This window comes from Telluria sp. ZT3P25 (assembly GCF_059685895.1).
The window spans coordinates 1361499-1419169 of the sequence record NZ_JCASIJ010000001.1 but is presented as its reverse complement, the minus strand read 5'-3'; the positions used below and the strand labels follow the sequence as shown (position 1 = coordinate 1419169).

Sequence of the window (57671 nt, the reverse complement as noted above, 5' to 3'; positions counted from 1 at the left end):
GCTACGGCGCACTGGGCCGGCAAGTGGCCAGCATCGCACGCGCTTTTGGCATGGACGTCGTTGCCACCTCGCGCTCGCCGATCACCGATTCGAGCGTCACCGAACTGCCGCTGGACGAATTGCTGGCCACCTCGCAGGTCGTGAGCCTGCACCTGCCGCTCTCGGATGCGACGCGCCATATCATCGGGGCGCGCGAGCTCGGTCTGATGCAGCCCGGCGCGCTGTTGATCAACACGGCGCGCGGCGGCCTGGTCGACGAGGCAGCGCTGGCCAATGTGCTGATGGAAGGCCGGATCGCCGCCGGCTTCGATGTCCTGAGCGAAGAGCCGCCCGGCTCGAACAACCCGCTACTGCGCCTGCGCCTGCCGCACTTCCTGCTCACGCCACACATTGCGTGGGCCAGCTTCGGTGCGATGCAGACGCTGGCCGACATGCTGGTCGATAATATCGAAGCCTGGCACGCCGGCACGCCGACCAACGTCGTCTAGGATGCGGGCGCGCCCGTGGGCGCCAGGGCGTCGGGTGCTTTCTGCGGCAGTTCGAGCAGGAAGGCGGTGCCGGCCTCCGGCAAACTGACCACGCGGATTGTCCCGCCCATCAGCGTGGTCACGATGTTGTAGACGATGTTCAGTCCCAGGCCAGTGCCGCCCTGTCCCATGCGTGTCGTGAAGAACGGATCGAAGATGCGGCCCAGGTGGGCCGCGTCGATACCGCAGCCGTCGTCGCGGAACGTGAGCGCGACGCGCCCATCGGTTTCCAGCGCCGTCAGCGTCATGACGCCGCCCGGGCCATCGAAGGCGTGCAGCATCGCGTTGTTGACGAAGTTGATGATCACCTGGCCCAGCGGCCCGGGAAAGCCGTCCATCGCAATCCCGGACGGTACGTCGATGTCGAACCGGTGCCCGCCTAGCCGCACCGTATTCATCAGCGTCGCGCCGATTTCGTGGCAGGCCTGGGCCAGGTCGAAGCGGCGCCGCTGGGAACTGGCCTGGTCGACCGAGACCTGCCGGAAGCTGCTTACCAGTTCGGCCGCATTGTGCAGGCTGCGCACGATCAGTTGCGACGCGTCGCGCGCCGCCCCCATGTAGTCGGCCAGATCCGAGCGCTTGAGCGTGGTCGCCTCGAACTGCGCCGCTACCGCGTGCGTGCGCTCCTGCAGCGTGCTGGCCATCAAGAGGCTGTTGCCGATCGGCGTATTGAGTTCGTGCGCCACCCCGGCCACGAGCGAACCCAGTGACGCCAGGCGTTCCTGCGCCGCCAGTTGCACCTGCGTTTCTTTCAGGCGCGCGTAGGCTTCGGCATTGTCCATCGCCACGCCGACGTAGGCAGCGAGGGTGCCAAGCATGTCGAGGTGGACCTGGCCGTAGGCGCCCGCCTCCAGGCTTTGCACGGTCAGTGCGCCCAGTACGCGCTCACCTGCAGTCACCGGCACGCACAGCAGCGAGCGGGGCATCGGCAGCGCGCTGGCCGGCACGACCAGCGCCACTGCCGCCGCCAGGTCCGGGGCGTCCGGCAGGCAGGCGCGCAGTTCGGCGTCCACGTCCGCCAGCAGGAATGCGCGGTTCTCGTCGACGCAGCGCGCCAGCAGGTGCCGGGCCGGATCGAAGGTGCGCTCGCGCGGCGCCTCGCGCCGCCCGAATGCCATCGCGAACCGCAGCTCGAGCACGCCGCGCTCGCCGTGCCGCAGCGCGACGCCGAACAGCGGCGCATCCATCAGCGCCTTGACATGCTGGTACAGCGTCAGCATGATCGCCTCGTGGTCGAGGTTCGTGGTCAGCATGCGCCCCATCTCGGACAGCAGCGCGATGTTGCGGTGCGCGCGCTCGACCGATTCCTTCTGGCGTTCGACCTCGCGCTTGCCGCGTTCGGCCGCTTCTTTCTGCAGCAGCAGCTCCCCGGTGCGGGCGTCGACTTCGCGCGCGAGCAGCCCCTGGCGCGTCACGAGTGCGCCGATGCGCAGCCGATAAGCGAAATACGACAGCGTCACCACCAGCGCCACGGCCAGCGTACGGAACCACCATGTCTTCCAGTATGGCGGCGTGATCGTGATTGCGAGCGTGGCTGCCTCCTTGCTCCAGAGCCCATCCTTGTTGCTGGCCCGGACCCGGAACACATAATGGCCGGGATCGAGATTGGTATAGGTGGCAAAGCGCCGGCCGGCGCCGGTATTGACCCAGTTGGCGTCGAATCCCTCGAGCTGGTAGGCGTACAGGTTGCCCATCGGGTCGGCGTAATGCAGCGCCGCGAATTCGAGCGAGATCACGCTGTCGCGGTGCGACAGCGTGATCTCGCGTTGCGCCGCCAGGTTGTGGATGCCGCGCGAGCGGTTCAGCACCTGCAGGTCGGTAATGGCGACCGTCGGCGGGAACGGGTTGTCGTGCACGTCGACCGGGTTGAACGACGTGACGCCGCTCACGCCGCCAAAGTGCAGCTGTCCGTCGGCACCGTGCCGGCCGGAGCCCACGAAATACGCGCCGTCGATCAGGCCGTCCTTGGCGTTATAACTCTTGGTCTGGCCGGTGACCGGATCGACGCGCGTGATGCCGGCGGTCGTGCTGACCCAGATGATGCCGTCGTTGTCTTCGAGGATGGCGCCGATCGACTGCGCATCCAGGCTGCTGAACGGGTAGTAGCGAAACGACGTGCGTCCGCCAGCCTGCACCATCCGGTGCAGGCCGCCAGCGGTGCCGACCCACAGGTCACCGGCCCTGGACTCGAGCAGGTGGTACACGCGGCTGTGGCGCAGGCTGGCATTGTCATTCGGATCATGGCGAAAGCGGCTGAAGATGCCGGTGGCGGGGTCGAAGCGCTCCAGGCCCGATTCGGTGCCGATCCACAGCACACCGCGCCGGTCTTCGACCAGGGCGAAGCCGTAGTTGTCGCCCAGGCTAGTGGCGTTGCCCGGCACGTTGCGCCAGTTGCGTGCGCTCGTGGCGCCCGGCGCGACGGCCGATAAACCGTCACGCGTCATGACCCACAGCGTGCCATCGCGGCCCTCGCGCAGCGCCTGCACATGGCTGGCGCCCGGGCTCACGCCCAATTCGACCCGGCCCATGCGGCCGCGTGCGTCGCGCCACGCGAGACCGGTGGGCGTGCCGATCCACAGCCGCCCTCCGGCCAGCGCCAGCGCAGTGACGACCTTGCCGGTGACTGCATCGCTGCCGAAGCGCCGGGTCGTACGCGAGGCCGGATCGAGCAGCATCAGGCCATCGCCGCTGGTGCCCAGCCACAGGCGCCCGGCCGGGTCGTCGACGATGGCGCGCACCCTGGCCCGACCCATGCCTTCCGTTTCGCCGAAGCGCGCAAAGCCGCCGCTGGCAAGGTCGGTGCGGTTGATCCCGCCAAAATACGTACCGACCCATAGCGTGCCGGTGCGGTCGACCAGCACCGCCGAGACCTGGTTGTCGGACAGGCTGTGCCGGTCCTGCGGCAGATGGCGGTAGCCCGTAAAGCGGCCACTGACCGGATCGAGCCATTTCAGGCCATCGGCCGCGGTACCGACCCACAACTGGGCACCGCTGTCGTGGTACAGCGTACGGATCCGCGCGCCATGCATGCCGTCGGCCGCGCCGATACGGCGGCGCTGCGGCACGTCGCCGTCGATGCGCCAGGCTTCGAGGCCGCCCGCAGTACCGATCCAGAGTGTCTGGCGCGGCCCCATCGACAGCGCCAGCACGGCATTGCGCTCGGCATCGTCGGCCGGCGCCATCGCGAAGTGCGCAACCTGGCCGGTTGCCGGGTCCAGCCGGTCCAGGCCGGCAGCAGTGCCGACCCACAATGCACCACGCCCGTCGAACGCGAGCGCATTGACACGGTTGTCGCGCAGGCTCGCCGCGTCGTCCGGGTCGGCCACATGGTTGCGCTGCTGCCCCGTGTGCGGATCGAAGCGCACCACGCCGTCATTGGTTGCGAGCCACAGCGCGCCATCCGGCCCCGGCACGATCGCGCCCACCGAACGCTTGACGGTGCGGCCCGGCTGGGTCAGCGCAAACCGCTCGAAACGCCCGGTCGCCGGATCGTGCCGCGCCAGCCCGCCTTTCGTGCCGAACCACAGGCCACCGGCCGGATCTTCGTACGACGCCGAGATGAAGTTGTCGGGGATGCTCTCGGGATCGTTGGCATCATTGCGGTAGATGACGATCCGGTAGCCGTCGTAACGATGCAGGCCGGCCTGGGTACCGAACCAGATGAAGCCCTGGCGATCCTGCAGGATGCTCATCACCGAGTGCTGCGACAAGCCTTCCTCGACGGACAGGCGCTCGAAGCGCAGGTTCCGCTGGCTGGCGTCGACCGGTAGGGCCAGCGCCAGCAGCAGGAAGAAGGTGAAACGAAACAGGCCGCTGGAGGCGGCCCAGGTGAAGCCTGGCATGGTCATCCGATCAATGTGCGCTGCAGCCAATCTACCAGATGACTTTGTTGCCGTGAAATAATTTGAGACTTCCAGAAATAAAATGGCGCTGCTATAATGCGTGCCTCGGGCGGCTGTAGCTCAGCTGGATAGAGTACTTGGCTACGAACCAAGGGGTCGTGGGTTCGATTCCTGCCAGCCGCACCAGAAAATACGAAGGGCCAGATCGCAAGATCTGGCCTTTTTTCTTGGCGCAGTCAACATTATCTGTTGATGACGACGCGTTAGGCGGCATGGCTGTCGTTGACCAGCAGTGCCTGCTGCGTCTTTTTATTGGGCGCCATGTCGATCGATGACGACGCGTGAATATTCAGTCTTTGCAAGATGCTCACGGCCCGCTATAATGCTCGCATTGGGCGGCTGTAGCTCAGCTGGATAGAGTACTTGGCTACGAACCAAGGGGTCGTGGGTTCGATTCCTGCCAGCCGCACCAAACCTTTTCAAGATAAGGGCACTTCGCAAGAAGTGCCCTTATTGCATTTGGGCTCGTGTCACACGCTTCTCCCAATACGCCCCCTGACAATGACCACCTTCCATCCCCAACCCGATGAGCACGGCGCACCGGTGCGCCTCGCCCGCCCGTCAACGCCAACCGCCAGCCCCACCTGGCATGACCCGGCCAGCATCGCCACCGTGATCCCGCTCGGCACCCTGCCCCCATCGTTGAATAGCGTGCCGTTTGCACCCTGGCTCGATCTTCCGGTCAGCAACGCCGCCTGGCAAACAGTCCCCGGGCAGGCTGCGATCGACGAGCCGCCCTTTGTCGTGCCGCCGGCGTTTGCGCCCGCTGCGGGCGTGGTGATCGTCGAAGACGATGGCCGCGTGTGGGCCGTCGCGCCGTCGAACGGGTTTGGCGGCTATGACGCGACCTTCCCAAAGGGGCGCGTCGACCCTGACATCAGCCTGCAGGCGACGGCCATCCGCGAAGCGTTCGAGGAATCCGGACTGCGCGTGCAGATCCTCCGGCACCTGGTCGATTGCCGGCGCACGCAGACGATGACGCGCTACTACCTGGCGCGGCGCCTGGGCGGCAATCCGGCGCTGATGGGGTGGGAAAGCCAGGCTGTGCACCTGGTGCCGCTGGCGCTGCTGGAAACGGTGCTGAACAACCCGAACGATGCGGTGATCATCGACGCCCTGCGCCGAATCGGACACGGCAGCGATACCGGCAACAGTATCGTGTAATCCGGATTTGCCAAGATCACGACACCCCGCTATAATGCGTGCCTCGGGCGGCTGTAGCTCAGCTGGATAGAGTACTTGGCTACGAACCAAGGGGTCGTGGGTTCGATTCCTGCCAGCCGCACCAAAGTTTCAAAGAGAATGGCTCAGAAGAAATTCTGAGCCATTTTTCTTTTGCGCATCAGTTTCTTGCCGGGCACATTTCCCTGAACGCCAGCACATCGAAATACGGCACACTTTGCCATTCCGGCACATGCTGCTATAATGCGTGCTTCGGGCGGCTGTAGCTCAGCTGGATAGAGTACTTGGCTACGAACCAAGGGGTCGTGGGTTCGATTCCTGCCAGCCGCACCAAAGTTTCAAGAGAATGGCTCAGAAGAAATTCTGAGCCATTTTTCTTTGCGTCCCGGTTTTTTACGTTGCCGTCGATATCACCACGTCACCTGGAGGACAGGCTCGCCCTGCCCTCCAGATGATGCAGCACGCTCAGGTACGCAGCTTCTTGATGATGCTGCGGCTGCCCAGGATTTCCTCGATCTGCTCGAAACGCACCGGCTTGACCATGTGATGGTCGAACCCGGATTCGAACGCCAGCTGGCGGTCTTTTTCCTGGCCCCAGCCCGTGACCGCGATCAGCACCGTCAGCGCGCCGGTCGGCAGCTTGCGGATGCCGCGCGCCAGGTCGTAACCCGACATGTGCGGCAAGCCGATATCCAGGAAAGCGTAGTCCGGGCAGAACCGCGCCGCAGCCGCCAGCGCGTCGGGGCCGTTGTGCGTGATGACCACGCTGTGGCCCATGGCCGTGAGCAACGCGCCGATGCTGTTGACGAAGTCGACGTTGTCGTCGGCCAGCAGGATGCGGTAGCTCTCGGCGCTAATGAAGGCAGCCGGCGTCGGCTTGGTGGGCGGCTCCGGCTCGACGACGATCGGCAGGCGCACCACGAAGCGGCTGCCATGGCCGAGGCCTTCGCTGTGCGCCGTGATCGTGCCGCCATGCAGTTCGACGAGTTTGCGCGCCAGCGACAGGCCCACGCCCAGGCCGGCATTGCTGCGCTCGAGCGTCGAGTCGACCTGCACGAACATGTCGAACACCGAGTCGAGCATCTCCGGCGCCAGCCCGATGCCGGTATCGGCCACTTCCAGGATCAGCGTGTTCTCGTCCACTTCACCTTTGAGCACGACGCGTCCGCCCCGGTTGGTGTACTTGGCCGCGTTGTTGAGCAGGTTCGACAGCACCTGGGCCAGGCGCGTCGCGTCGCCATGCAGGAACACGGGGCGGTCTGGCAATTCAAGCACCAGCTCATGGCCGTGCAGCTCGATGTACGAGCGCACCACCTCCAGGGCATCGTTGACGACGGCCTTGAGTTCCACGCGACCCATCTTGATCGTGAACTTGCCGGTATTGATGCGCGAGACGTCCAGCAGGTCGTCCACCAGGCGCACCATCTGGCGCAGCTGGCGTTCCATGATGTCGGTCGCGCGCTGCGTAGCCTGGGCGTCGCCGCTGCGGATGCGCAGGATATCCAGACCCGTGCGGATCGGGGCCAGCGGATTGCGCAGTTCGTGCGCCAGCGTCGCGAGGAACTCGTCCTTGCGACGATCGGCCAGGAGCAGCGCACCTTCGGCTTTCTGGCGCACGTCCATCTCGTGCTCGAGCGTGCGGTTGGCCGTCTGCAGCGCATCCGAGCGGCGGCCGATTTCGGCCAGCATGTCATTGAAGGCTTCGACCAGCACGCCGATCTCGCCTTTTTCGTGCCCCGGCACGCGCAGGCTGAAGTCACGGCGCAGCATCACCTGGCGCGCAATGTCGGTCACCGCTTCGAGCGGTTTGGTGATCGAGGCCTGCAGGCGCGAGGCCACGACGGCGGCAATCACCAGCGCCCCCAGCAGCACGCCGCCAAGAATGGCGCCATAGCTCAGGGCCCGGTCCAGCACGCCGTAGCGCGAACGCAGGTAGACGGTGCCGAGCCGCTCGCCATTTTCGACGATGTCGTGGTACAGGACGACTTCGCCACGCTCGATGCGGTAGCCGGCCGGCTCGGGCCGCTCGGGCAGGTTGGCCTTCACGCCCGTGCGCACATACGTGGCAAAGCGCGTGCCGTTGGCGGTAAACACGGCCGCGGCCACGATCTGCGGGCGCACCCGCAGCAGGGTCAGACTCTGCGCCACGTCGACCGGATCGTTGAACGAGACGGCAGGCGCGGTGACGCTGGCGACGATGTCGGCCTGGGTCGTGAGGTCATCGATCCAGTAGCGCTGGAACGTACGCAGGTCGAGCAACAGCATGGCGATTCCCGCGCACAGCAACGCCACTGCGGTCGTGGACACCGCCATGAGGATCAATTTGCTGCGCACGGAGCCGGTATCGTGCATTGACATCATGAGGCTCCTTTTTGCACGCGGTTCGCCACCGTCAGCAGGCGTGAACTGAGCTTCACATTCTTCTTTTCCGCCGCATCGAGCGACACGTCAAAACGGACCCGATCGTCGATGATCGTAAAATTGATGACGCTGCCACTACGCAGCCCACCTTCGCATTCGGTCACAGTCAGCTGCGCATTGGCCGCGCGCAGCAGGCGCGCGGCGCGCGCGTCATCCTGGCCGGCGACGAACAATACATGCAGCGGCTGCGCCAGATCCTGCTCGCGCAGCGCGCGCACCGTGATCATGCGGCCGGTCACCAGGCGACCGGCCGCAATCCGGGTCAGTTCGGCCGCCATGTCGTCGGCGCCGACCACGCCAATGCTCACTGGCGTAGACGCGTCGGCAAACGAGCCGGCCGCAAAATCGGCATAGCCCAGGAACTTGTACAGGAACGCTGCCTTGACGCGTCGTTCGAGCGCCGGCGCAGTGTCGGCCCCGGCAGCATGCACGGGCAGGCAGAGGCTGGCCAGCAGCGGCAGCATCAAGGCCCGGCACGCCTTGCGGCGCTCCAGACAATCTGGTTGGTTGATAGTCATGAAATCCATTCGCACGTCAAAAACGCAGCGTGGCGCTGGCAAACACCGTACGCTCGATCAACTGGCGACTGCCTGCTGCGACGAATTCGGCGTGGCTGGCGTGCAACAGGTTGCGCCCGACAAGGGCGAGCTCGAGGTCCGGACGCACTTGCCACGCGATTCGCGCGTCGAGCTCATGATAACTTGGCACGGCCAGCTGCGGCAGCCGCGCGACGTAACGAAGTGAAAAATCCGCCCATACACGCTCGCTCAGGTCGTGCGCGCTGCGCACCGTCCAGGTCAGATTGGGGTCGTTACCGCCCAAACCGGACAAACCCGTGGTATCGCGACTGGCTGGCTCGCGCCCCATGTCGACGTCCTGCAGCACCCCGCCGGCATGCAGACGCCAGCCACGCGCGGCCTGCCAGCTGGCCCAGAATTCGATGCCGCGCAGATTGCCCTTGCCCAGGCTCTCGATGACGTATGGCAACCGTATGCCGGGCGTTGCCGGCTCCAGGGAACGTAGCCGCTCGAAGTCGGTATAGAACAGCGTGGCCGAATACGACAGCGTCGGCAGCGGTTGGGCGCGAAATCCCATTTCAGCCACGCGCGCCGTCTCTGCCACCGTGTCGGCGCCACCGGCGATCAGCAATTGACGCGGCGACGCCGGGTTGATGACGAACAGATCGCGGTCGATGCGCGACGGCGCGCGCACCGTACGCGACAGTGCTGCCCACAGCGTCGCATGTTCGGAGGCGTCCCATGCCAGCCGCAGATTCGGCAGCAGCTCGCTGCCCGTATATACATTGTGCTCGACGCGCACCCCGGCCACGGCGCGCAGGCTGGGGGTAAGGGTCAATTCATCCTGCACGAACAGATGCGACCAGCGCAGGTCGCGGTGCGCCGGCGTGAAACGCAAGACAGGACCGCCGTCGATCTGGTCGCGGCTGTTGCGATACCCGCCGCCCCAGGTGACGCCATGCGCACCGAAGCGCACCAGATGCTGGGCCTCGATGTCGAGCGTGTCGACCTGCTGCATGCCCACGCCCGGCTTGTTGCGCCGGGTATGGTCAAGCCACGCGTGCAGGCGGAGCTGGCCGGCAGCGGCGAGGTCGCGCTGGAGCTCTGCCCGCAGATTGGCACCGGACATCGTCCCGCTCGACAACAGGGACGTGTTGCGCAGGCGCCCGTCATAGATGTCGCCGCTGAGCGTGACATCGTTCTGGCTGCCTTCCCAGTCGAGCCGGAAACCCGCCTGCTCACGCGCCATGCGGTTGTCGGCGCCGCCAGCCGGGTCATTGCGTTCTGCTCCGATCCGGGCTTGCCTGGCGTACACGCGCCAGTGCGGCCCGTTCTTGAACTGTCCGCCATAACGCACGCCGGCGCCGTGTTCGTCGGACCCGGCGTACGCCGTGACCACGCCGCCGTGGGTCTCGGCCGCGCTGCGCGTGATGATATTGATCACGCCATTGACGGCATTCGTCCCCCACACGGTGCCACCTGGCCCGCTGACCACCTCAATGCGTGCGACGTCTTCCAGCCCCACATCCTGCATTTCCCAGACGACACCGGAAAACAACGGCGAATACACGCTGCGGCCGTCGATCATGACAAGCAGCTTGTTGGCCTGGGGCGACAGGAACCCGCGCGCACTGATCGCGTACTCATGGGTATTGATGCGGGCCACCTGAAGATTGGGCGCCAGGCGCAGCACCTCGGGCAAGGTCGTCGCGCCCGAGCGGGCAATGTCTGCGGCGCTGATCACGAACACCGACGCTGCCGCGCGCGCCAGCGGCTCGCTCTGACGTGATACGGATGTCACGGCGATATCGGACAATTGTTCGAGCGAATAGTCTGCCCATGACAGCGCAGCCGATGACGGCTCAGCAGACGATGAAGCAGCCGACGGCTGCGCGTCCAGCTCGTCATGCGCATGCGCATCAAGGGAATAAGCAGTCGATAACAGTGCAGCAACGACGCAAGCGGACAACGGAGAAAATGGCATAGTTGCCATCGTAGAACATTTTCTCGCTCGCACCAAGTGCGCACACACCACAACGCTCTGCTTGACAAGATTCGGGGATATTGATTAAAGCAATGACGGTTATTGGTAATATAAATTGGACTGATTTGACGCAATGCAGCATGATTGCACTGTCTCCTCTATTCTCCTCCCAGGAAATAGATTCAGCCCGCTTCTCACGAAGTGGGCTTTTTTTTGCCCATATTGGGCGCGCGCTATCCGCCTGACCTGGCCGGTTCCCAACCTGAATCTACGTGCCCACCCTGCCGTGACTCACCGTGGGCAAGCGCGCACGTTTGCGCGAGCAGGCGCATGCCGTTTGGTGTAGGATGCCGGCCATATTTTCGTTTTTACAACAATCCATGCCAGACTTCGACCTTTCCGCCCGGAGCACTGCCTCCTACGACTGGAGCGCAACCGCCCTGGGCGACGCTGCCCGCTGGCCGCTGCCGCTGCGGCTGTGCAGCGATCTGTTGCTCAATTCGCCGCTCCCGACCCTGCTTGTCTGGGGACCGGAAACGGTCCTGGTGTTCAACGAGGCGTATGCCGCGCTGGCCGGTGCAGGCTATGGCCGCGTGCCGGGCGGCTCGGTGCCGCCGGTCATGCCGCCACCGCTGGCTGCGGCCGGCCCGGCACTGGCTGCCGCATGGCGCGGTGAAGCCGGCGTGCTGGCCGACACCGCCCTGACGTTCCGTCGCCTCGACGGCAGCGCAGAAAATCGTTTCGACCTGCGCCTGTCGCCGGTGCGCGACGAAACCGGCGCCGTGCGCGGCGTGCAGATCGTGCTGGCCCCGGCCACCGCGCAACCGGTCGCGGAAGCAGTGGACGACGCTGGTCTGCGCATTCTGGTGGTTGAAGACAACGTCGATTCGCAATACCTGGTGTGCGAAATGCTCAAGGCCTTCGGCCACGAAGCCGATGGCGTGGCGCATCCGGACGATGCGCTGACGCTTCTCTCGCAACAACGCTATGACGTGCTGTTTTCGGACGTCAGCCTGCCGGGCATGTCCGGTGTCGAACTGGTGCAGCGCGCCATCAACGACGACCCGGCGCTGTCGATCATCTTTGCATCGGGCTATGGCGACACGCTGCTGCGTCACCTCGAGTTCCCGTACCAGTCACTGCAAAAACCCTACGAAATCGACCAGCTGCAGGATGCGCTGGCCAAGGTAGTGCGTCAGCCGGGTCGACGCTGACCGCAGGGCACCACGGTCCGCACTCACAAAGTGTGGGTCGGACCCGCCCGGCTGGTCTACAATGAAACGCATCCTGCCCGGCTTCGGGCGCATGGCAACCCCGGCATGAACTCTTCAACACAACACGCCCGCCGCATCGCGCGCCACCTCCGGAGGCCGGCATGAGCATTGCCCGCGACGTGTCCGGCCAGGATCTGGTTGCCGCGCAAGAGGCGCTCCAGCGCGCCACCGAGCGCATGGAAAACATGCTCGAAAGCCTCACCGACGGCTTTTGCGCAGTCGATCGCGACTGGAACATCACCTACATCAACGGCCGCGCCCTGCAGATGGTCGAGCCGCTCAACAAGCGGCGTGGCGATCTGGTCGGGGCCAGGCTGTGGGATGAGTTCGAAGACCTGCACGGCACGACGGTCGCCTTCGATTGCGTGCGCGCGATGGAGCAGCGCGTTACCGTCAATCGCGAATTCTATTACCGCCGTCTCAATGCCTGGCTCGACATGCGGGTCTACCCTTCCCCCGAAGGCCTGACCCTGTATTTCCAGGACATCACGGCGCGCAAGCTCGACCAGCAAGCACTCATCGACAACAACAACCGCCTGCAACTGGCGATTGCCGCCGGCCGCCTGGGTGACTGGCGCTGGGATGCGGCCACCGACCGCGTCACGTTCGGTGCGCGCGCGGCCCAGATTCTCGGTCTGCCGGCTGACGTTGCGCTGGCCTGGCCGCGCCTGCGCGAACGGCTGCAACGCGAAGACCGCAAGGTCGTGCGGCGCGCCGTGCTTGCCGCGTTTTCGCAGGGCACCGACCTCGATCTCGAATGCCGCCTGCTCCCTCCCGGCAACCTGGCCGGGGGTTCGGCGCACTGCGTGTCGCTGGTCGGCCGCCCCGATTACGCCAGCGCCGTCGACGGCGGCGGCGTGCTGGGCATGACCGGCATGGCCCAGGACATCAGCGCCCGCCGCGCTGCCGACGACCATCTGCGCCAGAGCGAAGAAGAATTGCGCGCACTGGCCAATACAATCCCCCAACTGGCATGGATGGCCGATCCCGATGGCTCGATTGTCTGGTTCAACGAGCGCTGGTACGAATATACGGGCATCACGCCCGAAGAATCGACCGGCTGGGGCTGGCAAAAAGTGTACGACCCGGCCGTGTTGCCGGCCGTGCTCGAACATTGGGATGAGTCGGTGCGCACCGGCGCCGCGTTCGAGATGGAATTTCCGATTCGCGGCGTCGATGGCAATTTCCGCTGGTTCCTGACGCGGGTCGAAGCCGTGCACGACCGTGACGGCAATGTGGTGCGCTGGTTCGGCACGAACACCGACGTCGACCAGGTCAAGCGCGCCGAGCAGGCACTACGCGACGAGTCGCACGTGCTCGAACTGCTCAACAGCACTGGCAGCATGCTGGCCTCGACGCGCGATCTGCGCTCTGTGATGCAGGCGGCCACCGATGTGGCCGGCGGCGTCTGCGGCGCGCGCCACGCCGCCTTTGTCCATTATGGCCAGGATGGCGAGGGCACGCTGTACTTGCTCCACACGCTGTCGGGCGCCTCCTCGGCCCAGTTCCAGGACTTCGCCGAACCGGGCGCCAGCGCACTGTTCGGTCCTGGCCTGCGCGCGAGCAGCCTGCAGCGCGTGGCCGATCTGACGGCCGATCCGGTCAAGGCCGACGGCGCCTTGCAATTCGGCCTGGCCGGGGATCATCCGGCGGTGCGCAGCTACCTGACCGTGCCGGTCATGGCGCGGTCCGGCGAGTTGCTCGGCACGATGTTCTTCGGGCACCCGGAACCGAACGTCTTCACCGAGCGCAGTGAGCGCATCGTCAGCGGCATCGCGGCGCAGGCTGCGATCGCGGTCGACAATATCCGCCTGTACGAAGTGGCCAGCCGCGCTGCCGAAGAGCGCAAGGTGCTGCTCGAGAACGAACGCGAAGCGCGCGCCGAAGCCGAGCGCACCAGCCAGATGAAGGATGAATTCCTCGCCACGCTGTCGCACGAGCTGCGCACGCCGCTGTCGGCCATTCTTGGCTGGTCGCAGGTGCTGCGTCGCGGCAGCCGCGATGGCGCCGATCTGCAGCGCGGCCTGTCGACGATCGAGCGCAATGCGCGCGCCCAGGCGCAACTGATCGAAGACCTGCTCGACATGAGCCGGATCACGTCGGGCAAGGTGCTGCTCGACATGCAGACGCTGGCCCCGGGCAGCTTCATCGATGCAGCCATTGAAACAGTGCGTCCGGCGGCCGATGCCAAGGGTATCCGCATCGAGCGGCGGTATCCCGAAGGCGTTGCCATCCCGTCCGTCGCGGGCGACCCGGGCCGCTTGCAGCAGGTGGTCTGGAACCTGCTGTCGAATGCGATCAAGTTCACGCCCCGTGACGGGCTGGTCACGATCGAGCTGGGGTATCACGACGGGCAGGTGGCGATCACGATCCGCGATACGGGGTCGGGCATCGCGCCCGAATTCATCACGCACGTGTTCGAACGCTTCCGCCAGGGCGACGCCTCGATGACGCGCAGCCATGGCGGTCTGGGCCTGGGCTTGTCGATCGTGAAACACCTGATCGAACAGCATGGTGGCACGGTGCGCGCCGAGAGCGCCGGGCCTGGCGCTGGCGCCAGCTTCACGCTCGAGCTGCCAGCGGCGTTGTCGAGCATGCCCCGGTCCGCCCGCGGCGCCGACACCGGGGACATCCGCACTGACCTGGGCATACCCTCCCCCGGCCCGCAGCCCGCGCCGGAGCCGATGGTGCGTGACATGCGCGGCATGTCGGTACTGGTCGTGGATGACGACCGCGATGCGTGTGAGCTGATTGCCCGCATCCTGTCCGACTGCCATGCCGACGTGCGCCTGGCCAGCAGCGCGCAGGACGCCATGGCGCAGCTGCGCGCCAGCCCGCCCGACCTCCTGATCAGCGATCTGGGCATGCCCGACGTGAACGGTCTCGAGTTTCTCGCCTGGGTCCGCGCCCTGCCGCGCGACGCCGGCGGCCTGGTGCCGGCCATCGCTCTGACCGCGTTCGCGCGCTCGGAAGACCGCTTGCGGGCGCTGGAGGCGGGTTTCTCGGCCCATGTCTCCAAACCGGTCGAACAGAGCGAACTGATGACGGCAATCGGCATGGTCAGCACGCCACCTGCTGTACGATTGCTTGCCGAAAACGGACGCGGCACTAGTCGATGATGTTCCTACCTACGGACGCGGCGCTGTCCTACAAGAAATTTTATGGTCCTTGCTACACTAATTAGAGGTAAGGTATCGTTAGATTCCACCCCGAAATGGGGCGCCGCCCAGTTTCGATAAAGAGATAAGCATGCCGAGCAGACAAGACATTTTGAACGCCAAAATTCTGGTGGTAGACGATTCGCCCGACAATATCGAGCTGATGGAAGAGATATTGCGCGAAGAAGGCTACACCTGCGTCAGCTCGACCATGCTGCCGGAGCAGGTCTGCCCGCTCCATCGCGAACATAATTACGACCTGATCCTGCTCGACCTGCAAATGCCGGGTTTGAATGGCTTCCAGGTCATGAAGGGCCTCAAGGAAATTGAACAGGGCGGCTACCTGCCGGTCCTGGCACTGACGGCGCAGCCAAGCTTCAAGATCGCCGCACTCGAAGCCGGTGCACGCGATTTCATCAGCAAGCCGTTCGACCTGCTCGAAGTGCACAAGCGCATCCACAATATGCTGGAGGTGCGCCTGCTGTACAAGGAGCTTGCCCAGTACTCGAAAGCGCAGCAGGAGCTGGCGCTGCACGACGCCCTCACAGGCCTGCCAAACCGCCGCCTGCTGGAAGACCGCATCGAAACGGCGCTGCAGCATGCCAACCGCACGCATGCCAAGGCCGCGATCATGTATCTCGACCTGGATGGTTTCAAGGCGATCAACGACACCTATGGCCATGCCTATGGTGACGAGATCCTGAAAGCCGTCTCGCAACGCCTGCTGGCCAGTTCGCGCAAGGAAGACACGGTTGCCCGTCTGGGTGGCGATGAATTCATGGTTGTGCTGGGCGATATTCACGGCCTGGTCGACGCACAGGGGCCGGCGGCCAAGCTGGTCGAATCCCTGTCCGAGCCATTCTTCATCAACGACCTGACGCTGCGCCTGTCGACCTCGATCGGTATCAGCATTTACCCGGACGATGCCGAATCGGTCGACGCCCTGATCAATATCGCCGACTACGCACTGTACGAAGCCAAGCGTGCCGGCAAGAATCGCTTCTGCTCGCCAGCGGCCAACCGCCAGGCTGCGGCCAAGACCACCGGCGCCCCACTGGGGGCGCCGGTCCCGGAACTGGCAACGCCGCATCGCTGAGATCACCCTTCTCTGCACCTGGCTACCGACCGGGGCGTTCGCGCAAGCGAGCGCCCCGGTTTGCTTGTGTGGGCCAAACATTGACTGCCCTGACAAAAACAGGCCACGGAACCTTCGCTCCGTGACCTGTTCAGGTGTGCAACAACGTGTGATTAACGCTTTTCGCCTGGCGGGCAGTCGCGAATCGTGCTGGTCTCTTCGATCGAACGCGCATTCTGGTGATCACGCGCTGCGTCGACCATCTCGGGCGGCACTTCGATGCGGGTGATGCCGGCATCGACCGAGATCGGGTCGCTGGCCGGGAACGTCATTTCAACAGCGTCATCGAGCAGCGTCTGCTCGGCCTGCTCTTTGCTCGACGACGTCTCGCTGCCAGCGAGCGCCTTGATGGCGACAGCGAACGTGACTGCCTGCAGGCTTGCCAGGTCGCCGATGGTCTTGACGCCCAGCGTATCGGCCAGTGCAGTGGCTTGCTGCTCGCCGATGCCGCGCAAGGCGGACAATGGTGCGTCGGCCAATTCACGGAAAGTCTTGCCGCGGAACTGTTCATTTACGATGGTATCGATATTCATGGTGTGTCCTCTCTTATATAACGCCCCCGTCCTCGATGGAACCGGCTTGTTTTCAATATCGCATGGTGGCACGACCACGTATGTGCGGCAGCGAACGTCTTGGCGACCACACGATTGATTTATTTGCCAGATTGCACTTATGTCACATGAAATGATGCGCAGTCCGGAGAAGCGCGGCACGGCACTGCATCCTTAAGGGCGTAAAAAAGCCGGCCCCGGGAAGGCCGGCCGGTACTGCAATTACCTGTCAGACAGTCGCGAGGATTTCGTCGCGGCGGGCAGCCATTTCGGCGCCCATGGCCTCCAGATCGAGCTTTAGCTTACGCACTTTCGGGAACATTTCTTCTTCTTCCTCTTCGACGTGGTGCGACACGTACTCGCCCAGCACCTTCACCTTGGCGTCGTAGTAGTCGTCTTCAGGCTCGCCCTCTTGCACCTGGGCGATCAGGTCCTTGGCCGACGCGTGTTCGACAAAGGCTTCGTCGAGCATGTCTTCCATTTCCTTGGACGTTTCACGCAGCGCCGGGTAGAAAATCTCTTCCTCGATCGACGTGTGCATGATCAAGGCTTCGCAGATCTCGTTCGCCAGCTTTTTCTTGCTAACATTGGCACGCTCGCCCAGTTCTTCGTACTTGTCGAACATGTCTTTCACTTCGTCGTGCTGGCTCTTGAGAAGTTCCAGCGCATCCTGCGGGCCGCTCGTCTTTTTGCTTGTTGCTTTGGTCATGGTATTACCCCCGTATTGTTGGTTGAATGATGACTCGTTGGCCACATTGTCAGATTGCGCCTGACGCGCCATCCACACTGTTCGCAACCTCACACTCGGCGTGAACAGAACGAACCGCTCTTGCTGCACCCAATGCGCGACGGATAAATGACAATTGTTGTATGATTTGGGAAACATTTAATTGAGACCCTGATGACTGAACCGGTCCCACCGCATCCCGACCCGGAGCTCGAACGCCTGGTCGCGGCGCGCACTGCTGAACTCTCCGACATGGTGTCCTGGCTGGCCAACAGCTGGGACCAGGAGCGTCGCCAGCTTGCACGCCAGCTGCACGACAGCCTGGGTTCGTCGATGACGGCCCTGACGATGCACCTCGCCCTGCTCACGCAGCGCCTGCCCGCCGAGGACAAGGCACTACGCGACCGCGCCGCGCAGATGAAGGTCCTGCTCGGTGGTGTCATCGAGACCAACCGCCAGATGCAACTCGCGCTGTGGAACGACAAGCTCGAATTTTTGGGATTGCGCACGGCCCTGGCCGAGCTGGTGCCTGAATTCGGGGTTGAGCATGGCATCAAGGCGCACGCCAGCCTGCCCGAGGAAGACGGCGCCTGGTCGCGCGAACATGCCGTACTGCTGCTGCGCTGCGCCGAAGAAGGTTTGCGCAATGCCGCCGCCCACGCACAGGCCACACGCGTGGACGTGATCCTGGACGACGATGGCGAGATGGCCATGCTGACGGTGCGCGACGATGGCGTCGGCCCGAGCGACGATGCGCTGGGTGCCAGCGACCGCCACGGTCTGCGTCTGCTGCGCGAACGTGCCCGCACGCTCGGCGGCAACCTGACCCTGGTGCGCACGGAGAACGGTGGCGCCATGCTGCAGATGACGTTACCGCGCGAACTACCGGCCTAGGCAACAACCGGGGCGGACAATATGACAACGGCGGCCACTGGCCGCCGTTGTCGTTTCCGTCCCTACTGCTACCCGATCAGTGCAGCTTGACCAGCGGCGTGCTGCGCCGGATCAGGAAGCGCGCCACCGCCAAGAGGCCGGTGCGGGTAATGCCCATCACGGCGCGGTGGTGCATCAGGTGCAGGCTGGCGTACATCAGGCGCGCGATGCCGCCCTGCACGAACCAACTCGCACCGCGCAGCGAACCCATCAGGCTGCCGACACTGGTGTTCTGGCCGACCGACACCAGCGAGCCGTAGTCGCGGTATTCGTACGGTGCGGTCAGCGCTGGCTGGCCCTTGTCCATGCGCAGGAACGTCGTCACCAGATAATCGGCCTGCTGGTGCGCTGCCTGCGCACGTGGCGGCACCGGCAAGCCGTTGCCGTCGATGCACACGGCGCAGTCGCCCAGTGACCAGATCGCCTTGGCACCCTTGACCCGCAGGTGCGAATCGACATCCAGGCCACCGCCGCGCGCGGTCTGCAAGCCAAGCTTGCCGAGCATCTCGGGCGCGCGGATACCCGCCGCCCACACGCACAGGTCGGCCGGATACACATTGCCATTGGCGTCGAGCACCTTGTCGTTCTCGATGCCCGTGACGCGGCAATCGCTGACGACGCGGATGCCGCGCTTGTTCAGCAGGCCCAGCGCGGCATTCGACACGCGCTCGGGGAGCGGCGCAAGGATACGCGGCGCGCCTTCCAGGATCGTGATGCGCACGTCACGCTTGACGTCCATCCGTGCAAAACCGTAGCGCGCATAGGCACCGGACGCTTCGCGCAGTTCGGCTGCCAGCTCGACGCCGGTCGCGCCGCCACCGATGATGACGACGTCCAGGCCGGTTTCGCGGCCTTCTTCACGCTGCTGCTCGACCGCCAGCATCAGGCGCAGCATGCGCAGGCGGAAGCGTTCCGCGTCTTCGGTCGCGTTCAGCGAAATCGAGTGTTCCTGCGCGCCTGGCACGCCGAAATAATTCGAGGTGCTACCGATCGCGATCACCAGCGACGTGTACGCCAGGCGACGCGCCGGCAGCACTTCGTCGTGTTCGGTGGCCGAATACACGGCCCCGATCTCGATCGCCTGGCCGGCCTCGTCCAGCCCGGTCATTGGACCGAGCACAAAATTGAATCCATTGTCGTGCGCGAGCATCGCGTACGACAGACCTTCCTGGTGGATGTCCAGGGTGCCCGCCGCGACTTCATGCAGCGACGGTTTCCAGATGTGGTACAGGCGGCTGTCGACCAGCGTCACCTTCGTCGGGCCGAGTTTACGGCCCAGTTTGCATGCCAGCTCCAGACCGCCAGCGCCGCCACCCACGATCACGATATCGCTACGCAAGCTTGCCTCCTTCTTGATGCCAAGTCCGGCAACAACGCCGGGCTGATGGCCATCTGAGATTTTACTACGGCAACGTCGCGCGCGCTGACCTGTCCCTACATGTGACGAAAGAGCGCCATGAACGGCTGACTGACTGTCAACGTCTCGGGCCGGTTGCGCAGCCGGATGATGCCCTTGCCGCTGTCGTCGCGGGTCACGCCCGCCACGGCGCGCAGGTTGACGATCGTCGAGCGGTGCACCTGCCGGAACATGGCCGGATCGAGCACCTCGAGCAGGTCGCGGATGGGCTTGCGCAGCAGTGACTCGCCCTCGGCCGTCATGACCACCGTGTACTTCGAATCGGACTGGAAATACGCCACGTCGTCGACCAGGATCAGGCGCGTTTCGACGCCGCGGCTGGCCGTCAGCCAGACCAGCGGCTGGGCGCGCGGCGCCGGCGGCGCGACCGCCTGCAAGCGCGCCAGCAGCGCCGCCAGCTGTGTCGTATCCGCCACACCGCGCGCCAGCCGATCGCGCAGCCGGACCACGGTCGCGGCCAGCCGCTCGCGCCCGACCGGCTTGAGCAGGTAGTCGACGGCGCCGCGGTCGAACGCGTCGAGCGCATATTGGTCATACGCAGTCACGAACACGATCTCGGTGCGTAACCCTGCCGCCAGCACGCTCGAGGCCACTTCCAGGCCCGACAGGCCCGGCATGCGGATATCGAGGAACGCAACCTCCGGCTGATGCGTGGCAATGGCGTCGAGCGCACTGCCACCATCGTCGCAGGCGGCCACGATCTCGAGGTCCGGCCACACCTCGCCCAGCAGCTTGACCAACTCTTCCTGCAGCAGCAGTTCATCTTCGGCAATCACGCAACGGGTCATGTGCGCACCCCCGCGCCCTGCAGCGCCAGCGGCACCGTGATGGTGGCGGCCACGCCGCTCGGGAAGTTGGCGACGATGGTAAAGCTCGCCATGCTGCCGTAGCCGAGGCGCAGGCGCTCGCGCACATTGCGCAGCCCGATGCCGGTGCCGGCGGTCTCGAGCGAGAAGCCGCGGCCGTCGTCGGCCACCGTGACGGCCGCCGCATTGTCGATGGCGCGCGCCAGGATCCAGACAGTGCCGCCACCCGGCTTGGGCTCCAGCCCGTGCTTGATGGCGTTCTCGACCAGCGTCTGCAGCATCATCGGCGGAAACACGAGCCGGCGCAGTTCGTCCGGCACATCCACCTGCAGCGCCAGGCGCGGCCCCATCCGGATGGCCAGGATATCGAGGTAGGCGCGCGCCCGTTCCAGCTCTTCGCCCAGCGTCGACGGCGCATCTTCCGTGCGCGGCAGCGAATGGCGCAGGTACTGGATCAGGTTGCCCAGCATGGCGTCGGCGCGCGCAGGATCGGTGCGCGTGAGCACCTGGGCGCTGGCCAGCGTGTTGTACAAAAAATGCGGCTCGACCTGGGCGTGCAGCAGGTTCAGGCGCGCGACCGTCAATTCTTTCTCGGTCGCGCTCTCGCGCACTGCCTGCGTTTCCAGACGGCGCCGCTCGGCGATGCGGCGCGTGATGGCGCGCACGATGGCGTCGGCGTTTTCCAGATTGCTGCCCTGGTCGACCAGGAACCAGTCGATCCAGGCCGGGTCTTCCGGTTCGCAGATCAAGGTGACGCTACCGGCCGCGTCGCCATTGGGCGTGATCGTGGCGCGGATCTGGTTACGCCAGGTGGACAGGCGGGCCAGCGCAGCGCCGGCCGACGCATTGCCGCCATACAGGTCGGTGCGCTCGACTTTGGCGCGCACCTGCAGGCTGTCGCGCGCGCTGTCGACAGCAGTGACGCCGGGCAGTTCGCGGATCGCGGCGTCGATCATGTCGAACGCTTCGCCGGCCTCGAACGGGATCTCGATCTGGCGCCGCTGGCGGTTTGCCAGCGTGGCCGCGTTCACGGTACCGGCCAGCAGCCGCACGCGGCGGGTGTGCGAGAACGCGATCAGAAGAACCCAGCCGACCAGCGCAAAACCGAGCAGCGCCGCATAGCCGCCGAGGTTCAGATCGATACCATGCAGCACGGTGTCGCTGATGAAAATACACAGCGCCAGATACACCGCGCCCCAGGCAACAACCAGGCGGCCGTGGTGGAAAAAACTCGACATCATGATGGGCTTTCAAGCGTTGAAGAATGGCGCCAGCATAGGCAAGCCATAGGTCGCAAAACAGCATTATGCGACGAAGCCGGGACTGGGCCGACGAAACCGGCCCGGGCGGCGTTAACCGCGTCTTGTACGGCGTTCTTGCCCACGCCGGATAACGAAGGGCCGCCCGTGCGCCTGACAGCAGGTTTCGCTGTTCATCGCGGTCCTGCGCACTTATACTTCCCTGTATTTACACTACTGAGCACATGGCTGCCGCCTTGTGCATAGACGCCTGCTGCTGGCTGAGACGATCCGACTCACAGAATGTTTTCTTCGATCGCTTTCACGATTGGATGACATGACTGACAAGACGAACGACAAGCACGCGTACCTGGTATCGGTACTGATTCCCGCACGGGATGAAGCCGGCAACATCGGGCATCTGGTGGACGAACTCCATCACGCCCTCGCCGGCCAGCTCGCGTACGAAGTCGTGCTGGTGGACGACGGCAGCAACGACGCGACGGGCGCCGTATTCCTGCAGCATTGCCGGCAACGGGGCACGCCGGCACGGCTGATCCGCCACGCGCACAGTGCCGGGCAAAGCACCGCGCTCTGGACCGCCGCGCGGCATGCCAGCGGGCGTTTCATCGTCACGATCGATGGTGACCGCCAGAACGACCCGGCCGATATCCCGGCGCTGGTGGCACATGGGCTGACCATGAGCGACACCCACCAACATTTCTGCATTGCCGGCTTTCGCAAGAACCGGCGCGACACGCGCTGGAAGAAACTCCAGTCGCGCATTGCCAATGCCGTGCGCCGCCGGATCCTCGACGACGGGGTGCCCGATACCGGCTGCGGCCTCAAGCTGGTGCCGCGCGCCACCTGGCTGTGCCTGCCCTATTTCGACCACATGCACCGGTTCGTGCCGGCACTGGTCAAGCGCCTGGGTGGCGTCATTGCCGTCGTGCCGGTACACCATCGCCATCGTACCGCCGGCATCTCGAAATACACGGCCTGGAACCGGTTGTGGGTGGGCATCATTGACATGTGGGGGGTCAATTGGCTCATCCGTCGCACCAGGGTGCCGCTGATCGAGCGGATGGACGTTCTGCCGTGAAGCCGGCACTGCGATTGCTGTTCAAGCCGCTATTGCTGACCGGCGTGCTGACGCTGGGCTTCGTCTCGTTGCATTTCCAGTGGTGGGGCGCGTTCACCGAACTGGATCTGCTGAACCGCTTGTTCCGGTAGCACCCGGCGATGGCCTGGCCCGTGTTCGCGTTGATCGGCATCCTCTATACCGCGCTTGGCGGCCCGCGCCAGGTACTGGCCTTCATGTGCGGCTGGCTGATGGGTGGTCTCCCTGGTGCTTTGCTGAGCACCGTCCTCACCGGCTGTGGCGCCGTGCTGGCCATCCTGTGCGTGCGCCACATCGGCACGACCTGGATCCAGGATCGCTACGGCGATCGCGTCTCCCTCATCGGCCGGTTGCTGGCCCAGGACACGTGGCTGTGGGTCTGTACGGTGCGTCTGATGCCGGTCGGCAGCAACCTGGTAACCAATATTGCCGTGGGCCTGGCAAGGCTGAGCACGCCAGCGGTGTTCTGGGGCAGCCTGCTGGGCTACCTGCCGCAAATGCTGCTGTTCAGCTTTGCCGGCGCCGGCCTGGCCCTGCACGACGAGCAGCAACTCTGGATCAGCCTGCTGACGCTGGCGCTGTCCACGCTGCTGGTTCTCTACCTCTACCACCATGGCTTCAAACAGCGGCTGCAGGAAGTCCGGGAACATACGCATGCAACGCGCGCACACGCCGGGCATTGAGCGGGCCGCAAGCTGGTGGCCGTGGGTCGTGGCGCTGACGGTCATTGCCCTGTTCGCCGGCATCGGACTGCGCGACCCGTGGCCTGCCGACGAACCCCGCTTTGCGCAGGTGGCGCGTGAAATGGTGGAATCGGGCCAGTGGCTGTTCCCCACGCGCGGCGGCGAGTTCTATCCCGACAAGCCGCCCATGTTCATGTGGCTGATCGCGCTCTGTTACCAGCTGACCGGGCAACTGCGGATGGCGTTTTTGGTACCCAGTGCGCTGGCCGGGCTGGGCACGCTGTGGCTTGTCTTCGATCTGGGTCGTCGCCTGTGGGGCGAGCCCGTCGGGCGCTCTGCCGTGCTCGCCCTCGTGTTCACGCCGCAGTTCCTGTTGCAGGCCAAGGGCGCGCAGATCGATGCCGTGGTCTGCTTCTGGATCACGCTCGGCTGCTATGGACTGGTGCGCCACTTCCTGCTCGGCCCTGCCTGGGGCTGGTATGCCGCCAGCTGGGTGGCGATGGCACTGGGTATCATGACCAAGGGCGTCGGGTTCTTGCCGGCGCTGATGCTGATACCGCTCGCGCTCTGGCGCCGCGGCGCCGACGGCTCCGCGCAACCGGTCTGGGGCCGGCGTGCGTGGTGGGGCCCCGCCCTGCTGCTAGGCACGCTTGCGCTGTGGCTGGTGCCGATGTGGCTGGTGGTCGAACGCGTCCACAGTCCCGACTTGCTGGCCTACCGCGACAACATTCTGCTGCGGCAGACCGCCCAACGCTACGCCAATGCATGGCATCACATCAAGCCATGGCACTATTACCTGACGACGGCGCTGCCGGGCATGTGGTTTCCGCTGGTCGTGCTGTTCCTGCTGCAACTGCGCACCATCAAGCAGCGGTGGTCGTCAGATGCGGCGCTGCGCGTATTGCTGAGTTGGGTCGGACTCGTCGTGCTGTTTTTCTCTGTCAGCCCCGGCAAGCGTGAAGTGTATATCCTGCCGGCGCTGCCGATGTTTGCCCTGGCACTGGCGGGTGTCTGGGAACAGGTGCCGGTCGAGGGCCGCCGCACCACGGCGCGCCTGCTGCGCGCAGCGCTCGGGCTGATCGGCGTGCTGCTGATGGCGCTGGCAACGTTCGCACTGGTTGCGCCGGACCGGCTGCCATCGCGCGCGAACGATGACATGGATGCCGTCGTGGCACTGGCGCCGGGCTTGCTGATTCTGGGGCTGGCGCTGGCCGGCATCGTCGTGCTGCTGCGCCGGCGCGCATTGTTCGAACAACTCGCGCTGGCCAGCGTGCTGGCCTGGCTGTTCATCGGCTTCTGGCTGTGGCCGGCTCTCAACCCGCATCGCACGCCCCGCGCCATCATGCAGCAACTCGAACGCCGCATCGGACCCGACACGCAGGTCGGCCTGCTCGAGTTCAAGGAACAGTTCCTGTTGTTCGCCGCTCGGCCGCTGGTCCACTTCAGCTATCTGGCGCCACTGGCCGAGCAGGAACGGCGCGCCTGGCACTGGATGCGCGCCGACCCGACGCGCATGCTGCTGCTTCCCGATCACCTTGCGCTGCAGTGCTTCGACCTGTCGCAGCAACGCAGCCTTGGCCAAGCCCACAGGCGCAACTGGATCCTGCTCGACGCATCGGCGATGCGGGAGCGCTGCGACGGGCCTGCCGACGCCGTATCCTACCGCTACGTCCCGTTGAAACTGGATCTCCTGCAGTGATGGCGCGCGCCCGCGCGCCTGCGGCCGGCGTATGATGGTTGTTCGCCATCCGGAGGTCTATCATGCAACCACGCACCATTTCCGCCGCTGTGCTGACACTGGCCTGCCTGTTGCTCGGCGGTTGCCGCGAACACAATGCACCGGCCCAGCCGATCGCGCATCCATCTCCAACTACAGCAACCACAGCAACATCGTCCTGACCCCGCAGCGCCGGGCGTTCCACCCCGCCCGGTCCGCGTCACGATGATCGCCATGCCGGCCCCGGCAGGTTAAACTGCGGCCTGTCCCTATTTGTCGCAAGGTTTCCTGCCCATGTCGTTTGCTTCCCTCGGCCTGATCGAGCCGATCGTCCGCACCCTGGACGCCCTCGCCTACCACACGCCCACCGCCGTTCAGGAACAGGCCATTCCCGCCATCCTGGCTGGCAACGACGTAATGGCTGCTGCCCAGACCGGCACCGGCAAGACCGCCGGCTTCACGCTGCCGATCCTGCAGCGCCTCGTCATGGGCGGCAAGGTCGGCAACAATGCGGCGCGCGCGCTGATTCTGGTGCCCACCCGCGAACTGGCCGAGCAGGTGCACGAAAGCGTGCGCACGTATGGCGAAGGCTTGCCACTACGCTCGATGGTTGCCTACGGTGGCGTGAGCATCAATCCGCAGATGATGACGCTGCGCAAGGGCGTGGACGTTCTCGTCGCCACTCCGGGCCGCCTGCTCGACCTGCACCGGCAGAACGCGGTGCACTTCAACGAAGTCAAAACGCTGGTGCTGGACGAAGCCGACCGCATGCTCGACCTGGGCTTTGCGCGCGAGCTCGACAACATCCTGAAACTGCTGCCGAAGAAACGCCAGACGCTGTTGTTCTCGGCAACGTTCTCGGACCCGATCCGCGCACTGTCGAACCAGATGCTGCGCGAACCGGTGCGCATCGAAGCGTCACCGCGCAACACGACGGTTGCCGCGATCCGCCAGTGGGTCATTCCGGTCGACAAGAAGCGCAAGGCCGCGCTGTTCGTGCACCTGCTCGAACGGCGCGACTGGACACAGGTGCTGGCCTTCGCCCGTACCCGCAAGGGTGTCGACGAGCTGGTCGGGCTGCTGGAATCGAAAGGCATACCGGTCGACTCGATCCACGGCGACAAACCGCAGCCGGCGCGCCTGCGCGCGCTCGACCGTTTCAAGGCCGGTGAGGTGCGCGTGCTGATCGCCACCGACGTCGCCGCGCGTGGTATCGACATCGATGACCTGCCCGCCGTGATCAACGTGGATTTGCCGATCGTGGCCGAGGACTACGTGCACCGCACCGGCCGCACGGGCCGCAAGGGCGCCAGTGGCGAAGCGGTGTCACTGGTATGCGCCGACGAGGTCGAGCAACTGGCGGCGATCGAGGTGCTCACGCGCCAGACGCTCGAACGCGTGGAAGAGCCGGGCTATGCACCCGAGCATCGGGTACCGGTGACCGATGCGAAAGGCCAGATCGTCAAGAAGCCGAAAAAACCCAAGAAGCCCAAGGGCAATGCACCCGTGGTCAGCGAGGACGTGCGCTTTCGACGTTAAGAGCGCCTGACAACATCGTTCGACATACTGCCAACAGATGAGCGAGCAGGCAAGTGAGAGAAACGCCTGGTGGATGTCTGCTCGTCGCTGATGTGGTGTGCACGGACAACGGATGGATAAACGGTAGATCCTGTGCTAGCAGGATGTCTATCCATTTTTGCGCTTGTGCCTGCGTGTTTGTCATAAGGATGCTCTAGAAAACGCGACTCTGGTTGATCGTGCGATTGGCGGGCTGGCGGGCTGGTTGGGGAACCTCGGCTCCTGGCAGAACCCGGTCCGTCAGGCTAGCATGGACAGTTGTCTGTTTAAAAATCCAGCGGTGGCCACGAGAGGCCGGAAACGTCCCTGAGCGAACTGTCACAGCAGAGTCATTCGTCAGTGCTTTCCATTACATGCCGACTCGGCAGTAACTTCAGTCGACACCGTCGAACGCAAGATTTTCCTCAGGCGTTCGCCTAATGCCTGGGCAGCGGCCGCGCTTACATTTGAATGAATGCCAATGTCGTAGCAGCCAGCGTTCACAACATTGATAACCGATATATACGATTTATCCGCGCTTTCGAACGAATAAACATAGCGTCCGCCTGCTCGCAAATAATCTGCCATGCCCGCCTCACTCAACGCCGTGAAGCCGCTGGCGTTGGCGAAATCTCTTACTGCGACCCTTATCAAGGCTGCCTCATTATCGTTCATTGGACGCACAGCAAGCGAGTACTGAACGTGCCGCGTTTCATATGAACAAGCAAGGATCGACGCAAAAAGCAGTGATAGCAATGTGTTCCGAATGTATGTACGTTCGATCATCTGTCCACATGAGGTCAGCAGTTAGAGAGATATGGACCTCAGAAGTGTCGTCCTGTCTGTTCATCCGTTTTCGAAGGTCTTCTTGAGAAGCTAACGCCCGCTCGTGGTGGAACCCGACCGTTCAGGCCAGCTTGGCAAGTTGCCAGGTTGAAAATTCAGCGGTGGCTGCGACAGGCTGAACCGTCCCGAACCTGACGCCGGAGTCACAACAAAAATTTAACGAAACGCATGCGCTTTTCTTCATAGCCGTTTTGCTCATAGAACAAGTGCGCTCGAGTGCGCGCAATGCTGCTGGACAATTCGATTTGTGAACAGCCGTGCTGCATCGCAAACCGCTCTGCAGCGGTCAATAAGTGTGCTCCTACGCCCGAACTCCTGCATTGGTCATCGACCACTAACGCAGATAGTAGAGCCCATGAGCCTTTGACATGTAACGGCTTCATGATGTGCACGATCGCGACTCCGACAGTGCTGCCACAATCCTCTGCTACAAATGCCTGTCCCAAGGAACCGCAGCGCAGCGCATGAAGCTGCTTCTCTACTTGCTCTGGTTCAGCTAAATATCCGAGCTGTCCAAACAAATGAACGATGCGCTCCAGGTCCTCAGTCACAGCCGTACGAATTGTCATCTTGGGTAAATACGAGGATTACGTAGGTCCGTTTTTGGTCCAACCCGGCCGGTCAGCTGAGCATATCAGACCACCAAGGCGGAACCGTCACGGACTTTCACGAAGGGCAGGAACCGCCCCGGAGTGGACGCTGCGGGCTGCTCGACGCCGGGCACTGATGTTGCCAAACTACCAAGATAACTGGGCGCCGCACACGAAGCGTTTCAAGATGGGCCTGCTGTAACCGTTACGGCATCCGGTGCAGCGCGCAGAGCTTGTTGCCGTCTGGGTCGCGTACGTATGCGAGGCAGACGCCGCCGGCCGGCGTATCGCGCACGCCTGGCGGCTGTTCGATCGATTGACCGCCATGGGCTACTGCCACGTCGTGAAAAGCTTGCACCTGCTCCGGCGAGCTGCACTTGAAGCCGACAGTCGCGCCGTTGGCCACAGTCGCCGGTTCGTCGTTGATCGGCTCGCTGATGCAGAAGCTGCTGCCGTCGTGGATGTAGAACAGGCGCGTATGGCCCGATGCAGCCACGTTGCGGATGGGTTCGCTGGCGCCGAGGAGGCCAAGGACGGCATCGTAAAATTGTTTGGACCGGTCGATGTCGTTGGTGCCGACCATGATGTGATTGAGCATATTGCCTCCTGATTTATGACGGTCGTATGGTAGCGCGGTAGCGGCTTTGTTGCACAGATCGGCCTGGGCGGTGCAGCATGGTCACGGGATAAGCTGACGGCACTGCCCGAGAATGTTGCAGCCAAAGAAAGTAACAGGTTTTATCAGGCATTCCAAGCCGGCCTTGCGCCGCGCTCGCATCAAGCGCCGCTGTGCGCAGGCGCCAGGGCGCGCCGACGCGCCAGAGCGCGCTCGCACAGCGCGCCAACGGCGTACAGCAGCAGGAAAACCGGCATCACGAACAAGCCATACGCTTCGGGCCACGACAGGAATTGAATGACGCGGCCAAGCCCCAGCGCCTGGGCCAGCCCCAGTTGGCCGGCAATCGGCAACTGCAGGAAGGTGAGCTGCGCCGCACCGTCGTCGCCGGCAAGCGACACGACGCCGACGCAGACAAGAAGGAAGATCGCATACGGTGTGCACAACAACAAACCGAGTCGGGACATCGGGAACGCAGGGTCGGGCCCTGTTGACAAGAGGCAGTGCGGATCGTCACGACGTGACAGGGCGACAAACACTGTCACCTTACCACCGCAAAACAGCCCAAAATCCTCTGAATGTCACATGGCGCGAGAAACGGTTAACGTAATGCGAGGCGCATGTTTCGGGTGCCGTCCTCGCGGTCGATCGTTACCTCGAAGCCCAGCTTTTTCACCATCGCGACGATGCGCGAATTCTGCGGCAGCGCTTCGCCGACGATCTCGCCAGTGCCACGCGCGCGGCAATACCGGATCAGCTTTTCCATCATGATGCGTCCCAGCCCGACCCCTTTCAGGTCCGAGCGCACGGTGACGGCAAATTCGGCGCTCGTGTTGTCCGGATCGGCCACGACACGGGCCACTGCCAGCGTCTCGAACACCCCATCCGCATTCTTGCGGGTGGCGATGAAGGCCATCTCGCGGTCGTAGTCGATCTGCGTGAAGCGCGCCAGCTGCGACGGCTGCAGTTCGCGGATGCGCACGAACATCCGGTAACGCACGTCGTCGGGCGTGAGCGCGTCGAAGAACGCCAGGTGCGCCGGGCCGTCTTCCGGGCGGATCGGGCGCAGCAGGAGCGGCGCGCCCTGCCACTCGATCGTCTCTTCCAGCTCGCGCGGATAGGGCCGGATCGCCAGCCGGTCGAGCGTGCTGCCCGAGCGGTCGGCCAGCGCCAGCCGCATGCGCGCGTCGAGCACGATGGCGCCGCGGCTGTCGACGACGAGCGGGTTGATGTCCAGCTCGACGATTTCAGGAATATCGGAAATCAGGCGCGAGACCTGGATCAGCACCGCCAGCACGGCGTCGAGATTGGCGGCAGGCCGGTTGCGGTAGCCGGCCAGGAGGCGCGCCACGCGCGTGCGATCGACCAGGTCGCGCGCCAGCACCAGATTCAGCGGCGGCAGGCCAACCGAATAATCGTCGAGTACTTCGACCGCCACACCGCCCTGCCCGAACACCAGCACCGGCCCGAACACCGGGTCGAGCGCGGCGCCGACGATCAGTTCGTGGCCGTGCGTGCGGCGGCACATGGCCTGCACCGAAAAGCCGTCGAAGCGCGCCTGCGGAAACAGCTCGCCCAGCCGACCACGCATACGCAGCGCGGCGGCGCGCACGGCGTCTTCCGAATCGAGGTCGAGCGTCACGCCGCCGACGTCGGACTTGTGCATCACGTCGGGGGTGAGGATCTTGACAGCAACCGGGAACCCGATCGCGCGCGCTGCCGCCACGGCCGCGTCGGCGTCAAGGGCGGCGCGCGTCTCGACCAATGCCAGACCATACGCGCGCAGGATCGCCTTGGTCTCGGGATCGGACAGCAGCAGGCGTTTGGCGGCGATCGCTTCGCGCACCAGTGCGCGCGCAGCGCTGCGATCGGGCGCCATATGGCCTGCCATCGACGGCGGCACTTCCATCAGCAGGTTCTGGTTGCGCCGGTAGTTCACCAGTTGCAGAAAGCCGTTAACGCCGTCTTCGGGCGTGCGGTACGTGGGCATGCGCGCCTCGGCCGCAATCGCGCGCGCGGCCACGACCGACGCGCCGCCCAGCCAGCACGACAGGATCGGGCGCGAAGCGGCGCGTGCCAGTGGCGCGATCGCGTTGGCCACATCGCGGCTGTCGACGGTTGCCGTGGGCGAATGCACGACCAGCACGGCATCGATCTGCGGATCGGCCAGCAGCACGTCGAGCGCCGCGGCGTAGCGCTCGGGCGGCGCGCCGCCGGACAGGTTGACCGGATTGGCACGCACTGGATTGCCGGGCTGCGCACCATTCCAGCCGGCCGGCAGCACGGCATCGAGCCGCGCGATCGATTCGGGTGACAGTGTCGCCGCCGTGCCGCCGCCGTAGCGCAAGGCGTCGCGCGCCAGCACGCCGGGCCCCAGACCGTTGCTGACGATGGCCAGGCGCTCGCCATGCAGCACGCGCGCGTAGGCCAGCGTCTCGACTGCTGCGAACAACTGCTCGGTAGTGTGCACGCGCAGCATGCCGGCGCGCCGGATCGCGGCATCGAACACGTCGTCTTCACTGGCCAGCGCCCCGCTTTCGCTGGCGGCCGGTCGCGCGCCTTCGGTATCGCTGCGCGACTTGAGTACGATCACCGGCTTGCTGCGCGCGGCGGCGCGCGCGGCCGACATGAACTTGCGCGCGTAGCGCAGCTGGTCGACATACAACAGGATCGCGCCGGCGTTGCCATCGCTGGCCAGGTGGTCGAGCACGTCGCCCAGGTCGACGTCGGCCGATTCGCCCAGCGAGATGAAATGCGAAAAGCCGATGCCGCGCGTGCGCGCCCAATCGAGCACACCCGTCATCAATGACCCGGACTGCGAAACGAAGGCAATCCGCCCCGGCAACGCCCCGCTGTGGGCCACGCTGGCGTTCAGGCCCAGGCCAGGGACCAGCAGGCCCGCGCTGTTCGCGCCGAGCAGACGCAGCAGATACGGGTGCGCCGCGTCCAGCGTGGCCTGGCGCAGGCTGCGCCCGCGCGCATCGCGCCCGCGCGCCAGGCCGCTGCTGAGCACCACCGCTGCGCGCGTGCCGCGCTCGCCCAACTGGCGCACCAGTTGCGGCACGGTGGGTGCCGGCGTGCAGATAACGGCCAGGTCGGGCGCCTCGGGCAAGTCGGCCACGCTGGCATAACACGGCAGGTCGCCCAGCTGCGTGTATTTGGGGTTGACGGCAAACAGCTTGCCCTTGAAGCCGCCGCCCTGCAGATTGGCCAGCAGTGTGGCGCCCATGCTGCCAGGACGCGCCGAGGCGCCGATCAGCGCCACCGACTTTGGCGCGAACAGATGCTGCAGATTACGGACGCTCATGAAAGCACCGGGGAGGTGCGCGGGATGGCCGGGCGGTTCGGAAGACGGGCGACATGCGACATGGGTGGGACCTTTGCGTCAGTGGCGTCAAGGAACACCAGCATAACGCCACGGCGCGCTGCAGCGCGCACAAAATCCCATGCAGCAGCTAGCGGAAGGCGAATATCGCGCCGATGCGCCGCTCGGGCAGTGCGCGCAGCGCCGCCGAACGGGCCAGCAGTTCGCGCATCAGGCCATCGGCCAGGCCCGGCGTGTGGTAGGCCACGACGGCGGCATCGAATGCCACCTCGGCCATGCAGCTGCGCATGCACTGCGCTTCGGGCAGGTCGCACAGCGTCACGGCCGCCAGCATCTCGTCGGACGCCGGCGGCAACACGGCGTAGAAACGCACGCGGAACTGGCGATCGAGCAGCATGCTGCCGTTCAGGAAACGGTCGACACCGACATCGAACAACACCTGTGCGATGACTTCGGCCGCCCTGTCCGCGACTTCTTCCCGATTTTTCCTGCGCCGCAGAGCGAGCAGCCGCTCGATCAACACCATGCCTGCCCTTGTCATTGGATTGTCATTGAATCAACCCGGCATGCTATCAGCCGCTCCCCTGCCCCGCAAGCATCACAGTTGCCATCGTGACGACAGTGTTGCGCCGACGCCATGCTAAAATTGCCGCGTGAACCATCCCGTCCATGTCTGTCTGCGCCGCGTGTTTGTCTGGCTGCTATTGCTGGCAATTCCCTTCCAGGGCATTGCGTCGGCAGGCATGCTGGCGTGCACACACGCGTCGATGCAGCATGGCGTCGCTGCACCCCAGGCAGCCATGCACCACCCGGCGGCGAACGCGGCGCATTGTCACGAGGCCGGGCCGCAGGTCGCCAAGGCCACGGACCATGCATCCGCGAGCCATGACCAGGAGCGCTGCAGCGCCTGCGCCGCCTGCTGTATCGGCGCTGCCGTGGCCGGCGCACCAACACTTCCCGCCGCGCAGCACACCTGGTCGACGCGGCTGCCTGATACGGCCACCGGCCGCCTCGAGGCCGTCGACCTGGCCTTCCCCGAACGACCTCCCCGCTTCCAGCTCGCCTGAATCAGCAAGCCGCCGCGCCACGCTGCGCGGCATCACTGCATTTCACTGAACGAGGAATCATGTCGACCATCTTTCTACGACAGCCGCTGCTGCTGGCCTGCGTGCTGGCTAGCACGCTGGTGCCTGCCACAGCGCAGACCAGCCGCGTCACCGATCCGGACGCCGCCGTACCGGAAACCCGCTACCAGCCGGCGCACGTCCTGCGCGCACCCGCTGCATCAGGCGCCACGACGATCACGCCCGATCGAATGTGGCAGGAACACAACCGGATCGTGGCGGGCCAGCCCGGCCATGCCGGCCACGGCAAGCCGGCGGCGGATCCGCACGCGCATCACCACGCGCATCACCACGAATCCACTCCTGCCCCTGCACAGCCAAAGCATGAGGAGCACCACTGATGGCCCGCCCAATAGTATGGCGCGCCGCACCGGTGCTCGCATGCGGCCTTCTGCTGGCCGGGTGCGCCGGCGTCGCGCCCGAACGCGCCTTCGAGGCCAGCGCCGCTGCCGCGCAGGCGCGCACGGGCGTCGACGCGCGGCTATTGCGCAGCGATGCCGATCGCAAGGCCCTGCAGGCAGAGATCGACACGCTGCTGCAGGCGCCGCTCACGCAATCCGCCGCCGTGCAGATCGCCGCGCTGAACCACCCTGGCCTGCAAGCCACCTACTGGGAAGCCGGCATCGCCCAGGCCGATGTGGCCCAGGCCGCGCGCCTGCGCAATCCCGGCTTCGGATTTTCGCGCATGGACGGTGGCGGCAACCGGGAAATCGAGCGCTCGGTGTCGATCGATCTGGCGGGCCTGCTCACGATGCCGCTGCGCCAGCGCATGGCCGCGCGGCGCTTTGACGAAACGACGCTGCGCGTGGCCGCCGCCATCGAGCGCCACGTCAACGCCACCCGGCGCGCCTGGATCGAGGCCGTGGCAGCGCGCCAGGCCCTGACCTATGCGCGTCAGGTGGCCGACGCCGCCGATGCGTCAAGCGCACTGATGGCGCGCATGACCCAGGCCGGCAATGCCAGCGCACTGGACCTGGCGCGCGAAGCGGCCTTCCACGCCGAAGCCGGCGCCGGCGTGCTGCGCGCCGACCGCCTGGCCAACGCTGCGCGCGAACATCTGACGCGCCAGCTCGGCCTGTGGGGCGCGCAGGCGCTCTACACGCTGCCAGAGCGCTTGCCCGACCTGCCGGCGGCGCCCGCCGAACTGACCGGCATCGAGCGCACGGCGCTGAACCAGCGCCTGGACGTGCAGGTTGCGCGCGCCGCCGCCAGCGGCACCGCTGCGGACCTGGGCCTCACCCGCACCACGCGCTTCGTCAATGTGCTAGACCTGGGCTATGCGAACAAGAGCGAGACGGGCGAGCCAAAGAGTGATGGATACGAGATCGGCCTGGAGCTGCCGCTGTTCGACTGGGGCGGCGCCCGCGTAGCGCGCGCCGAAGCGCTGTACACGCAGTCGCTCGGCAAGGTCGCGGCCGTCGCGGTCAACGCCCGCAGCGAAGCGCGCGCCGGCTACCTCGGCTACCGCGCCAGCTATGACGTGGCACGCCACTACCGCGACCAGGTGATCCCGCTGCGCAAGCAGATCGCGGACGAGACGCTGCTGCGCTACAACGGCATGCTGGCCAGCCCGTTCGAGCTGCTGGCCGACGCGCGCGAACAGGCTGGTGCGGTCCACGCCACCATCGAGGCGCTGAAGGATTTCTGGCTGGCCCAGGTCGACCTGGAAACCGCCATCGGCACGCGCCTGCCGGCGCCATCGACCACTGATACGAAGGACACCCCACCATGACCAACCGCAGATCGTTCCTGACCGGCGCCGGGGCCGGCATCACGGCACTGGGCGCTTCTCTCGTGAGCCGTGCCGGCGCGGCGTCGCTGCCGGAAGCCCCGACCCATACATCCAGCGCCACCGCCGCGCCGCTGGCCCCGACGGGCGGGCGCCCGTACAACCCCGTCGTCACGCTCAACGGCTGGACGCTACCGTGGCGCATGACGGACGGCGTCAAGGAATTCCACCTGGTGGCCGAACCGGTCGTGCGCGAATTCGCGCCCGGCATGCAGGTCAATCTGTGGGGCTACAACGGCCAGAGCCCGGGCCCGACCATCGAAGTGGTCGAAGGTGACCGGGTGCGCATCTTTGTCACCAACAAGCTGCCCGAACACACCAGCGTGCACTGGCACGGCCAGTTGCTGCCGTGCGGGATGGATGGCGTGACGGGCCTGACCCAGCCCGGCATCCAGCCCGGCAAGACCTTCGTCTACGAATTCGTCGCGCGCCATGCGGGCACCTTCATGTACCACCCGCATGCCGACGAGATGCAGCAGATGGCGATGGGGATGATGGGCTTCTGGGTCACGCACCCGAAGAATCCGCGCCAGCACGCCGTCGATCGCGACTACGTGATGCTGCTGTCCTCGTACGATATCGAACCGGGCAGCTACACGCCGCGTACCAACACGATGCTCGACTTCAACCTGTGGTCCATCAACAGCCGCGTATTCCCGGGCCTGGACCCGATGGTCGCGCGCCTGGGCGACAAGGTGCGCATCCGCGTCGGCAACCTGACGATGACGAACCACCCGATCCACCTGCACGGACACCGCTTCGAAGTAGCTGGCACCGATGGCGGCTGGGTGCCGAAGTCGGCGCGCTGGCCCGAGGTGACGACCGACGTCGCCGTCGGCCAGATGCGTGCGATCGAGTTCGTGGCCGATGCGCCGGGCGACTGGGCCTTCCACTGCCACAAATCGCACCACACGATGAATGCAATGGGCCATGACGTGCCAACGCTCATCGGCGTCGATCATCGCGGTGTGGCCGAGAAGATCAACAAGCTGGTACCGGGCTATATGGTCATGGGCGACAAGGGTGGCTCGATGGGCGACATGAAGATGCCGCTGCCGGCCAACACGCTGCCGATGATGAGCGGCGACGGCCCGTTCGGCAACCTGGAGATGGGCGGCATGTTCACGGTGCTGAAAGTGCGCGAAGGCCTGAAGCGCGGCGACTACAGCGACCCTGGCTGGTACCGGCATCCGGCCGGCACGGTGGCGCGCGAATGGACCGGCGACGGCACGCTACCGCCAGCGCCACGCGCACCGGACGCCCGCCCCGCCCCGGCGCCCGCCGGTGAGGCGATGGATGCGCGCAAGCCCGGCGCGAACGACATGACCGGGCACGAGCACCACTAGCCGGCGGCGGCGGGGGCTTCGGGCGCTTCGGGTACCTTGCGCAGCAGCGCGATCAGCTGCGGCGGCGCGACCGGCTTGGTGAAGTGCTCGTCGAAGCCGGCGGCCAGCGAGGCGGCGCGGTCTTCCTTGCGGCCACGTCCCGTCACGGCCACCAGGTAGGGCCGCGGCGCGTCCTGCGCCAGGATGCCCGCCAGTTCCAGACCATCCATGTGCGGCATGCCCAGGTCGAGCACCGCAATGCGGGCCGGCCGTTCACGGTGCAGGCGCAGCGCTTCGGCGCCATCGTGCGCCACCATCACGGTCGCGCCTTCCGAGCGAAGCAGCCAGGCCAGCGATTCCGCTGCATCCACATTGTCGTCGGCGACCAGGATATGCTTGCCCAGCGCCGCGCCATCGGGCACAGGGAGCACGTTGCCAGGCGCCATGACCGGCTCCTCGCACAGGCGCAGGCGCACCAGGAAGGTCGCGCCGCGGCCCGGCCCGTCGCTGTCGGCCCAGATGCTGCCGCCATGCAGTTCGACGAATCCCTTCGCCAGCGACAGACCGATCCCCAGGCCGCCCTGCGCCAGGTGGCTGGCGCTGCCGGCCTGCACGAACGGATCGAACACGCGTTCAAGCATGTCGGGCGCCAGCCCCACGCCGCTGTCGGCCACCCAGGCAATGGCCTGGTCGTCTTCGCGCCGCAAGCCCAGTTCGAGGCCGCCGCCCGGTGGCGTGTATTTCGCCGCGTTCGTGATCAGGTTGGCGAATACCTGCGTCAGGCGCAGCGGATCGGCGTCGACCCAGAGCGGCTCATCGGCCACGCGCAGCGCCACCTGGTGGCGGCCGGCCTCGATCAGCGGCATGCTCGTTTGCAGGGTTTCGCGTAGCAGACGGCCCAGGTCCACGCGCACGCGGCGCAGTTCGATCTTGCCGCGGCTGATGCGCGACACGTCCAGCAGGTCGTCGAGCAGGCGCGCCATCTGGTCGGTCTGGCGCGCCACCATGGCCGCAATCCATGCGATGCGTTCCGGTGCGAGCGACTTGCTGCGCAGGAGCGAGGCTGCGTTGGCGATCGGCGCGAGCGGATTGCGCAATTCGTGCGCGAGCGTGGCGATGTAGACGTCCTTGCGCCCGTCGGCTTCGCGCAGGCTGTGCATTGCCGCTTCGCGTTCGGACACGTCCAGCACCAGCGAAAACACGGTCTGGATCGCGCCTGCCTCGTCGACCAGCACCGAGTTATACCATTCGCAGCACAGCGCGCGCCCGTCGCGGGTGCGGTTGCGGTTGGCCGATTTGGCGTAGCGCGTGTTGGAATCGACCAGGCGCGCGATCATCGCATCGACCTGGCCGGCATCGCCCTCGTGAATCATGCCGATGCGGTCGATCCGCCGGCCGATCGCATCGGCTGCAGGCCAGCCGAACAATTCTTCGGCGCGGCGGTTCCACAGCGTGATGACGAGGTCGCGGTTCCATTCGATCACGGCCAGTGGCGTGTTCTCGATCAGGTAGCGGGTCTGGTCCAGCGCCCGGGCCAGCGCCGCACTGGCTTCGGTGCGCCCGGAGATATCGTCGATGACAATCACGGCCGCCGCCAGTTCGGCAGCGCTTTCGCGCAGCGGTGCGCCGCTGACCGCGTACACGCGGCGCGCCCCCTCCTGCACGCTCTCGATCATGGCATCGTGAAAGGCCAGGCCGCCGATCGCGCGCGCCACCGGCTCGCGGACCAGGTCGAGCATGCCCCCGACGCCATCGGCCGCGAAGTGGCGCGCCATCTGCGTGGCCTGGTCGTTGGCCATCACGCAGCGGCCCTCCCGGTCGACGATCAGCACACCGTCGGGCAACTGGCGCAGGACGGTGCCAAGCAGGCTTTGCCACTGGGCATGGGCACGCGTTTCGATCATTTCCTGGAACGTCGCATGCAGGCGTGCATGCAGCGCGATATTGTCGATCGCCAGCGCGCCCAGCACGAACAGCGACGTGGACAGGCCGTACAGGCGCCCGGCATAGAACCCCAGGTCGAACAGGCCGGTGTTGAACACGCACGACAGGCCCACTTCGAACACCCAGGCCGCCATTGCCACGGTCAGCCAGACATCGAGCACGGTGCGCGGGCGCTTTTGCACGGTGGCGTACAGCACGTAGATCGACAGGACCAGTATGCCAGCCGAGATGCCATGGTAGAGCGGCAACGTGCGCGTGCCGTCGATCAGTCTGGGCAGATACGGCGCGCCGGTCGTCCCGACCAGCACCAGCAGCGACACGAACAGCACGGTGAGCAGCGCGCCGATGCGCATGAAGTGCGGTGGCAACGGCGCACCCGCCAGGCGCCCGCGCGCACTGCGCGAGTAGCCAAGCACGAACAGCGGATACAGCGCGTGCCAGGTTGCGTGCAGCCAGGCGGCAGTCTGCGGATTACCGCCGAGCACGCCCTGGTCGCCAAGCAGGCCGTGGAACGTGAGCATGTGGGCGCCGGCGATCAGCGCCGTGAACAGGTAGCCGAGGGCAAGGATGCCCAGGGCCAGCGAACGCCGTGTGTGGACATGACCGAGCAGCAGGATGCCGGTAACGAAGTTACTGGCGATCAGCGTCGACAGATAGATCGGCAGGAATTCCGGCGCCCGCGGCAATGGCACGCCGGCCGCTGGCACCAGCACGGCGAACCCCAGCGCCAGCGCCGCCAGCACCAGCACGGCGCTGCGCAGCTGAGCGTTGCCGGGCGGATGCCTGACCAGGTCGATCGGTTCTGCGAGCACACCGTCTCTCATGAGGATTCCGCTGACTGGGTCGGTCGGAGATGCACTGGGTTTGGTATTGATCTTTCTACAAAATATAGCGCATATGAATATTGTTCGGGGGTGTATTTATCCGCTTATCGTCCAGGAAACGCAGCGGACCGCGGCACCAAGCTGCCTCAGGCGCCGGCCGTCACCGGATAGCCGGCGTCGTCAATGGCTGCCACCAGCGGCGCCACGGCGGCCGTGCTATCGATGCGGACCTTGCCGCTGGCCAGATCGATGGTCACGCTGGCAGCCGGATCGACGGCGTGGACCGCGGCGGTCACGCGGCCAACGCAGTGTTTGCACGTCATGTCGGCAACAGTCAATTCAATCATGTGACATTCTCCTTTGATTGGGGGCGCAGGCACAGGCGTAAACGCCCCGGTGGTGGTGGAAATGGAATGAGAAGCCGCGCGCCAGCGGCGCAGCAGTAGTGCATTGGCCACGACGCTGACCGAACTGAGCGCCATCGCGGCGCCGGCCAGAACGGGATTGAGCAGCCCGAAAGCGGCCAGCGGCACGCCGATCAGGTTATACACGAAGGCCCAGCCCAGGTTCTGGCGAATCTTGCGCCAGGTGCGCTGCGCAACGTCCAGTGCGTCGGCCACCAGCATGGGATCGCCCCGCATCAGCGTGATGCCGGCGCTGTGCATTGCCACGTCGGTCCCGGTGGCCATCGCCATGCCGACGTCGGCCGCGGCCAGCGCCGGCGCGTCGTTGATGCCGTCGCCAATCATGGCGACCGTGCGGCCAGCCTGGCGCAGCGCCGTGACGACGTCGGCCTTGTCCGCCGGGAGCACCTCGGCATGCACGCGCGTAATGCCGAGCGCATCTGCCACGACTTGCGCGGCGCCGACGCTGTCGCCGGTCAGCAGCACCGGCGTGATGCCGCGCGCGACCAGCCGCGCGACGGCGTCCTGCGCGCCGGGCTTGAGCCCATCACCGAAGGCAAGAAGACCCAGCACATGCACGGTGTCGCCGCGCCGCTCGGCCAGCCAGGACACGGTGCGCCCGGCCGCCTCATGCGCCTCTGCCCCGCCAGCCAGCACGCCGAGGTCATTCATCAGGCGCCGGTTGCCAAGCAGGATCGTCGCGCCATCGACGTCAGCCTGCGCACCGCGCCCCGGCAGCGCTTTGGCGTTGCTTGCGCGCGGCACGGTCAACGCGCGCCGCGCCGCGTCGTCCAGCACGGCGCGCGCCAGCGGATGCGCACTGGTTTGCTGGACGGCGGCTGCCAGCGTGAGCAGGCGCGTCGTATCCGGGCCGTCGAGCGCCAGCAACTGCGGGCGGCCCTCGGTCAGGGTACCGGTCTTGTCGAACACGACGACATCGACGGCATGCGCCGTTTCCAGCGCCTCGGCGTCCTTGATCAGGATGCCGTGGCGCGCGGCCACGCCGGTGCCGACCATGATTGCCGTCGGCGTGGCCAGGCCCAGCGCGCACGGACAGGCAATCACCATCACGGCCACCGCATTGAGCAGCGCGCCCTGCCAGTTACCCGTGGTCACGCCCCAGGCCAGCAGCGTGACGAGAGAAATCGCCAGCACCACTGGCACGAACACGGCGCTGACCCGATCGACCAGGCGCTGGATCGGCGCCTTGGCGGCCTGTGCATCTTCGACCATGCGGATGATCTGCGCGAGCATCGTCGCGCTGCCGACCGCCGTGGCCCGCACCAGCAGCAGGCCGTCGGCATTGACGGCGCCGCCAACGACCGCATCAGACGGCCCCTTGGCCAGCGGCAGACTTTCGCCGGTCAGCAGCGACTCGTCGACGTGGCTCAGGCCGTCGAGCACCACGCCGTCGGCCGGCACCCGTTCGCCGGGCTTGACCACCATGAGGTCGCCCATCCGCAAGGCGGCCAGCGGCACCCTGACGTCGGCTCCATCGCGACGCACGACGGCATCGGCCGGTTGCAGGCGCTCCAGTGCGCCCAGCGCCTCGATGGTCTGGCGCCGGGCGCGGCCTTCCAGCCATTTGCCAAGCAGCACCAGCGTGACGACGACGGCCGACGATTCGAAATACAGGTAGGAGGATGCATGCCCGCTTGGCGTCAGCAGCAGGTACAGCGACAGGCCATAGGCAGCGCTGGTGCCGATGGCAACGAGCAAGTCCATATTGCCGGCCCCGGCGCGCAGCGCGCCCCAGCCGGCGCGGTAAAAACGCGCGCCGAGCCAGAACTGCACCGGCGTGGCAAGCAGCCACTGCAGCCAGCCCGGCAGCATCGCGTCGATACCGAATGGCGCCAGCAACATCGGCAATACCAGTGGCGTGCTGAGGAGTGCGGCGATGGCGACGGGCCACCATGGGGCAGAACCGGTTTTAGTGGCAGCGACGGGAGCATCCGGTGTCTCGACGCGGGCCGCGTAACCGGCTGCCGCCACGGCAGCCACCAGCGCTGCGGGCAGCGCAGCACCGGCGATGCGGGCTTTTTCGGTGGCCAGGTTGACACTCGCGCCGGTGACACCGGAAACGCTTGCCAGTGCTTTTTCAACGCGTGCCACGCACGAGGCGCAGGTCATGCCGTCAATCAAGAGGGTGACGGATGGCATTGCTGGAGAGAGTTTTTCGTGATCCATGCGACAAGAATAAACCTTCCTACCATAGGAAGGTCAAGACAATCTGGCGATCGCCGGATTCAGCTGCCGATGTTGAACAGCACGCCGACCGCGAGTTCGATCCACAATGCGGCAAACACCAGTGCCAGGGCGCCCACAATGGCGACGCGCTGCCAGACGGCCAGGCGCGCCACGCGGCGGCCCGTGCGCAGGCAGATCCAGCCGGCGCTGGCCAGCAGCACGGCGGCCACGCCGAAATCCAGGCCGGTCCATTGCACGCCGTGGGTGAACTGCATCGCCACCAGGGGACCGAGCAAGATCATTGCTGTCGCCAACCCGACGCGCACTGCATCGATGCCCATCGATGCGCGCATCAGGTCGTCGTTCGTGCCGACGTCTCCGCTGCCTGCCATATTCATACTGTTCTCCTGGTGCGTGGCCGACCGCTGGTGCCGGAGCCGCCAGTGTAGTCCTATTGTCATCCCGACAAAAGCGGCAAATGCGCCGCCGCGTGCCACAATGGAGAAACCGGTGGTTACACGGCGACACACCGACCATTGACGACGACTAACCAGGTTGAACGAAGCACTCATCATGCGCACCTTGCTGTCCATCCTGCTGATCCCGATTGCGCTTGCGACAACCGCCGCGTCGGCGCAAGTACCGCTACGTGGCGCCCTGCCCGGCGCGAACGTCACGACGACGCAGTCGGCAACGCTGACAGCCCTGCGCGACGCCGAACGCCGGCGTGCCGACGCCGTCGCCGCGCGCGACGTCGATGCCCTGCGCAACATCATCGCCACCGACTACTATCACGTCGAAACCAATGGCCGCGTGCGCACGCGCAGCGAATTTCTGCAACTGCTGGCCCGCGAAGAGTACGAGTTTCGCTCGTACACCATCGTCAGCATGGAGATTCAATTGCTCGACAGCGGCCGCACAGCGATCGTTCGGGGTCGCTTCCATGCCGATCTGCCACCGTCCAGTCGTGCGCGCGAATTTCGCGGCCGTTATGTCCGCGTCTGGCAATTGCAGGCGGACGGCTGGCGCAACACGATGATGCAGAGTACCGAGATCCGGCCCGGGCGCTGAGCGACCGCTCAGGTGCATGGCAGCGGTCAGAAACTGCCTTCGCTCACCCGGCGCGCCAGCCAATTGCAGATGCTGGTATTCTGGACAAGTCAGGGCGCACGCAGAAACCATTTCGGCGGATGCCCCGGGGTGCGCGTTGCCCATCCCATATTGACCAGCACATGCACGACGCCGGGCCGTGACGAACATGGCCCTGGTGCCTCGCTTCATACCGGAACAGTGTTCCCAACCATCTGAACGGAGAATGATCATGCCATACGCATTGCCACCACTGCCTTACGCCTACGATGCCCTCGAGCCGCATTTCGATTCGCGCACGATGGAAATTCACCACACGAAGCATCATCAGGCTTACATCACCAACGTCAACAACGCGCTGGGCGAAGCCGGCGTCGCCGAGATGCCGGTCGAGCAGCTGATCGCCGACATCGGCAGCCTGCCACAAGCCGTCCAGGGCGCCGTGCGCAACAATGGCGGTGGTCACGCCAACCACTCGCTGTTCTGGACCGTGCTGACCCCGGAAGGCGGCAAGCCGACCGGTAAGGTTGCCCAGGCAATCGAAGACGACCTCGGCGGCTACGAGAAATTCAAGGACGCGTTCACCAAGGCAGCGCAGACCCGCTTCGGTAGCGGCTGGGCCTGGCTGACCGTCGGCAAGGACGGCAAGCTGCTGGTTGAAAGCAGCGCCAACCAGGACAGCCCGCTGATGGGCCAGTTCGCCGGCATGTCGGGCGGCACGCCGATCCTGGGCCTGGACGTGTGGGAACACGCGTACTACCTGCAATACCAGAACAAGCGCCCTGACTACATCGCGGCCTTCTTCAACATCATCAACTGGGCGGAAGTCGAACGCCGCTACGAAGAAGCACTGGCCAAGTAAGCCGGTGTTCGGGCCTGCCATGCAGGCCCGTCTTCAAGTGCGAGGCCGGCCATCATGCCGGCCTCGCACCGTTTACGTCGGCGACCAAGGACACCCCCATGAAACTGCTGCTGGTTGGATCAAGCGGACTGGTCGGAAGCCATGTGCTGGAGATGGCGCTGGCCGACCCCAAGGTCACGTCGGTGGTGGCGCCCACGCGGCGAGCGCTGCCGGCGCACCCGAAGCTGCACGCGCCCGTCGTCGACTTCGATGCCTTGCCACAGGATGCTGCCTGGTGGCAGGCCGACGCCGTCATCTGCACGCTGGGCACGACAATGCGCAGCGCCGGCTCGCGGGCTGCGTTCCGGCGCGTGGACCATGATTACCCGCTGGCCGTGGCCACACTGGCGCGCCAGCATGGCACGCCGTGCCATGTGCTGAACTCCGCGCTCGGCGCCGATGCCGGCGCGCGCTTTTTCTACAACCGCGTCAAAGGCGAGCTCGAGCGCGACCTGGCCGGGCTGGGTTTCGCATCGCTGACCCATGTAAGACCGGGCCTGATTGGCGGACAGCGCAAGGAACGACGCCTGGGCGAACGCGTGTCCGGCGTGGTGCTGGAAATGCTGGGGCCCGTATTGCCGCGCCGCTGGCGCATCAACCCTGCCCCGCGCATCGCGCACGCGCTGATTGACGCCGCCCTGCAGGCGCACCCGGGCGTACACATCGTCAGCTCAGATCAGCTGATCTAAGCAGATTACAGCTTCACGTTCAGTGAAATATACGCAGCCCGGCCATTGCCCGATGAGTACATCGGCTGCGCCTGGCTTGCCGGCCAGAAGAAGTTGTCGTACCACGCGTACTCATAATTGCGGTCCGCAATATTCTTGACCTGGACATCGATGCTGGTGCGCGCCGAGATCGCATAGCGCACGTTCGCATCGAACAGAACGAAGCCGCCAAACTTGCCCAGCTCGTTGGGCGTATCGATATAGTAGTTGCCCTGCGAGCGGCCTTGCAAGCCGAAGCGCCAGGTGTCCGAGTGCTTGTAATCCAGGCTCACATTGGTGATGTGGCGCGGCGTCGAGAACACTTCCTTGCCGGCCAGCGACACGCCATTCGTGCCCGTGGCCTTGCGCACTTCGGCCTTTTGCAGCGAGTGCGACAGCGACAGTTCGAGCTTGTCGGTGACCTTGCCCGAGAGCTGGAAATCGAGGCCCTCACGGCGCGTTTCGCCCAGCCCCACCGTGGTGCCGGTGGCTGGCATATTGGCCACTTCACCGGTCGCATCCTGGCGCCAGAGCGCCAGTCGCAGGTCGCTGCGCGTGGTCGGCTTGAGCTTGACGCCCACTTCCTTGCCAGTGTTGACCGATGCGTCAAACAATGCCTGGCCCGGCACCAGATAGGCCGGTCCCACCGAGCCCGTCAGAATCTGGAACGTGCGGCCCCAGTTGCCGTAGACGCTGATGTCCGTCGCCGGACTCCAGACCATGCTGAACTTGGGCTGCTTGATCCAGCCGTAATCCTGCAAGCCCACGCTCGTACCGCCTGCCAGCGGCTGGTTGCCGGTGAATCGGTCGACCCGGTAGCCCGGCACGAGCTGAATCGTGTCGGTCGCCTTGATCACCGCCTGCACATAGGCGCCAACATTGTTGAACTTGTAGCGGTCGTCGTTCTGGATGCGGGCCGGCGTCGTGAAGTCCGTCGGGATCGCGAAGTTGTAGCGCAGGCGGCGGTAGCCATTGTCCTGGCGCTCGGTATTCACACCGCCGTCGACCGTCACACGTTCGTTCGCGCGCCATGTCAGCGTGCTCATGAAGCCGAGCTGTTCTTCATCCCACAGCCGGCGCTGACGCGGCGCATTGCCTTCGGGATTGCTGGTGAATGTAACGCGGCGGTCGTCCTTGTACTCGTTGTAGTACAGCTTGTTGCTGAGGAACGCGTTCGGCGTGATGTGCCAGTCAAGGTGCGCGCTGGCGTGGTGCATGTCGCGGTCGGTCTTGTCGTTGGCGTTCTTGCGCGGCGACTGGCGGCGGTCGGCGGCGAGTTCGGCGGCAGTCAGAAAGCCCGGCTCGCCCGACGTGTGCTCGTAGGTGCGCACCACCAGGCCGGCCGTGACCGTCTTGTCATTGGACGTAACGAACCATTTGCCGCCGATCGAGTATTTGTTGGAATCACCGTTCGCGCGGTAGCTGTCGGTCAGTTGTTTGGCCACGAAATAGTTTTGCGCAAAGCCATCGGCTTCGCGGCCATATGCCGCCTGCACTTCACGGGTGTTAAAGCTGCCGTAGGTGAACCGGCTGTCAACATAATTGCCGCCCTGGCGCGTGCCGATATTCAGGTTGCCACCGATATTGTGCAGCCCATAGCGCGGGTCATTCGTGCCGCGCACCACCTCGATATAGTCGACTTCGAGCGGGAAGATCATGTCGATGAAGCGCTGGTTGCCGCTGTTGACATTGCTCGGGATGCCGTCGATCAGCACTTTGATGCCATTGATATAGCCTTCGCCGTTGAAGGCGCGAAAGCTCGCCTTGCCCGATTCGGCGCCCATCCGCGTTTCAGTCAGCTGCACGCCCGGCAACTGGCCGACCAGTTCCCAGCTGTTGGTCACGTTCTTGTCTTCGATCTTGTCAGCACCCAGCACGTCGACCGACGTCAGGACACGGCTCGAGCGCAAGGCGCCAGCATCGCGCTGCGCGCTCACGCGCACCTCACCCATGACGATCGCCGGCTCGGCGGCGTGGGCGAACGTGGAACCGAGGGTTGCCAGGGCAAGTGCATGGGCAATTGGAAGGAGCTTGAATGTCATCAGAAAAACCTTGTCATGAACGGCGCACGCGGCGATGCGCGCTGAGTCGATAATGATAAACCATTCTCAGTAGAGATGGCAATATGCAGGATGGTTCTCGGCATACGGTATGCTGAATCATCACCCATCGGGGCAATCCAACTCGCCATGAGAATTCTGTCTATGAAGCATCTGACCGCCCTGCTGTGCGCCGCCTTGCTCGCCAACCCTGCGATGGCGCAGGCCACCGAGTTTCGCTGCCTGGTCTCGGTCGACGCCGCGCCCCCGATCCGGCTTCAGTTCGACTTCCCGCAGTCCGGACACGCACACGCCGCGGTGCACTACCAGCGCGGCAGCAAGCGCATCCCGCTGCGGGCGCTCAAGACCAGTTCAGTGGAAATGTCGCCGGGCAGACCGCTCGAGTTCACCACGATCTGGAAGGAACCGGGCAAGAACGGCGGCACCTACACCGTCGCAACCCAGGGCGCGCTCGTCAACGAATTCACGTATCTGCGGTCCAGGGACAAGAAGACGTTCACGTTCGAGGAAGATACCGGTGCAATGGGAACATCACGCTGCAAGTGGGAAAAGTAAAGGGCGAAAAAAAGCCGCAGCGCGAATGACGCCAGGCTTGGCATCATTCACGCTGCGGCATTGCTTCACATGACGATCAGCGGTTCGGCACCACGCGCCAGACCGTATTCGCCAGGTCATCGGCGATGATCAGCGCGCCGCGCGGATCGACCGTGACACCGACCGGACGACCCCGTGTCTTGCCATTGGCATCCCGGAAGCCGGTGGCGAAGTCGATTGCCGCGCCGGCTGGACGACCGTTGGCGAACGGCACGAAGATCACCTTGTAGCCCACCGGATTGTCACGGTTCCAGCTGCCGTGTTCGCCGACAAACGCGCCATTGGCAAATTTTGCGCCCATGGTCGGCAGCGAGAAGTGCAGACCCAGCGCCGCGACGTGCGAGCCAAGGCCATAGTCCGGCTTGATCGCTGCTGCCACCTTTTTCGGGTTCGGCGGCATCACGCGCGGGTCGACGTTCTGACCCCAGTAGCTGTACGGCCAGCCATAGAAGCCGCCCTCTTTCACTGACGTCAGGTAATCCGGCACCAGGTCCGGGCCCAGCTCGTCGCGCTCGTTCACGACCGACCACAGCTGGCCCGTTTCCGGGTTCATCGCCAGCGCCGTCGGGTTGCGCAGGCCCGTGGCGTACGGCTTGTGGGCGCCCGTCGTCACGTCGATCTGCCAGACCATTGCGCGGTCGACTTCGGCTTCCATACCGCGCTCGGTGATGTTGCTGTTCGAACCGATACCGACGTAGACATAGCGGCCATCGGGGCTGATGGTCATCGCTTTCGTCCAGTGGTGGTTGATCTCGGCGGGCAGTTGGGTGAGCGTCACCGGCGCTGCGGCAGCCTTGGTCTGACCCGGCTGGTAATCGAAGGTGACAACCGCATCCTGGTTCGCCACATACAGCTTGTTGTTGGCAAACGCCAGGCCGTATGGGGCATTCAGGTTCTCGGCGAACACGGTCTTGAGCTCGTACTGGCCATCACCGTCCGCATCGCGCAGCAGCGTCAGGCGATTACCGCCCTTGACCTTGGTATTGCCTTGCGCCTTGATGTAGCCGGCAATGACGTCTTTCGGCTTGAGCTTGGCCGCGCTGCCGCCACGCCCTTCCGCCACCAGGATATCGCCGTTCGGCAGCACCAGCATCTGGCGCGGGATCTTCAGGTCGGTCGCGATGGCCGTGATGCTGTAACCCTCTGGCACGGTCGGCTTCTGATCGCCCCATGCAGTTGGCTCGGCAATCTTCATGCTCGGGAACAGGCCGCGCTCGGGCGCAGGCAGTTTCGGATCCGGGCCGCTGGCCAGGTTGGTATTGGCTTCGTTACTGCAGGCGCTGGCCAGCAGGGTCATGCTGAACAGGGCAAGTGCGCTCGAGCGATTCATTTCAGTCCTCCCGAACGTGGGTTAAGGCCTATGACAGCGGTAATGCAAATCAGGATAAAGACGATGGCCGACAGCAACAGGCCGGTCGGCATGAGCGCCCAGGCATCCTTGGCATGCTGGAACGCGTTGACCAGACCGATCACGAAGGTCAGCAGCAGCAGCACGAAGTAGTTCAACGGGCGACCGGCCATCGGCCTGGCGCGCAGCAGATTGACCAGTGCGAACACGAGCGCCAGTCCGGCGAACAGCAAGGCGCCGGCGTTCAGCCACGAAGCAAAATTGCTCCACTGGATCTGGTAGGTGTTGTAATAGGTGTAATCGCTGAGCAATGCGCCGAGGAACAGCGACACGCTGCCTGCGAGCAGGATCGTATGGAGTACGCCTGGCGGGCGGACGTACGTTGCGCTGGCCGTGGTGACAGTAGACATGGGGGTTGACCTTATTGGTAATTTTGATAACGCAGACTATAGCGGCTATGCAGCGAGACTGTCGCCTCGTTGAGTTCGGCACGAATCTGGTACGAATCTGGTAAGCACCCAGCGCGAATCCGGTGTCGCTCTCATGCCAAAGGTGGTCGCTGTGCGTGACACTACCGGCAACCCCGGAGCGTACAGAGATCAGGCGCGCCGGTGGGACGCCAGCGCGATGCGGTACGTGGCGCAGGCGCCATCGGGCGCCGGACGATGGTCGATCCCGACCGACAGCAAGGGCCGGCGTGAGGCGCCCGAGCCGGCCAGGGTCTCGGCCCGCAGTTGTTCCTGGCCTGTCACGCTGACGTATCGAAGGGGCCGCTCGACCGGCCACTGCGTGCACGACTGCAACTGAGCGTTGCGCGTGATGACCTGGAAGACCAGCGGCAGCACGACCGCGTGGCGATATGCTGCTCCGCACCACAGTTCGGCGCCCTCGAGCGTATGACGCAGCAGCAATCCTTCGCGCAGCATCAGCGCTGTCGTGTCGATGCTGGGGATGAAGCGCAGGTGCATGGCCATGCCCACCGGATGTTCGTGGCTGACCACGATGGCCACCAGAGGCCGATACGGGGCCATTGCCTTACCAGCCTCGCAGGGCAGTACCGCGCGGCAGATGCTGCTGCAGCGCGGCCACGCAGCGCGCGGCCATCTGCTCCTGGTCACCGATTGCGCCATCGATTGCGCCATCAATCCCGCCGGCGCGGTCGAACTGCGCGTACCACAGCACCGCGCCTGCGGCACCGTGGCGCAGGATCAGCGACACGCGCAGCAGCGCGGCATCCTGGCGCACCGTGCCCTCGAGCAGGTAGCGCGCGCGCGACTGGTCATCGGCCGGCGCCGGGCTGTCGCCGCTGGGCAGGCTGAGCGAGCGAAGTTCACGGTACAGCCGGAAGCCCAACTCGTCATTCAGGCCTGCCGTGAAGTGACTGGCCGGTGCATCGGCGCTCAGGCAGATGAGCGGGCTGAACTGCAATAGCGGCGCACCGACGGGCACCGCCCCGCCCGCTCCCTGGTTGTCGGCGGGCAGGATACGGGCATGATAACGGCCTGGCGGCACACTGATGCGCAAGGCGTCAAGGACCCCTTCATCGGCGTAATACGCGGTCAGGCGCAGGCGCAGACGTCCTGCCTAGACCCGGACGATCGGATCGTCTGCCGGGGAATACGCTGCCGGATCGCGGCCGAACACGGCCACGCCGATCTCGTGCTCTGGCGGCGACGCATCTGCGTCGTCGCACACCAGCACGCGCTCGACCAGATAAACCAGCAACGCCGTGCAGCGGCGTGCCTTGGCAAATTGCTTGCTGGTCAGGACACGTCGTAATGCCTCGCGGATGGCGTCGTCCGAGCAGGGACGCGGTTCATTGCCCACGGCCGATGCGCTGGTGATCAGTGACAATGCAGGCTGGTTCATCATGCTTTCCGGTAAGTCGTGCTGCTCGATCCCTGCGCGAACAGTCTACGATGAACACTGTATTGACACCTTCCGGATACCTTCCCGCATCGCCCTGCAAGCCAAGTCATTGATTCATTTGCCAAATCCCCGCCGCTAATGCGACTGGGGACGTTGCCGGAACCCCCAGCCGACAAAAACAACTGAAACATTGACAGGTTTACAAAACCATCTTTTACGTGCCATATTGAAAGCCTGCCATCATCGCAGGCGTTTTTTACTTGCCACGGCACACGAGGATGCGCCTCGCCCATGCTCAGGGAGTGATCTTGACACACGCATCGCAACCCGAATTACGTGCACTGCAAGAAGGCGACCCGTTGCTCGCGGGCGGTCGTTTCCTGCTGGGCGACTGGACCGTCGATCTGGCGACGCACCGGATCGCGCGCGGCGACGACGTGGTGGCGCTGGAGCCGCGGCCGATGGCCGTGCTGGCCGAACTGTGCCGGCGCTGCGGCGACGTCGTCACGGCCGACGCCCTGCTCGATGCCTGCTGGCCAGGCCAGGTCCAGGGCGACAATCAGGTGCACAAGGTCATTGCCGGCCTGCGCCGGTCGCTGCAGGACGCCGCCACCAGCCCGCGCTATATCGAAACGATCCGCAAGCAGGGCTACCGGCTGATCGCCCCGATCCGCGTGCTGTCCGACAACGGGCCCCGCAGCCTGAGCGGCGCATGGCGCGGTACCTCGCCCTTCCGTGGCCTGGAACCGTTCGGCACCGAACATGCCAGCGTCTATTTCGGCCGCGATGATGCCATCCGGCAGTTACACCGCCGCCTCGGCGAACAGCAGGCGCGGGGCCACGCGCTGGTTGTGCTGCTGGGGCCCAGCGGTTCCGGCAAGACATCGCTGGTGCGTGCCGGGCTCATCCCCGCCATGCTGGCCGCGCCGGTGCCTGGCGACGAACGCCTGCGGGCCTGCACCGCGACCGTGCTCGACCTGGGTGCGCTCGACGCGAGCGGCCCATGGCAGGCGCTGGCCGGGGCCCTGCTCGATTGGGAGTTCGCCAATGTCGCGCTGTTGTCGGGCCACAGCATCGCCTCGCTGGCGGACTTGCTGCGCGGTGATCCGGATAAAATGCTGCGCTTGCTGCGAGTCGGTCTGCAGGCGCAGAGCGCTGACAATGCGGGCTTGCCACTGCTGGTGCTGGACCGCCTGGAGGGCCTGTTCGAGCCAGCCAGGGACGCGAACCGCCAGGCGTTTCTCGACTGTATCGAACGGCTGGTCCGCAGCAGCATGGTGCTGGTGCTCGCCGTCTGCCGCAACGACTTTTATCCCCGTCTGTCGTGCCACCGCCTGCTGATGCATGGCAAGGAACACGGAGCGCACATGGACCTGGCCCCGCCCGACGCCCAGGCCATCATGCAGATGATCCGCCTGCCGGCACGCGCGGCCAACCTGACCTATGGCAGCGACGCGAGCAGCCTGAACCGGCTGGACGACCGCCTGTGCGCCGATGCGATGCAGGCCGGCGACGCCTTGCCGCTGCTGCAAACCACATTGCAGACCCTGTATCTGGCGCGCGCGCCCGGCGACGAACTGACCTGGGCCGCCTACGATGCACTGGGTGGCCTGGAAGGCGCGATCAGCAGCCGGGCCGAAGCGATCCTCGCGGCCTTGCCAGGCCCGCAGCAAGCGGCGCTGGCGCGCCTGCTGCCGCGGTTGGTAACCCTGTCGTCCGAGGATGCGTCGCCCACCAGCCGCTCCGTGATCGGCGCCAGCCTTACCGACGCGCACGAGCGGGCACTGGCAGAAGCACTGATCGACGCGCGCCTGCTGGTGGCCGACCGCCTGGGCGGTGGCGAGATCGGTTTTCGTGTCGCGCACGAAGCCTTGCTGCGCCGCTGGCCACGCGTGACGGCGTGGGTCGCGCAGCACCGCGTCGCACTGACCGCGCGCGCCGAGCTTGCCCCATGGGTCCGGCGCTGGCTGGACAGCGGACGGGCCAAGGCCTGCCTGCTGCCACGGGTGCCGCTGTTGTGGCAAGCAAGCAGCGCGGTGCGCGCCGCACCGCACCTGTTCGGGCGCGACGAACACGACTTCGTGGCGCGCTCCCTGGCCCGCCTGAAGGCGCACACGCGCTGGCGCGTGGCCGGGCTGGCTGGCGCCCTGGCGCTGGCGGCGATTGCCGGCCTGGCCGCCGTGCGCAATGCGCAGTTGGCCGAGACCGTAACGGCGCGCGAGCTGCAGAGCCGGCGCCTGGCCACCTTCATGCTGGGCGAGCTTGCCGACCAGCTACGCCCGATCGGCAAGCTCGATCTGCTCGCCAGCATCGGTGAACATGGTTTGCAGGTACTCAATCCTCACGACATCCGCGACGAGCTGCCGGCCGACACCTTGCAGCGCGCCAAAGCATTGGTCGTGATCGGCGAAGTCAACAGCAGCCGCGGCACGCACCAGCTTGCGATGGCCGGCACGGCGCTGGCGCGTGCCTACGCCCTGCTCTCGGCCATGGGGCCGGCGCCAGGCATCGATCTTGGCGACTACTACAAGACGCTAGGCGCCAGCGCATTCTGGCTCGGCCAGATGGCCTATGACGCCGGCCGCCTGGACGAGGCCACCACGCAGATGACCCGCTATCGCGCCGCCAGCCAGGCCTGGCTGGCCGCCGCACCAGCGCATCCCCAGGCCCGGGCCGAACTCGGGTTTGCGCTCGGGAGCCTGAGTTCGATTGCGATGCGCCGGGGCCGCTGGGAGGACGCGCAGCGCGGCTTCGAGGCGTCGCTGGCGCTCAAGCTGGCGGTGCTGGCCGACCATCCGGGCGACGTCGATGCCCAGGATGCGGTGGCCAGCGCACGTGCCTGGCTGGGCCAGGTGGCGCACCTGACAGGCAACAGTGCGCAGGCGCTGACGCTGTACGACACCGCGCGCGCGGTGCAGCAGCAACTGCAACAGGCCCGCCCGGGCGAATCGGTACGGCTGCGCGACCTGGCCGTCATCGAGAGCCGGCGCGCCGAAGCCCTGCAGGCACTGGGCCGGCGCGATGAGGCGATCGCCGCCAGGCTGGCAGCCGTGAACTGGATGCGCCGGGCGCTGGTCGATGGCGCCAGCAACGCCTTCTGGCAGGCAGAAAGCCTGCTGGCCGACAGCGCCCTGCTGCTGGCCCAGGCCGACGCCGGCCGGCCCATCGACGCGCAGCTCGCTGCGCTGCAGCGCCGTCTGGCAAGCGCTGGCAAGGGCAAAGAGGACATGCGCGAGTGGCGCCAGAGCATGATGCAGACGCGCCTTGCCGTTGCCGGGCAGGCCATGCGGACACGCGACTGGTCTGCTGCGCGCGCCGCGGCCAGCAGCGTCGCGCAGGACGTGCGCAGCCTGATGGCGCAGTACCCGTTTCTGTGGCAAGGCCGGGAACTGCAGGCACGGGCCGACCTGCTGCTGCTGCAGGCCCACGCCAGTGCTGCCGACGGCTTGTACCCGGCCGTGCTGTGCCGGGCAACACGCAATGCATTGCAACCGGCCATCGACACCGGGCAGGCAGGCTTCGTACGTGAGGCGTGGCTCGTTGCACGCGCATGTGCAGGGGAAGGTGCCGTTACCGGCGCCGATGTACAGACGCTGACGCAGGGCGGCTACCGGCCGCAGTCGTCAGCCTTTCTCAACGCAGTACCAATCAGGAACGCACCATGACAACAGCAGCTCCGAACGCCATCACATCCGTGCCAGGTAGTGCCCCTGTCTTTTTCGTCGTGCCCGTCATCCCCGACGACGGCAGTGTGGAACGTGTTTTGTATTACGCCCAGGCGGACGGCGCGCAGGAGTGGGAAAAGATCTCCCCGAAAGAGCTCAACACCAAACACGGCGGAAGCGACGCCGATAGCGTGATGCTGTACCAGCCGGACGTCGACACCATCCTGCAGCATACCCGTCTGACGGTGGATCGCCTCGACCGGACTGTCACCCTGTACGCGGGCGTGGCGCGCACCCTGTCGGTCAGCGACGATATCCTTCCGAGCGCCTGCCAGTTCGACGGCAACCGGTTCATGCTCGTGCCGGTCGCGCCCCGCACCACGCGCGGCGTGATCCTCGTGTTCAGCAAGCACGCTGCCGGCAAATCGTCAGCACCTGTGGTCGAGCTGATCGCCACCACGGATCCTGAAATCAAGAACGGCGTGGGCAAATAAAGCAGCCAGCGATCATCTGGCCAGGTTCGACGCGGCGCCGCGCCAATAGAACTGCGCACGACTGCGCCAGATGATCAGCAGGGTCACGCAAAGTGTCGCCGTAGCGACCCAGGCAAACGACCCTGCGCCGAAATGGCCCAGCAACATGCCGCCAACCACGCTGCCAGCAAAGATGGCCAGGTTCCACACGGTCGTCATCATCGACTGCGCCACGTCCTGGGCCGGCCCCGACGCATTGGACAGCGACGTCACGAACAACGTTGCAGCGCCGCCAAACGCCAGCCCCCAGATGGCCACTGCCAGATACACCGCGGCCGGCGCGCCGGGCCACAGCGCCAGCGTGACAGACGCCAGCAGGAACAAGCCGGTACTCGCCATGACCAGCTGGCGCAGCCAGCGGTCGACCAGCGCACCCACCAAGAGCAGGCTCAACAGCGCAGCGCCGCCGAACAGCGCGAGCAAAAAGTCCACGCGCGGCGCCAGCCCGGCCAGCGTCACGAGCGGCGCGATATAGGTATACAACAGGTTATGCGTGACGACATACAGCAGCAGCACCGCCAGTACGGTCCGCACGCCGGGCAGCGCAAACACCTGCGCCACGCGCTGGCGTTGCTGGCCGGGAATCGCGCGCAGCGCCGGCAACCGCAGCACGATCCATAGCATCAGCAGCGCAGCCAGCGCACTGAGCGCGCCAAACGCGATGCGCCAGCCGACCAGATTGCCGACGTAAGTACCGAGCGGAATACCGACCGTCAGCGCCAGCGGCGTGCCGGCCATCGCAATGGCAATCGCCCTGCCCTTGTGCTGCGGCGCGACCATGCGCGCGGCGTAACCGACCAGCATGGCCCAGGCCAGCCCCGCCGCCACGCCACCCAGGAAACGGGCGACAAAGATCAGCGTCAGGCTCGTGGACAGCGCGGTGATCGTGTTGGCAATCACGAAACCCGCCATGGCGGTCAGCAGCAAGGTGCGGCGGCCGACGCCTTGCGTGGCGGCCGCCAGCGGGATCGCGGCCAGCACCGAGCCCAGTGCGTAGATGCTGATCAGCTGCCCCATCACGGACTGCGAACTGTTCAGGCTGGCGGCAAGCTGCGGCAGCAGCCCGGCGGGCAAGACTTCGGTGAGGATGACGATGAAGCTGACCATCGTCAGCGCCAGCAGCGATGTCAGCGGCAGTTTCGGCACGGCGGGTTGATCGCGGAGTTCGTCGGGGTGCTGCAAGGTATCTGGTGTCATGTGAAATGCAATGGCGAACGCCGCAGCGGCGGCGCATGGTTGACCCATGCACCGCGGCTACGAACGCTGAGGAAAGAAAAAAGGTGCAGCCTGGCGAATCAGACGGCCAGATCGACCCGGCTGCCGCTGCGGTCGGACGCGATGATGGCGTCGATCACCGCATGCATCTTGACCGCGTCGGCAAACGTCGGCGCCAGCTGCGTGCCATCGCGCACGTCGCGCGCATACGCCGCATACAGATGGGCCAGCTCGGCTACGCTGCCGCCCAGGTCGTGTTCGGGCAGCCAGTCGTACTGCGCCGGCACGGGCAATGCCTGCAATGGCTGCGCGTCGCCGCGCGCTCCTTCGATCAGATTGACCGACGGGCCGAAGCTGGTCGCGTTGGCAATCCGTAAATCGCCTTCGGTCCCCGTCAGGTCGATCTGCACGCCGGCGTTATTGCGCTTGCCCGCTTCGAGCTGCACCGACAGCACGGCGCCGTTGGCGAAGGTACCGGTGACCAGCACCTGATCGGGATTGGTGCGCGGCAGCGTCGCGCCGGTGTCGACGATCGTCACTTGCTTGATCTGGTTCGCCGTTAGGGCGCTCAGCGTGCGCGGGAAACCGAAGTGCCTGAACAGGATGTCGAGGAAGTGGCCGCCGAAGATCGGCAGCAGATCCGAGAAATTCTCGGTCGGCACCGTATAGGCCAGATAGCCCATGCGGCGGGCACCGAACGCGTCGACGCTGACATGCATGCGCACCGAACGCAACGCGCCGATGTAGTCCTCGGCCAGCAGATCCGACATGTAGCGGTAGCTCGGGGACAGGCGGCGCTGCAGGCCCACGACGTGGCGCACACCGGCTTGCTCGGCCAGCGCTGCCAGCTCGGCCGACACGGCGGTGCTGGTAGTCAGCGGCCATTCCGAATACACGTCCTTGCCAGCGGCGATGGCGGCGCGGATGGCTGCTTCATGCTGCGGCGCCTGGTTCAGCACCAGTACCAGATCGACCTCAGGATGCTCGACGAGCGCCTGCAGGGACGTGACCGGATGGGCAATGCCATGGCGCGCAGCCACTGCATTGGCCTTGTCGGCGCTGCGACTGTACACGGCCGTCAGTTCGAACTCGGGCAACAAGGCCAGCGACGGGATATGGCCATACTCGGCCCAGGTACCGGCGCCGACGATGCCGACGCGGATTTTTTTATCGGACACTGCGGGAGTGGATGACATGGACATGCGAGAGACTCCCTTGAAACTGTTGGACCAGCGATTGCGGCATCCAGCATTTTAACGGGGGTGCACCGATCCTGCTGCGGAGTGGGCTGAACAAGGAAAAAGCCACCTTGGGGGTGGTCTTTTTCATAGCCTCTGGCGAAGAAGGTGTCATCCAAAGTCCTCTATAGAATTCGCGGGAGACCATGATCTACCCACCAAATAATGATCGTCATGGACATATTTTGGACGCTGAAGTCATGTCTGGTATCCGACACCTAGACTTCAAAGAGCCACAATTTTTACGCTGACCTAGTACATACAACATCGGACAGATTAGATACGCGATCAACTAATTGCGGTAAGCGGGGATTTTATCAAAACATGTGACTAGCACACTGATGGACTGCTCAATGATTAAATCCAAATTGCACTGCTAAAAGAAAATCATCAGGTGGGCTAGTGGCTTAAAGAAGTAGCAGCAAGAGTCTGGGCGAAGAGTTTTTGAGAATTCCGAACTCACATTGTTCGATATGGTAGCCATCCTGTAGATCGTGCAATCCGAACAAGCGGAGAGCGTACAGCCGATAGCAATAAAAAATCCCGACATCTCGTAGAAATTATTGCTTTGCTTATCAGCACAATTCATGATCCCGGCTATCGTGACTTGGCCCGAGGATCATTTGGC

Annotated in this window: 47 protein-coding genes and 4 tRNA genes (1 of these 51 only partly in view); 25 read left to right on the top strand and 26 right to left on the bottom strand. The window is 65.2% G+C overall.

From position 1 onward, the window contains the following. A protein-coding gene (locus AC56LY_RS06505) for a D-2-hydroxyacid dehydrogenase (protein WP_499577586.1) crosses the window boundary here: on the top strand, nucleotides 1-488 show its 3' portion. It extends 454 nt beyond the left edge of the window; the window shows 488 of its 942 coding nt (coding positions 455-942); its start codon lies beyond the left edge, outside the window; its stop codon occupies nucleotides 486-488. On the opposite strand, the gene AC56LY_RS06500 is transcribed toward AC56LY_RS06505, so the two are convergent. Continuing rightward, nucleotides 485-4369 carry a sensor histidine kinase gene (locus AC56LY_RS06500; RefSeq protein WP_499577585.1) on the bottom strand — a complete coding sequence of 1295 codons (3885 nt, stop codon included), beginning with the start codon at nucleotides 4367-4369 and terminating at the stop codon, nucleotides 485-487. The two genes, AC56LY_RS06505 and AC56LY_RS06500, sit on opposite strands and share 4 nt — an antisense overlap. A 109-nt stretch (nucleotides 4370-4478) precedes the next feature. On the opposite strand from AC56LY_RS06500, the gene AC56LY_RS06495 reads away from it, so the two are divergent. The 5 genes from AC56LY_RS06495 to AC56LY_RS06475 all read left to right on the top strand — a co-directional run bounded on the left by AC56LY_RS06495 (nucleotide 4479) and on the right by AC56LY_RS06475 (nucleotide 5944). Further along, nucleotides 4479-4555: transfer RNA gene (locus AC56LY_RS06495), tRNA-Arg, on the top strand. 209 nt (nucleotides 4556-4764) lie between these two features. Beyond that, nucleotides 4765-4841: transfer RNA gene (locus tag AC56LY_RS06490), tRNA-Arg, on the top strand. Between the two features lie 89 nt (nucleotides 4842-4930). Continuing rightward, complete coding sequence (locus AC56LY_RS06485; RefSeq protein WP_499577583.1) at nucleotides 4931-5593, top strand: NUDIX hydrolase; 663 nt, start codon at nucleotides 4931-4933, stop codon at nucleotides 5591-5593. A gap of 47 nt (nucleotides 5594-5640) precedes the next feature. Further along, nucleotides 5641-5717, top strand: a tRNA-Arg gene (locus AC56LY_RS06480). Between the two features lie 150 nt (nucleotides 5718-5867). Next, nucleotides 5868-5944 (top strand) — tRNA-Arg (locus AC56LY_RS06475). Between the two features lie 132 nt (nucleotides 5945-6076). On the opposite strand, the gene AC56LY_RS06470 is transcribed toward AC56LY_RS06475, so the two are convergent. The 3 genes from AC56LY_RS06470 to AC56LY_RS06460 are packed head-to-tail and all read right to left on the bottom strand — an operon-like array spanning nucleotide 6077 to nucleotide 10534. Further along, a complete protein-coding gene (locus AC56LY_RS06470; RefSeq protein ID WP_499577580.1) occupies nucleotides 6077-7972 on the bottom strand; it encodes a sensor histidine kinase, YfiR-like protein-associated in 1896 nt (631 codons plus the stop codon). Further along, entirely contained in the window at nucleotides 7969-8550 is a 582-nt protein-coding gene (locus tag AC56LY_RS06465; RefSeq protein WP_499577577.1) for a TOL_0243 family YfiR-like periplasmic protein, read from the bottom strand. Before AC56LY_RS06465 ends, AC56LY_RS06470 begins: the two co-directional genes overlap by 4 nt. A gap of 16 nt (nucleotides 8551-8566) precedes the next feature. Next, nucleotides 8567-10534 carry a TOL_0244 family TonB-dependent receptor gene (locus AC56LY_RS06460; RefSeq protein WP_499577576.1) on the bottom strand — a complete coding sequence of 656 codons (1968 nt, stop codon included), beginning with the start codon at nucleotides 10532-10534 and terminating at the stop codon, nucleotides 8567-8569. 380 nt (nucleotides 10535-10914) lie between these two features. Here AC56LY_RS06460 and AC56LY_RS06455 point away from each other — a divergent pair, with 380 nt between their 5' ends. From AC56LY_RS06455 to AC56LY_RS06445, 3 genes are all read left to right on the top strand, one after another. Continuing rightward, nucleotides 10915-11748 (top strand): response regulator, encoded by an 834-nt coding sequence (locus tag AC56LY_RS06455; protein ID WP_499577574.1) that lies wholly within the window; start codon nucleotides 10915-10917, stop codon nucleotides 11746-11748. A gap of 161 nt (nucleotides 11749-11909) precedes the next feature. Next, nucleotides 11910-14927 carry an ATP-binding protein gene (locus tag AC56LY_RS06450; protein ID WP_499577572.1) on the top strand — a complete coding sequence of 1006 codons (3018 nt, stop codon included), beginning with the start codon at nucleotides 11910-11912 and terminating at the stop codon, nucleotides 14925-14927. A gap of 130 nt (nucleotides 14928-15057) precedes the next feature. Continuing rightward, complete coding sequence (locus tag AC56LY_RS06445) at nucleotides 15058-16062, top strand: response regulator (protein ID WP_499577569.1); 1005 nt, start codon at nucleotides 15058-15060, stop codon at nucleotides 16060-16062. 152 nt (nucleotides 16063-16214) lie between these two features. On the opposite strand, the gene AC56LY_RS06440 is transcribed toward AC56LY_RS06445, so the two are convergent. Together AC56LY_RS06440 and AC56LY_RS06435 are read right to left on the bottom strand one after the other, a co-directional pair. Further along, nucleotides 16215-16634: a hypothetical protein gene (locus AC56LY_RS06440; RefSeq protein ID WP_499577567.1), complete on the bottom strand. Its 420-nt coding sequence runs from the start codon at nucleotides 16632-16634 to the stop codon at nucleotides 16215-16217. 247 nt (nucleotides 16635-16881) lie between these two features. Beyond that, nucleotides 16882-17361, bottom strand: coding sequence for a hemerythrin domain-containing protein (locus AC56LY_RS06435; protein ID WP_499577564.1), 480 nt, complete (start codon nucleotides 17359-17361; stop codon nucleotides 16882-16884). A 192-nt stretch (nucleotides 17362-17553) separates the two neighbouring features. Between AC56LY_RS06435 and AC56LY_RS06430 the strand changes: the two genes are divergently transcribed. Next, on the top strand, nucleotides 17554-18273 hold the full coding sequence (locus AC56LY_RS06430) for a sensor histidine kinase (protein ID WP_499577562.1): 720 nt from the start codon (nucleotides 17554-17556) through the stop codon (nucleotides 18271-18273). A 76-nt stretch (nucleotides 18274-18349) separates the two neighbouring features. Here the strand turns inward: AC56LY_RS06430 and AC56LY_RS06425 are convergent, their stop codons facing one another. The 3 genes from AC56LY_RS06425 to AC56LY_RS06415 all read right to left on the bottom strand — a co-directional run bounded on the left by AC56LY_RS06425 (nucleotide 18350) and on the right by AC56LY_RS06415 (nucleotide 21776). Beyond that, complete coding sequence (locus AC56LY_RS06425) at nucleotides 18350-19651, bottom strand: NAD(P)/FAD-dependent oxidoreductase (RefSeq protein ID WP_499577560.1); 1302 nt, start codon at nucleotides 19649-19651, stop codon at nucleotides 18350-18352. Nucleotides 19652-19746: 95 nt separating this feature from the next. Beyond that, nucleotides 19747-20517, bottom strand: coding sequence for a LytR/AlgR family response regulator transcription factor (locus AC56LY_RS06420; RefSeq protein WP_499577559.1), 771 nt, complete (start codon nucleotides 20515-20517; stop codon nucleotides 19747-19749). Then, nucleotides 20514-21776 (bottom strand): sensor histidine kinase, encoded by a 1263-nt coding sequence (locus AC56LY_RS06415; protein ID WP_499577556.1) that lies wholly within the window; start codon nucleotides 21774-21776, stop codon nucleotides 20514-20516. The genes AC56LY_RS06420 and AC56LY_RS06415 overlap by 4 nt, the downstream gene beginning before the upstream one ends. 334 nt (nucleotides 21777-22110) lie before the next feature. Between AC56LY_RS06415 and AC56LY_RS06410 the strand changes: the two genes are divergently transcribed. From AC56LY_RS06410 to AC56LY_RS06390, 5 genes are all read left to right on the top strand, one after another. Continuing rightward, on the top strand, nucleotides 22111-22875 hold the full coding sequence (locus AC56LY_RS06410) for a glycosyltransferase family 2 protein (protein WP_499577555.1): 765 nt from the start codon (nucleotides 22111-22113) through the stop codon (nucleotides 22873-22875). Next, nucleotides 22872-23006 (top strand): hypothetical protein, encoded by a 135-nt coding sequence (locus AC56LY_RS06405; protein ID WP_499577554.1) that lies wholly within the window; start codon nucleotides 22872-22874, stop codon nucleotides 23004-23006. The genes AC56LY_RS06410 and AC56LY_RS06405 overlap by 4 nt, the downstream gene beginning before the upstream one ends. A 21-nt stretch (nucleotides 23007-23027) precedes the next feature. Further along, nucleotides 23028-23576, top strand: a complete 549-nt coding sequence (locus AC56LY_RS06400; RefSeq protein ID WP_499577553.1) for a TVP38/TMEM64 family protein — start codon at nucleotides 23028-23030, stop codon at nucleotides 23574-23576. Next, on the top strand, nucleotides 23548-25275 hold the full coding sequence (locus AC56LY_RS06395) for an ArnT family glycosyltransferase (protein ID WP_499577552.1): 1728 nt from the start codon (nucleotides 23548-23550) through the stop codon (nucleotides 25273-25275). Before AC56LY_RS06400 ends, AC56LY_RS06395 begins: the two co-directional genes overlap by 29 nt. Nucleotides 25276-25587: 312 nt before the next feature. Beyond that, on the top strand, nucleotides 25588-26832 hold the full coding sequence (locus AC56LY_RS06390) for a DEAD/DEAH box helicase (RefSeq protein WP_499577550.1): 1245 nt from the start codon (nucleotides 25588-25590) through the stop codon (nucleotides 26830-26832). A 375-nt stretch (nucleotides 26833-27207) separates the two neighbouring features. Here the strand turns inward: AC56LY_RS06390 and AC56LY_RS06385 are convergent, their stop codons facing one another. From AC56LY_RS06385 to AC56LY_RS06360, 6 genes are all read right to left on the bottom strand, one after another. Beyond that, complete coding sequence (locus AC56LY_RS06385) at nucleotides 27208-27636, bottom strand: hypothetical protein (RefSeq protein ID WP_499577548.1); 429 nt, start codon at nucleotides 27634-27636, stop codon at nucleotides 27208-27210. A 203-nt stretch (nucleotides 27637-27839) separates the two neighbouring features. After that, nucleotides 27840-28265, bottom strand: coding sequence for a GNAT family N-acetyltransferase (locus tag AC56LY_RS06380; RefSeq protein ID WP_499577546.1), 426 nt, complete (start codon nucleotides 28263-28265; stop codon nucleotides 27840-27842). A 226-nt stretch (nucleotides 28266-28491) separates the two neighbouring features. Further along, nucleotides 28492-28884 carry a VOC family protein gene (locus AC56LY_RS06375; protein ID WP_499577544.1) on the bottom strand — a complete coding sequence of 131 codons (393 nt, stop codon included), beginning with the start codon at nucleotides 28882-28884 and terminating at the stop codon, nucleotides 28492-28494. A gap of 179 nt (nucleotides 28885-29063) precedes the next feature. Further along, on the bottom strand, nucleotides 29064-29369 hold the full coding sequence (locus tag AC56LY_RS06370) for a hypothetical protein (RefSeq protein ID WP_499577542.1): 306 nt from the start codon (nucleotides 29367-29369) through the stop codon (nucleotides 29064-29066). A 134-nt stretch (nucleotides 29370-29503) separates the two neighbouring features. Beyond that, nucleotides 29504-32209, bottom strand: a complete 2706-nt coding sequence (locus AC56LY_RS06365; protein WP_499577540.1) for a bifunctional acetate--CoA ligase family protein/GNAT family N-acetyltransferase — start codon at nucleotides 32207-32209, stop codon at nucleotides 29504-29506. Nucleotides 32210-32357: 148 nt separating this feature from the next. Next, nucleotides 32358-32768: a hypothetical protein gene (locus AC56LY_RS06360; protein ID WP_499577539.1), complete on the bottom strand. Its 411-nt coding sequence runs from the start codon at nucleotides 32766-32768 to the stop codon at nucleotides 32358-32360. A gap of 112 nt (nucleotides 32769-32880) precedes the next feature. Between AC56LY_RS06360 and AC56LY_RS06355 the strand changes: the two genes are divergently transcribed. The 4 genes from AC56LY_RS06355 to AC56LY_RS06340 are packed head-to-tail and all read left to right on the top strand — an operon-like array spanning nucleotide 32881 to nucleotide 36486. Beyond that, the gene (locus AC56LY_RS06355; RefSeq protein WP_499577536.1) at nucleotides 32881-33294 is read left to right on the top strand and encodes a hypothetical protein; all 414 of its coding nucleotides are present in this window, start codon (nucleotides 32881-32883) and stop codon (nucleotides 33292-33294) included. 59 nt (nucleotides 33295-33353) lie between these two features. Further along, nucleotides 33354-33692: a hypothetical protein gene (locus AC56LY_RS06350; protein WP_499577534.1), complete on the top strand. Its 339-nt coding sequence runs from the start codon at nucleotides 33354-33356 to the stop codon at nucleotides 33690-33692. Beyond that, on the top strand, nucleotides 33692-35083 hold the full coding sequence (locus tag AC56LY_RS06345; RefSeq protein WP_499577531.1) for a TolC family protein: 1392 nt from the start codon (nucleotides 33692-33694) through the stop codon (nucleotides 35081-35083). The genes AC56LY_RS06350 and AC56LY_RS06345 overlap by 1 nt, the downstream gene beginning before the upstream one ends. Continuing rightward, the gene (locus tag AC56LY_RS06340) at nucleotides 35080-36486 is read left to right on the top strand and encodes a multicopper oxidase family protein (RefSeq protein WP_499577529.1); all 1407 of its coding nucleotides are present in this window, start codon (nucleotides 35080-35082) and stop codon (nucleotides 36484-36486) included. Before AC56LY_RS06345 ends, AC56LY_RS06340 begins: the two co-directional genes overlap by 4 nt. Here the strand turns inward: AC56LY_RS06340 and AC56LY_RS06335 are convergent. The 3 genes from AC56LY_RS06335 to AC56LY_RS06325 form a co-directional block, all read right to left on the bottom strand. Next, nucleotides 36483-39233 carry an ATP-binding protein gene (locus tag AC56LY_RS06335; RefSeq protein ID WP_499577528.1) on the bottom strand — a complete coding sequence of 917 codons (2751 nt, stop codon included), beginning with the start codon at nucleotides 39231-39233 and terminating at the stop codon, nucleotides 36483-36485. The genes AC56LY_RS06340 and AC56LY_RS06335 overlap by 4 nt on opposite strands. Before the next feature lie 146 nt (nucleotides 39234-39379). Further along, nucleotides 39380-41824, bottom strand: coding sequence for a heavy metal translocating P-type ATPase (locus tag AC56LY_RS06330; protein WP_499577527.1), 2445 nt, complete (start codon nucleotides 41822-41824; stop codon nucleotides 39380-39382). 59 nt (nucleotides 41825-41883) lie between these two features. Then, the gene (locus AC56LY_RS06325) at nucleotides 41884-42222 is read right to left on the bottom strand and encodes a hypothetical protein (protein ID WP_499577524.1); all 339 of its coding nucleotides are present in this window, start codon (nucleotides 42220-42222) and stop codon (nucleotides 41884-41886) included. A 175-nt stretch (nucleotides 42223-42397) separates the two neighbouring features. Here AC56LY_RS06325 and AC56LY_RS06320 point away from each other — a divergent pair, with 175 nt between their 5' ends. From AC56LY_RS06320 to AC56LY_RS06310, 3 genes are all read left to right on the top strand, one after another. Further along, nucleotides 42398-42895: a nuclear transport factor 2 family protein gene (locus AC56LY_RS06320; RefSeq protein WP_499577522.1), complete on the top strand. Its 498-nt coding sequence runs from the start codon at nucleotides 42398-42400 to the stop codon at nucleotides 42893-42895. Between the two features lie 250 nt (nucleotides 42896-43145). Further along, nucleotides 43146-43775, top strand: a complete 630-nt coding sequence (locus AC56LY_RS06315) for a superoxide dismutase (RefSeq protein WP_332530118.1) — start codon at nucleotides 43146-43148, stop codon at nucleotides 43773-43775. Nucleotides 43776-43873: 98 nt separating this feature from the next. Further along, nucleotides 43874-44503, top strand: a complete 630-nt coding sequence (locus tag AC56LY_RS06310) for a Rossmann-fold NAD(P)-binding domain-containing protein (RefSeq protein WP_499577520.1) — start codon at nucleotides 43874-43876, stop codon at nucleotides 44501-44503. A gap of 5 nt (nucleotides 44504-44508) precedes the next feature. Here the strand turns inward: AC56LY_RS06310 and AC56LY_RS06305 are convergent, their stop codons facing one another. Next, a complete protein-coding gene (locus AC56LY_RS06305; RefSeq protein WP_499577516.1) occupies nucleotides 44509-46563 on the bottom strand; it encodes a TonB-dependent receptor in 2055 nt (684 codons plus the stop codon). 162 nt (nucleotides 46564-46725) lie between these two features. On the opposite strand from AC56LY_RS06305, the gene AC56LY_RS06300 reads away from it, so the two are divergent. Beyond that, nucleotides 46726-47136 (top strand): hypothetical protein, encoded by a 411-nt coding sequence (locus AC56LY_RS06300; RefSeq protein WP_499577513.1) that lies wholly within the window; start codon nucleotides 46726-46728, stop codon nucleotides 47134-47136. 76 nt (nucleotides 47137-47212) lie between these two features. On the opposite strand, the gene AC56LY_RS06295 is transcribed toward AC56LY_RS06300, so the two are convergent. The 5 genes from AC56LY_RS06295 to AC56LY_RS06275 form a co-directional block, all read right to left on the bottom strand. Then, nucleotides 47213-48472, bottom strand: coding sequence for a PQQ-dependent sugar dehydrogenase (locus AC56LY_RS06295; RefSeq protein ID WP_499556773.1), 1260 nt, complete (start codon nucleotides 48470-48472; stop codon nucleotides 47213-47215). A gap of 29 nt (nucleotides 48473-48501) precedes the next feature. Beyond that, nucleotides 48502-48933: a DUF2231 domain-containing protein gene (locus AC56LY_RS06290; protein ID WP_499577511.1), complete on the bottom strand. Its 432-nt coding sequence runs from the start codon at nucleotides 48931-48933 to the stop codon at nucleotides 48502-48504. 189 nt (nucleotides 48934-49122) lie between these two features. Then, nucleotides 49123-49554 carry a hypothetical protein gene (locus AC56LY_RS06285; RefSeq protein WP_499577508.1) on the bottom strand — a complete coding sequence of 144 codons (432 nt, stop codon included), beginning with the start codon at nucleotides 49552-49554 and terminating at the stop codon, nucleotides 49123-49125. 4 nt (nucleotides 49555-49558) lie between these two features. Continuing rightward, a complete protein-coding gene (locus tag AC56LY_RS06280) occupies nucleotides 49559-50047 on the bottom strand; it encodes a hypothetical protein (RefSeq protein ID WP_499577504.1) in 489 nt (162 codons plus the stop codon). A 60-nt stretch (nucleotides 50048-50107) separates the two neighbouring features. After that, nucleotides 50108-50395, bottom strand: coding sequence for a hypothetical protein (locus AC56LY_RS06275; protein ID WP_499577500.1), 288 nt, complete (start codon nucleotides 50393-50395; stop codon nucleotides 50108-50110). 305 nt (nucleotides 50396-50700) lie between these two features. Here AC56LY_RS06275 and AC56LY_RS06270 point away from each other — a divergent pair, with 305 nt between their 5' ends. Next, nucleotides 50701-54057, top strand: a complete 3357-nt coding sequence (locus tag AC56LY_RS06270; RefSeq protein WP_499577498.1) for an nSTAND1 domain-containing NTPase — start codon at nucleotides 50701-50703, stop codon at nucleotides 54055-54057. Next, nucleotides 54054-54551, top strand: a complete 498-nt coding sequence (locus AC56LY_RS06265; RefSeq protein ID WP_499577495.1) for a hypothetical protein — start codon at nucleotides 54054-54056, stop codon at nucleotides 54549-54551. Before AC56LY_RS06270 ends, AC56LY_RS06265 begins: the two co-directional genes overlap by 4 nt. Nucleotides 54552-54563: 12 nt before the next feature. Here AC56LY_RS06265 and AC56LY_RS06260 read toward each other — a convergent pair whose 3' ends face one another. Then, on the bottom strand, nucleotides 54564-55787 hold the full coding sequence (locus AC56LY_RS06260; protein ID WP_499577491.1) for an MFS transporter: 1224 nt from the start codon (nucleotides 55785-55787) through the stop codon (nucleotides 54564-54566). Between the two features lie 98 nt (nucleotides 55788-55885). Further along, the gene (locus AC56LY_RS06255) at nucleotides 55886-57007 is read right to left on the bottom strand and encodes a Gfo/Idh/MocA family protein (RefSeq protein WP_499577490.1); all 1122 of its coding nucleotides are present in this window, start codon (nucleotides 57005-57007) and stop codon (nucleotides 55886-55888) included. Between the last annotated feature and the right edge of the window lie 664 nt (nucleotides 57008-57671).

Excerpts from the sequence above, each read along its gene's own strand:
- AC56LY_RS06500 (WP_499577585.1), bottom strand. The coding sequence starts at position 4,369 with ATGCCAGGCTTCACCTGGGCCGCCTCCAGCGGCCTGTTTCGTTTCACC.
- AC56LY_RS06485 (WP_499577583.1), top strand. The coding sequence starts at position 4,931 with ATGACCACCTTCCATCCCCAACCCGATGAGCACGGCGCACCGGTGCGC.
- AC56LY_RS06470 (WP_499577580.1), bottom strand. The coding sequence starts at position 7,972 with ATGATGTCAATGCACGATACCGGCTCCGTGCGCAGCAAATTGATCCTC.
- AC56LY_RS06465 (WP_499577577.1), bottom strand. The coding sequence starts at position 8,550 with ATGACTATCAACCAACCAGATTGTCTGGAGCGCCGCAAGGCGTGCCGG.
- AC56LY_RS06460 (WP_499577576.1), bottom strand. The coding sequence starts at position 10,534 with ATGCCATTTTCTCCGTTGTCCGCTTGCGTCGTTGCTGCACTGTTATCG.
- AC56LY_RS06455 (WP_499577574.1), top strand. The coding sequence starts at position 10,915 with ATGCCAGACTTCGACCTTTCCGCCCGGAGCACTGCCTCCTACGACTGG.
- AC56LY_RS06450 (WP_499577572.1), top strand. The coding sequence starts at position 11,910 with ATGAGCATTGCCCGCGACGTGTCCGGCCAGGATCTGGTTGCCGCGCAA.
- AC56LY_RS06445 (WP_499577569.1), top strand. The coding sequence starts at position 15,058 with ATGCCGAGCAGACAAGACATTTTGAACGCCAAAATTCTGGTGGTAGAC.
- AC56LY_RS06440 (WP_499577567.1), bottom strand. The coding sequence starts at position 16,634 with ATGAATATCGATACCATCGTAAATGAACAGTTCCGCGGCAAGACTTTC.
- AC56LY_RS06435 (WP_499577564.1), bottom strand. The coding sequence starts at position 17,361 with ATGACCAAAGCAACAAGCAAAAAGACGAGCGGCCCGCAGGATGCGCTG.
- AC56LY_RS06430 (WP_499577562.1), top strand. The coding sequence starts at position 17,554 with ATGACTGAACCGGTCCCACCGCATCCCGACCCGGAGCTCGAACGCCTG.
- AC56LY_RS06420 (WP_499577559.1), bottom strand. The coding sequence starts at position 20,517 with ATGACCCGTTGCGTGATTGCCGAAGATGAACTGCTGCTGCAGGAAGAG.
- AC56LY_RS06415 (WP_499577556.1), bottom strand. The coding sequence starts at position 21,776 with ATGATGTCGAGTTTTTTCCACCACGGCCGCCTGGTTGTTGCCTGGGGC.
- AC56LY_RS06410 (WP_499577555.1), top strand. The coding sequence starts at position 22,111 with ATGACTGACAAGACGAACGACAAGCACGCGTACCTGGTATCGGTACTG.
- AC56LY_RS06395 (WP_499577552.1), top strand. The coding sequence starts at position 23,548 with ATGCAACGCGCGCACACGCCGGGCATTGAGCGGGCCGCAAGCTGGTGG.
- AC56LY_RS06390 (WP_499577550.1), top strand. The coding sequence starts at position 25,588 with ATGTCGTTTGCTTCCCTCGGCCTGATCGAGCCGATCGTCCGCACCCTG.
- AC56LY_RS06385 (WP_499577548.1), bottom strand. The coding sequence starts at position 27,636 with ATGATCGAACGTACATACATTCGGAACACATTGCTATCACTGCTTTTT.
- AC56LY_RS06380 (WP_499577546.1), bottom strand. The coding sequence starts at position 28,265 with ATGACAATTCGTACGGCTGTGACTGAGGACCTGGAGCGCATCGTTCAT.
- AC56LY_RS06375 (WP_499577544.1), bottom strand. The coding sequence starts at position 28,884 with ATGCTCAATCACATCATGGTCGGCACCAACGACATCGACCGGTCCAAA.
- AC56LY_RS06370 (WP_499577542.1), bottom strand. The coding sequence starts at position 29,369 with ATGTCCCGACTCGGTTTGTTGTTGTGCACACCGTATGCGATCTTCCTT.
- AC56LY_RS06365 (WP_499577540.1), bottom strand. The coding sequence starts at position 32,209 with ATGAGCGTCCGTAATCTGCAGCATCTGTTCGCGCCAAAGTCGGTGGCG.
- AC56LY_RS06360 (WP_499577539.1), bottom strand. The coding sequence starts at position 32,768 with ATGACAAGGGCAGGCATGGTGTTGATCGAGCGGCTGCTCGCTCTGCGG.
- AC56LY_RS06350 (WP_499577534.1), top strand. The coding sequence starts at position 33,354 with ATGTCGACCATCTTTCTACGACAGCCGCTGCTGCTGGCCTGCGTGCTG.
- AC56LY_RS06345 (WP_499577531.1), top strand. The coding sequence starts at position 33,692 with ATGGCCCGCCCAATAGTATGGCGCGCCGCACCGGTGCTCGCATGCGGC.
- AC56LY_RS06340 (WP_499577529.1), top strand. The coding sequence starts at position 35,080 with ATGACCAACCGCAGATCGTTCCTGACCGGCGCCGGGGCCGGCATCACG.
- AC56LY_RS06335 (WP_499577528.1), bottom strand. The coding sequence starts at position 39,233 with ATGAGAGACGGTGTGCTCGCAGAACCGATCGACCTGGTCAGGCATCCG.
- AC56LY_RS06330 (WP_499577527.1), bottom strand. The coding sequence starts at position 41,824 with ATGGATCACGAAAAACTCTCTCCAGCAATGCCATCCGTCACCCTCTTG.
- AC56LY_RS06325 (WP_499577524.1), bottom strand. The coding sequence starts at position 42,222 with ATGAATATGGCAGGCAGCGGAGACGTCGGCACGAACGACGACCTGATG.
- AC56LY_RS06320 (WP_499577522.1), top strand. The coding sequence starts at position 42,398 with ATGCGCACCTTGCTGTCCATCCTGCTGATCCCGATTGCGCTTGCGACA.
- AC56LY_RS06315 (WP_332530118.1), top strand. The coding sequence starts at position 43,146 with ATGCCATACGCATTGCCACCACTGCCTTACGCCTACGATGCCCTCGAG.
- AC56LY_RS06310 (WP_499577520.1), top strand. The coding sequence starts at position 43,874 with ATGAAACTGCTGCTGGTTGGATCAAGCGGACTGGTCGGAAGCCATGTG.
- AC56LY_RS06305 (WP_499577516.1), bottom strand. The coding sequence starts at position 46,563 with ATGACATTCAAGCTCCTTCCAATTGCCCATGCACTTGCCCTGGCAACC.
- AC56LY_RS06300 (WP_499577513.1), top strand. The coding sequence starts at position 46,726 with ATGAAGCATCTGACCGCCCTGCTGTGCGCCGCCTTGCTCGCCAACCCT.
- AC56LY_RS06295 (WP_499556773.1), bottom strand. The coding sequence starts at position 48,472 with ATGACCCTGCTGGCCAGCGCCTGCAGTAACGAAGCCAATACCAACCTG.
- AC56LY_RS06290 (WP_499577511.1), bottom strand. The coding sequence starts at position 48,933 with ATGTCTACTGTCACCACGGCCAGCGCAACGTACGTCCGCCCGCCAGGC.
- AC56LY_RS06285 (WP_499577508.1), bottom strand. The coding sequence starts at position 49,554 with ATGGCCCCGTATCGGCCTCTGGTGGCCATCGTGGTCAGCCACGAACAT.
- AC56LY_RS06275 (WP_499577500.1), bottom strand. The coding sequence starts at position 50,395 with ATGATGAACCAGCCTGCATTGTCACTGATCACCAGCGCATCGGCCGTG.
- AC56LY_RS06265 (WP_499577495.1), top strand. The coding sequence starts at position 54,054 with ATGACAACAGCAGCTCCGAACGCCATCACATCCGTGCCAGGTAGTGCC.
- AC56LY_RS06260 (WP_499577491.1), bottom strand. The coding sequence starts at position 55,787 with ATGACACCAGATACCTTGCAGCACCCCGACGAACTCCGCGATCAACCC.
- AC56LY_RS06255 (WP_499577490.1), bottom strand. The coding sequence starts at position 57,007 with ATGTCCATGTCATCCACTCCCGCAGTGTCCGATAAAAAAATCCGCGTC.